This is a genomic window from Halocynthiibacter sp. (assembly GCF_049608145.1).
Classification (GTDB): Bacteria; Pseudomonadota; Alphaproteobacteria; order Rhodobacterales; family Rhodobacteraceae; genus Halocynthiibacter.
Window position 1 is genome coordinate 1 of sequence record NZ_JBMYXF010000019.1, and the last position, 54485, is coordinate 54485.

Annotated in this window: 50 protein-coding genes and 1 tRNA gene; 24 read left to right on the forward strand and 27 right to left on the reverse strand. The window is 53.8% G+C overall.

What is annotated here, in order from left to right; all coding sequences use genetic code 11:
• On the forward strand, positions 1–899 hold an 899-nt coding region (locus ACPGUT_RS07780; protein WP_423990068.1), incomplete at its 5' end, for an ATP-dependent helicase C-terminal domain-containing protein.
• A 26-nt stretch (positions 900–925) separates the two neighbouring features.
• Here the strand turns inward: ACPGUT_RS07780 and gndA are convergent.
• The 3 genes from gndA to ACPGUT_RS07795 form a co-directional block, all read right to left on the reverse strand.
• Positions 926–2326 carry an NADP-dependent phosphogluconate dehydrogenase gene (gndA, locus tag ACPGUT_RS07785; RefSeq protein ID WP_423990070.1) on the reverse strand — a complete coding sequence of 467 codons (1401 nt, stop codon included), beginning with the start codon at positions 2324–2326 and terminating at the stop codon, positions 926–928.
• Between the two features lie 124 nt (positions 2327–2450).
• Positions 2451–2936, reverse strand: coding sequence for a hypothetical protein (locus tag ACPGUT_RS07790; RefSeq protein ID WP_423990072.1), 486 nt, complete (start codon positions 2934–2936; stop codon positions 2451–2453).
• 6 nt (positions 2937–2942) lie between these two features.
• Positions 2943–3659: a response regulator transcription factor gene (locus ACPGUT_RS07795; RefSeq protein WP_423990074.1), complete on the reverse strand. Its 717-nt coding sequence runs from the start codon at positions 3657–3659 to the stop codon at positions 2943–2945.
• Positions 3660–4174: 515 nt separating this feature from the next.
• Between ACPGUT_RS07795 and ACPGUT_RS07800 the strand changes: the two genes are divergently transcribed.
• The 4 genes from ACPGUT_RS07800 (at position 4175) to ACPGUT_RS07815 (ending at position 10246) form a co-directional block, all read left to right on the forward strand.
• Positions 4175–5005, forward strand: a complete 831-nt coding sequence (locus tag ACPGUT_RS07800) for a hypothetical protein (RefSeq protein WP_423990075.1) — start codon at positions 4175–4177, stop codon at positions 5003–5005.
• Positions 5006–5089: 84 nt separating this feature from the next.
• Positions 5090–7003, forward strand: coding sequence for a hypothetical protein (locus ACPGUT_RS07805; protein WP_423990077.1), 1914 nt, complete (start codon positions 5090–5092; stop codon positions 7001–7003).
• 19 nt (positions 7004–7022) lie between these two features.
• Positions 7023–8909: a type I secretion system permease/ATPase gene (locus tag ACPGUT_RS07810; protein ID WP_423990079.1), complete on the forward strand. Its 1887-nt coding sequence runs from the start codon at positions 7023–7025 to the stop codon at positions 8907–8909.
• A complete protein-coding gene (locus ACPGUT_RS07815) occupies positions 8906–10246 on the forward strand; it encodes an HlyD family type I secretion periplasmic adaptor subunit (protein ID WP_423990081.1) in 1341 nt (446 codons plus the stop codon). The genes ACPGUT_RS07810 and ACPGUT_RS07815 overlap by 4 nt, the downstream gene beginning before the upstream one ends.
• A 33-nt stretch (positions 10247–10279) precedes the next feature.
• On the opposite strand, the gene clpB is transcribed toward ACPGUT_RS07815, so the two are convergent.
• Entirely contained in the window at positions 10280–12895 is a 2616-nt protein-coding gene (clpB, locus tag ACPGUT_RS07820; RefSeq protein WP_423990083.1) for an ATP-dependent chaperone ClpB, read from the reverse strand.
• A gap of 219 nt (positions 12896–13114) precedes the next feature.
• Between clpB and ACPGUT_RS07825 the strand changes: the two genes are divergently transcribed.
• The 3 genes from ACPGUT_RS07825 (at position 13115) to pyrF (ending at position 14355) form a co-directional block, all read left to right on the forward strand.
• Positions 13115–13330 (forward strand): hypothetical protein, encoded by a 216-nt coding sequence (locus tag ACPGUT_RS07825; protein ID WP_423990085.1) that lies wholly within the window; start codon positions 13115–13117, stop codon positions 13328–13330.
• The gene (locus tag ACPGUT_RS07830; protein WP_423990086.1) at positions 13327–13578 is read left to right on the forward strand and encodes a hypothetical protein; all 252 of its coding nucleotides are present in this window, start codon (positions 13327–13329) and stop codon (positions 13576–13578) included. Before ACPGUT_RS07825 ends, ACPGUT_RS07830 begins: the two co-directional genes overlap by 4 nt.
• A gap of 72 nt (positions 13579–13650) precedes the next feature.
• Positions 13651–14355: an orotidine-5'-phosphate decarboxylase gene (pyrF, locus tag ACPGUT_RS07835; protein ID WP_423990088.1), complete on the forward strand. Its 705-nt coding sequence runs from the start codon at positions 13651–13653 to the stop codon at positions 14353–14355.
• A 73-nt stretch (positions 14356–14428) separates the two neighbouring features.
• On the opposite strand, the gene ACPGUT_RS07840 is transcribed toward pyrF, so the two are convergent.
• Entirely contained in the window at positions 14429–14713 is a 285-nt protein-coding gene (locus tag ACPGUT_RS07840) for an NfeD family protein (RefSeq protein ID WP_423990090.1), read from the reverse strand.
• Positions 14710–15609, reverse strand: coding sequence for an SPFH domain-containing protein (locus ACPGUT_RS07845; RefSeq protein WP_423990092.1), 900 nt, complete (start codon positions 15607–15609; stop codon positions 14710–14712). Before ACPGUT_RS07845 ends, ACPGUT_RS07840 begins: the two co-directional genes overlap by 4 nt.
• 109 nt (positions 15610–15718) lie before the next feature.
• Here ACPGUT_RS07845 and ACPGUT_RS07850 point away from each other — a divergent pair, with 109 nt between their 5' ends.
• The gene (locus tag ACPGUT_RS07850) at positions 15719–16981 is read left to right on the forward strand and encodes a DNA polymerase IV (protein WP_423990094.1); all 1263 of its coding nucleotides are present in this window, start codon (positions 15719–15721) and stop codon (positions 16979–16981) included.
• A 25-nt stretch (positions 16982–17006) separates the two neighbouring features.
• On the opposite strand, the gene ACPGUT_RS07855 is transcribed toward ACPGUT_RS07850, so the two are convergent.
• Complete coding sequence (locus ACPGUT_RS07855) at positions 17007–17897, reverse strand: N-formylglutamate amidohydrolase (protein WP_423990096.1); 891 nt, start codon at positions 17895–17897, stop codon at positions 17007–17009.
• Between the two features lie 147 nt (positions 17898–18044).
• Here ACPGUT_RS07855 and ACPGUT_RS07860 point away from each other — a divergent pair.
• Positions 18045–18119, forward strand: a tRNA-Val gene (locus ACPGUT_RS07860).
• Positions 18120–18226: 107 nt separating this feature from the next.
• Positions 18227–18352, forward strand: coding sequence for a type B 50S ribosomal protein L36 (gene ykgO / locus ACPGUT_RS07865; protein ID WP_005850168.1), 126 nt, complete (start codon positions 18227–18229; stop codon positions 18350–18352).
• Between the two features lie 138 nt (positions 18353–18490).
• On the opposite strand, the gene ACPGUT_RS07870 is transcribed toward ykgO, so the two are convergent.
• The 7 genes from ACPGUT_RS07870 to ACPGUT_RS07900 form a co-directional block, all read right to left on the reverse strand.
• The gene (locus tag ACPGUT_RS07870; protein WP_423990102.1) at positions 18491–19687 is read right to left on the reverse strand and encodes a phenylacetate--CoA ligase family protein; all 1197 of its coding nucleotides are present in this window, start codon (positions 19685–19687) and stop codon (positions 18491–18493) included.
• 14 nt (positions 19688–19701) lie between these two features.
• Positions 19702–20526 carry an ABC transporter ATP-binding protein gene (locus tag ACPGUT_RS07875; protein ID WP_423990103.1) on the reverse strand — a complete coding sequence of 275 codons (825 nt, stop codon included), beginning with the start codon at positions 20524–20526 and terminating at the stop codon, positions 19702–19704.
• 64 nt (positions 20527–20590) lie between these two features.
• Positions 20591–21880 (reverse strand): ABC transporter substrate-binding protein, encoded by a 1290-nt coding sequence (locus ACPGUT_RS07880; RefSeq protein ID WP_423990105.1) that lies wholly within the window; start codon positions 21878–21880, stop codon positions 20591–20593.
• A 76-nt stretch (positions 21881–21956) separates the two neighbouring features.
• A complete protein-coding gene (locus tag ACPGUT_RS07885; RefSeq protein WP_423990107.1) occupies positions 21957–23033 on the reverse strand; it encodes a branched-chain amino acid ABC transporter permease in 1077 nt (358 codons plus the stop codon).
• Between the two features lie 4 nt (positions 23034–23037).
• Positions 23038–23997 (reverse strand): branched-chain amino acid ABC transporter permease, encoded by a 960-nt coding sequence (locus ACPGUT_RS07890; protein WP_423990109.1) that lies wholly within the window; start codon positions 23995–23997, stop codon positions 23038–23040.
• 12 nt (positions 23998–24009) lie between these two features.
• Positions 24010–24765, reverse strand: coding sequence for an ABC transporter ATP-binding protein (locus tag ACPGUT_RS07895; RefSeq protein ID WP_423990161.1), 756 nt, complete (start codon positions 24763–24765; stop codon positions 24010–24012).
• A gap of 142 nt (positions 24766–24907) precedes the next feature.
• Positions 24908–26917, reverse strand: coding sequence for an AMP-binding protein (locus ACPGUT_RS07900; protein WP_423990163.1), 2010 nt, complete (start codon positions 26915–26917; stop codon positions 24908–24910).
• 236 nt (positions 26918–27153) lie between these two features.
• Between ACPGUT_RS07900 and ACPGUT_RS07905 the strand changes: the two genes are divergently transcribed.
• From ACPGUT_RS07905 to ACPGUT_RS07925, 5 genes are read left to right on the forward strand one after another with little or no spacing between them, the layout of a single operon-like run.
• Positions 27154–27501, forward strand: coding sequence for a Lin0512 family protein (locus ACPGUT_RS07905; protein WP_423990111.1), 348 nt, complete (start codon positions 27154–27156; stop codon positions 27499–27501).
• Positions 27498–27854 (forward strand): Lin0512 family protein, encoded by a 357-nt coding sequence (locus ACPGUT_RS07910; RefSeq protein ID WP_423990113.1) that lies wholly within the window; start codon positions 27498–27500, stop codon positions 27852–27854. The genes ACPGUT_RS07905 and ACPGUT_RS07910 overlap by 4 nt, the downstream gene beginning before the upstream one ends.
• 9 nt (positions 27855–27863) lie before the next feature.
• Positions 27864–29801: a PAS-domain containing protein gene (locus ACPGUT_RS07915; RefSeq protein ID WP_423990115.1), complete on the forward strand. Its 1938-nt coding sequence runs from the start codon at positions 27864–27866 to the stop codon at positions 29799–29801.
• Positions 29798–30505: a response regulator transcription factor gene (locus tag ACPGUT_RS07920; RefSeq protein ID WP_423990117.1), complete on the forward strand. Its 708-nt coding sequence runs from the start codon at positions 29798–29800 to the stop codon at positions 30503–30505. The genes ACPGUT_RS07915 and ACPGUT_RS07920 overlap by 4 nt, the downstream gene beginning before the upstream one ends.
• Positions 30506–30565: 60 nt before the next feature.
• Positions 30566–30796 (forward strand): WGR domain-containing protein, encoded by a 231-nt coding sequence (locus ACPGUT_RS07925; RefSeq protein ID WP_423990119.1) that lies wholly within the window; start codon positions 30566–30568, stop codon positions 30794–30796.
• Between the two features lie 34 nt (positions 30797–30830).
• Here ACPGUT_RS07925 and ACPGUT_RS07930 read toward each other — a convergent pair whose 3' ends face one another.
• From ACPGUT_RS07930 to ACPGUT_RS07940, 3 genes are read right to left on the reverse strand one after another with little or no spacing between them, the layout of a single operon-like run.
• Positions 30831–31970 carry a saccharopine dehydrogenase family protein gene (locus ACPGUT_RS07930; RefSeq protein WP_423990121.1) on the reverse strand — a complete coding sequence of 380 codons (1140 nt, stop codon included), beginning with the start codon at positions 31968–31970 and terminating at the stop codon, positions 30831–30833.
• 12 nt (positions 31971–31982) lie between these two features.
• Positions 31983–33041: a saccharopine dehydrogenase gene (locus tag ACPGUT_RS07935; protein WP_423990123.1), complete on the reverse strand. Its 1059-nt coding sequence runs from the start codon at positions 33039–33041 to the stop codon at positions 31983–31985.
• The gene (locus ACPGUT_RS07940; RefSeq protein ID WP_423990165.1) at positions 33038–33664 is read right to left on the reverse strand and encodes a glutathione S-transferase family protein; all 627 of its coding nucleotides are present in this window, start codon (positions 33662–33664) and stop codon (positions 33038–33040) included. Before ACPGUT_RS07940 ends, ACPGUT_RS07935 begins: the two co-directional genes overlap by 4 nt.
• Positions 33665–33858: 194 nt before the next feature.
• On the opposite strand from ACPGUT_RS07940, the gene fdhF reads away from it, so the two are divergent.
• The 3 genes from fdhF to ACPGUT_RS07955 all read left to right on the forward strand — a co-directional run bounded on the left by fdhF (position 33859) and on the right by ACPGUT_RS07955 (position 38918).
• The gene (fdhF, locus tag ACPGUT_RS07945) at positions 33859–36633 is read left to right on the forward strand and encodes a formate dehydrogenase subunit alpha (RefSeq protein WP_423990125.1); all 2775 of its coding nucleotides are present in this window, start codon (positions 33859–33861) and stop codon (positions 36631–36633) included.
• 174 nt (positions 36634–36807) lie between these two features.
• Positions 36808–37842, forward strand: coding sequence for a Hint domain-containing protein (locus ACPGUT_RS07950; RefSeq protein ID WP_423990127.1), 1035 nt, complete (start codon positions 36808–36810; stop codon positions 37840–37842).
• Between the two features lie 236 nt (positions 37843–38078).
• The gene (locus ACPGUT_RS07955) at positions 38079–38918 is read left to right on the forward strand and encodes a DUF481 domain-containing protein (protein WP_423990129.1); all 840 of its coding nucleotides are present in this window, start codon (positions 38079–38081) and stop codon (positions 38916–38918) included.
• Positions 38919–38966: 48 nt separating this feature from the next.
• Here ACPGUT_RS07955 and ACPGUT_RS07960 read toward each other — a convergent pair whose 3' ends face one another.
• The 9 genes from ACPGUT_RS07960 to ACPGUT_RS08000 all read right to left on the reverse strand — a co-directional run bounded on the left by ACPGUT_RS07960 (position 38967) and on the right by ACPGUT_RS08000 (position 50720).
• Entirely contained in the window at positions 38967–40187 is a 1221-nt protein-coding gene (locus tag ACPGUT_RS07960) for a DNA recombination protein RmuC (protein ID WP_423990131.1), read from the reverse strand.
• Entirely contained in the window at positions 40184–42055 is a 1872-nt protein-coding gene (gene mutL / locus ACPGUT_RS07965; protein ID WP_423990133.1) for a DNA mismatch repair endonuclease MutL, read from the reverse strand. Before mutL ends, ACPGUT_RS07960 begins: the two co-directional genes overlap by 4 nt.
• A gap of 66 nt (positions 42056–42121) precedes the next feature.
• Positions 42122–43423: a M16 family metallopeptidase gene (locus tag ACPGUT_RS07970; protein ID WP_423990135.1), complete on the reverse strand. Its 1302-nt coding sequence runs from the start codon at positions 43421–43423 to the stop codon at positions 42122–42124.
• Complete coding sequence (locus ACPGUT_RS07975) at positions 43420–44754, reverse strand: M16 family metallopeptidase (RefSeq protein WP_423990137.1); 1335 nt, start codon at positions 44752–44754, stop codon at positions 43420–43422. Before ACPGUT_RS07975 ends, ACPGUT_RS07970 begins: the two co-directional genes overlap by 4 nt.
• Before the next feature lie 77 nt (positions 44755–44831).
• Positions 44832–45374, reverse strand: coding sequence for a DUF3035 domain-containing protein (locus tag ACPGUT_RS07980; RefSeq protein WP_423990139.1), 543 nt, complete (start codon positions 45372–45374; stop codon positions 44832–44834).
• Between the two features lie 88 nt (positions 45375–45462).
• Positions 45463–45921, reverse strand: a complete 459-nt coding sequence (gene lspA / locus ACPGUT_RS07985) for a signal peptidase II (RefSeq protein WP_423990141.1) — start codon at positions 45919–45921, stop codon at positions 45463–45465.
• A gap of 24 nt (positions 45922–45945) precedes the next feature.
• On the reverse strand, positions 45946–47535 hold the full coding sequence (purH, locus tag ACPGUT_RS07990) for a bifunctional phosphoribosylaminoimidazolecarboxamide formyltransferase/IMP cyclohydrolase (RefSeq protein ID WP_423990143.1): 1590 nt from the start codon (positions 47533–47535) through the stop codon (positions 45946–45948).
• Between the two features lie 30 nt (positions 47536–47565).
• A complete protein-coding gene (locus ACPGUT_RS07995; RefSeq protein ID WP_423990145.1) occupies positions 47566–49314 on the reverse strand; it encodes a heparinase II/III family protein in 1749 nt (582 codons plus the stop codon).
• A gap of 131 nt (positions 49315–49445) precedes the next feature.
• Entirely contained in the window at positions 49446–50720 is a 1275-nt protein-coding gene (locus tag ACPGUT_RS08000; RefSeq protein ID WP_423990147.1) for an RsmB/NOP family class I SAM-dependent RNA methyltransferase, read from the reverse strand.
• An 81-nt stretch (positions 50721–50801) separates the two neighbouring features.
• On the opposite strand from ACPGUT_RS08000, the gene ACPGUT_RS08005 reads away from it, so the two are divergent.
• Both ACPGUT_RS08005 and ACPGUT_RS08010 read left to right on the forward strand, forming a co-directional pair.
• A complete protein-coding gene (locus tag ACPGUT_RS08005; protein WP_423990149.1) occupies positions 50802–50993 on the forward strand; it encodes a DUF1674 domain-containing protein in 192 nt (63 codons plus the stop codon).
• 12 nt (positions 50994–51005) lie between these two features.
• Positions 51006–51338, forward strand: coding sequence for a putative quinol monooxygenase (locus tag ACPGUT_RS08010; protein ID WP_423990151.1), 333 nt, complete (start codon positions 51006–51008; stop codon positions 51336–51338).
• Here the strand turns inward: ACPGUT_RS08010 and dapB are convergent.
• Entirely contained in the window at positions 51335–52147 is an 813-nt protein-coding gene (gene dapB, locus ACPGUT_RS08015) for a 4-hydroxy-tetrahydrodipicolinate reductase (protein ID WP_423990153.1), read from the reverse strand. The genes ACPGUT_RS08010 and dapB overlap by 4 nt on opposite strands.
• 99 nt (positions 52148–52246) lie before the next feature.
• Here dapB and rbfA point away from each other — a divergent pair, with 99 nt between their 5' ends.
• From rbfA to truB, 3 genes are all read left to right on the forward strand, one after another.
• A complete protein-coding gene (gene rbfA / locus ACPGUT_RS08020; protein ID WP_423990155.1) occupies positions 52247–52663 on the forward strand; it encodes a 30S ribosome-binding factor RbfA in 417 nt (138 codons plus the stop codon).
• A complete protein-coding gene (locus ACPGUT_RS08025) occupies positions 52660–53394 on the forward strand; it encodes a phosphodiester glycosidase family protein (protein ID WP_423990157.1) in 735 nt (244 codons plus the stop codon). Before rbfA ends, ACPGUT_RS08025 begins: the two co-directional genes overlap by 4 nt.
• A 65-nt stretch (positions 53395–53459) precedes the next feature.
• Positions 53460–54365: a tRNA pseudouridine(55) synthase TruB gene (gene truB / locus ACPGUT_RS08030; protein WP_423990159.1), complete on the forward strand. Its 906-nt coding sequence runs from the start codon at positions 53460–53462 to the stop codon at positions 54363–54365.
• The last annotated feature ends 120 nt before the right edge of the window (positions 54366–54485 follow it).

Genomic DNA, 54485 nt, shown 5'->3' on the forward strand with positions numbered 1-54485 from the left:
CCCGCTTTCTGATGTCAGGCGGAAAGGGTGCCATTGTCAGTGCAGAAGATCCCTTGGCAAATCAGCGTTTGATAGTCGCGACTGATCTGGACGGCGATCGTCACGAAGCCCGCGTTCGTCTGGGCGTATCGATATCTGAAAGTGAAATTCGGGCGTTGTTTGCCGATCAAATCAAACCCGTTCAAACCTGCGCTTGGTCACGGCGGGATGACAGGATCGTTGCGCGGGATCAGGAACGCCTTGGGGCGATTGCACTGAAAGATCAGATTTGGAAAGACGCACCGGTAGACGCACTTGCTGTGGCGGCACTTGAGGGATGGCAGGAACTGCGCCCGGCGTTTTCGAAAAAATCAGATCTGTTCCTGGCGCGGGCCCGGTTGATGTCGGGACAGGCCGATTGTCCAGATCTCTCGGGTGATGCTTTGTATCAGACGGCTGATGTCTGGCTTTTACCATTTCTGAGCACCGCTGAAAAATTACCAAGAAACAGCCGGGATTTGCGTAGCTTTGAGACATTTGAAGCCTTGCGGCACCATGTGCCCCATCACCTGTTGATGGAATTGGACCGTCTGGTACCGTCGCATTTCACCAGCCCACTGGGGAACCGTATCGCAATTGATTACAGCGGAGAGACCCCGGGGATCGAATTGCGCATTCAGGAAGTCTTTGGCACCACACAACATCCCTGTGTCGGCACGCCGCCGCAGCCCTTGCGCATGACGCTTTTGTCCCCGGCACGTCGCCCGTTACAGGTGACATCGGATCTGCCGGGATTTTGGAAAACGTCATGGGCGGATGTGCGCAAGGATATGCGCGGGAGATATCCAAGGCACCCCTGGCCCGAAGACCCAACCGAAGCCCCGCCAACCCTGCGCGTTAAAAACCCTCGGCGGCGCTAGTCGTCAGAAAACTGTTGCAATTCTGATCAGCTCCCCCAGGGGCCGTGGTGTGCTCCGGGTTGATCGAGGCGCTCAAAGCCATGTGCCCCAAAAAAGTCGCGTTGTGCCTGAACCATATTTGTTGTCCCACGTGCTTGCCGCATGCTGTCAAACCAGGCCAGTGATGCAGAGAATGCAGGTACGGGCAATCCTTGAGACACCGCAGTGGCAATTACACGGCGCATTGCTTCAATGCCTTTTGACAAGGCACCATGGAATGCAGGGGCAAACAGCAGGCGTCCATCGGGCAGGTCAGAACGGAACGCATCTGAAATGTCATCCAGAAGTGCAGAACGGATAATGCACCCGGCGCGCCAGATTTCCGCCACCCGGGCCATATCGACGCCCCAGTCATATTCTTCAGAGGCAGCTGTAAGAACCTGAAAACCCTGTGCATAGGCAATGATCCGGGCCGCCAGCAGTGCGGCTTCAAGATCGTCTCGGTCATATTCTGCCTGGAGTGCAGTAGCTGGGAAAAGTGTTTCACCAGTTGCCCGGGCCTCACGATCAGCAGACCAGCCGCGCGCGCCGACGGCAGCTTCGATAGCACTGGCTGACTGACCAAGGGACAGGGCCTCAATGACAGTCCAGCGACCTGTACCTTTTTGCCCAGCTTTGTCTTTGATGATGTCAACCATCGGCATATTGGTTTCAGGGTCAGTGGTTTGCAGAATTTCCGCGCTGATTTCCATCAGATAGGAACTTAGACCACCGGCATTCCAAGTTGCGAATAATGCGCCAATCTCCTGCGGTTTGATGTCTTCACCATCACGCAGCAGGCCATAAACCTCTGAGATCAGTTGCATGTCAGCGTATTCAATACCGTTGTGAACGGTTTTGACAAAATGGCCGGCGCCATCCGGGCCCAGCCAGTCGGCGCAATGGTCACCTTCGAATTTCGCAGCGATGGCTTCGATCACAGGGCGAATTGGTGCATAGCTTTCTTTTGCACCACCAACCATGATGGATGGTCCGTGACGTGCGCCTTCTTCCCCACCGGATACGCCCATGCCGACAAAATGAAGACCCATCTCGGCCAGTTCATCTGCGCGTTTGCGGGTGTTGTGAAAGTTTGCGTTGCCCGCATCGATAATCGTGTCTCCAGGACTAAGCAGAGGGGCGTATATCTCAACAATCGCGTCAACAGCTTTGCCTGCGGGAACAAGCAGGATCAGGGATCTGGGTGTTGCCAGTGCATCCACCATTTCCTGAGGCGATTTTGCACCAATCAGATTGTCTGCCAGCGGACCTGCATCTTTCAGAAAACTGTCGACGCGTTCCGGGTGCAGGGTTGTCACGGCAAGGGGGAACCCTTTTTCAGCAATGTTCTGCGCCAGTGCGCTGCCCATCGTTCCGAGACCGATCAGACCAATATTTGCTTGTGTCATTGAAACTTCACCCTGTTAATTCCCCCACATCTTTAGTCAGATCAGGCAGAAGGGCAAACCGAAAACACCCTAATGCTGATGTCTGGGCCGGTTGTAGCCATTGGGCGATGTGTTGTTTTAGCCATCAGGCAGGGTAATTATATGTCCGAACAATCGACCAGATATCCTGATTGGTTCCCTGCAGATCTGCTATTGTCTGGTGGATCCCGCTGATCGCTGCTTCATCTACCGCATCCGCCTGACCAAGGCGTATGCTGTCCTTGCGATCCGCAATACGCATCAGGATTGTGTGCGAGATTTCGGATTTGTCATCAAAGGCATAAATACAGTGATTGTATTTGTTACGCAGGCGGCTGGCCTTTTGCAGTTGTGCCGTCACAGCCAGAATACCATCCCGTTCAGCGCCGGAAACGCGCGGGCGTTTTGCAAGGCGCTGAACGAGATCTATGCGTGCACGTGATGTATTCAACGTCAGGAAAATGACTGTCGCCGTGTCGGGGTCTGTCTTTGACAGGCCCGCGATCAGGTGAATCAGTAAGCTTTCAGTGTTGGTCCACGCGTAGTTAAGCCGACCGATCAGTAGCAGAAACTGGTCGAAATCCTGGCCCATTACGCCCTACAGCGCCTGATTGAGATGCTTGCCTTGGGCTTTGTGGAAAATCAGGGCCGCTTCTGTTCGGTTGTGTACGCCAAGTTTGCTGATGACATGATGGATGTGCAGCTTGACCGTGCTTTCAGACAAGGAAAGTTCGTGGGCGATCACCTTATTTGGAGTGCCCTGCGCTAGGTGACTTAAAACTTCTTCTTCCCTTGGTGTCAGTACCGAAAGTTCTGCAATGCTGTTGTCGTCGGCCTCAATCGGTGATGGGTGAGGTGCAATAAGACCCTCTGCAATATCGCAGGGAATATGGTGCTCCCCTGCAGCGATCAGCGCAAGCGTCGACATCACAATTTCAATTTTTCGGTTCATCGGCAGATAGCTGAGACTGTTCAGCAGAGCCTTGTCCTCAAACTCGGTGCTTAAGCGATGAATGTCTGAAGGTGTTTCATAAGCTACGGCAATATGTACACGTTCGTGAATTCTTCGAATTACAGATTCTGAACCTGCAAGACCTGCTGCGCCACTGCAGGAAATTATGACAAGCGCGGCGTCGCTGTGCTGCAGATACTGATCCGCAGCGTCCAGATCTTCTTTATAGGTTATCTTGTTATTCCGAAATTCTGTCTGGACCAGTTGTAGATACATATCTGAAAAATGCGATTTCTGACCTGCGAAAATAAATGCAGGTTTATCAATTGAATCAATGAAATTAATGGATTTTAGATCTGACATAAAATACCCCCTTTAAGTAGGTCGCGAAAAAATGCTCCTGCGTCAGTTATTTATAAATATTCCCCAGTAAGAAAAACACACAGCTTTCCTTGCGAATTCATCATAACAAAATAAGTTATTTTTTTCTACATGCATAAAAAGCCATATATCTCGGGCCCTGATGCTGGCCGTGGTGTGTAGATCGCATGGTTTAGGTATGTGTTTAAATTCAGATTGTTGGCCGTGTTTTTAGGGTGAAATTTTATTTAATCCAATTACCAGCTGTTTCCTGGGGAAATCGGATGTCACGATTTAGAGGTCATCCATTGGGTGGCTATTTATTTCACATATTCTGGTCAATCCGACCGCGGAAATTTTCTGTTTCAGAACGCCTGGGGAGGCCGGAATTAGCAGAAAGGAGCATTCATTTTTAACCGGCTGTATTACGCAGCATATCTCTTAATATTTCATGCAATCTAATGTCACCTTACAGATAAACAGTGACCGGATTTGCATTTCAACGAAAGGTAATTCCAATGTCAAATCGGCATCTTAATTTCGGCCCTTGGGGCTTCGGCAATGATCAAAACCAAGATCAAGACCAGGATCAAGAACAGGGTCAAGAACAGGGTCAAGACCAGGATCAGGATCAAAGTCAAAATCAATCCAGTGAGAACGCAAACCTGAACGCCAATGGCAATCTGAACGGCTCACTGAACCTGAACGGCAATGCGAACGGCAATCTGAATCACAACAGCAATTCTTCGGAAAACACCAACACTTCAACGACCACCGTGACTGTTGATGTCGATGTAGATGCCACCGCAGGTGTCCCATCTGATGATGACTTTGCTGATTTTGATCTGGGCTGCACAACCATTGACAACATCATCATGGCCGATGGGGGTGACGTCAGTTACGATCCCGGCAATGAGATGAACCTCGATGATATTCTTGACGGTGCCCTTACTGGCAAAGGCAACGATGTTGGGACGGTCAACGCGCAGTTCAACAATCTTGAAGACAATGATGTTCTGCATAAAGCCAAAGTTGGCGGTGCAATCGATCAGGACAATGATTCCACTGGTGGAAAGGCTACAACTGGCGACGGGATAGCAGTTGACGGCTTTGGTGACAGCGGTGGCTACGACATGGGCGACGGGCCCGGTGCCTGGGGCAGCGGTAACGGTGATGATGGTTCTGTCGACGGATCTGCTGCGGCTTCTGCGGCCTCTGCGATTGATACCACTGCGTTCAACCAAAGTATCGTGATGGGTGCGAACGTAATGGGGAACACCGTGGACATGACCGTGGTGGGTGGAAGCCTGACTTCCAGCCTTGTTGGCGACGACGCCGTAGAGGGTTAACCCCTTTCTCTTACAGTCCCGGCAATGTCGGGGCTGTTTTCATTGATTTATTTTATTTTTTTTCTGAACGCACGGGTGATTTTCATGGCACTTGATCGCATCTCCGAAACCATTGCCCATTTCGCCGGCTTTTTTGAACTGATGGAAGATGGTGCGCGTTTGCGGCCTGATTCTGATGGTTTTAACTGGCAGGACAATGGGTTCGGTCCTCATAAACCACTGGCTGTTACGCCGCATGGGCCAACCGATGAGTATGATCTTGCAGGATACATCCCGGGCCTTACACCGTTCTGGTTCTTTTATCAGAACCCAGAGTTGTTTTCTTTGTCGATGACGTCGGGACTGACAGATCTGATACACAGAGCTGATGACCGCGAAAATGCGCTGGATACTGGTGAAAACGCGGTTCCAGCGCCTTCTGGGTTTCCTGGTTTTGGCGGGTACGAGTTGCCCACAGCGCCTTCACATTTTCAAGCTACGTTTCAACTGAACCATCTGTCTGACAACGATATGCTGGGTGTGACGGATGTAAATGATTTCATATCCACTGCTGTGTTTGCTGAAACGATGCAGATTTTGGTGACTTATGCCGGGGAAATCAGCGTTGCGCATCCGGAAACCTTTGCCGCGGTGATGGGTGACGCCACAGGTGTACATACCCAGATCATGTCTGGCATTGGTTCCGGTGGAACAGACATTAATGGGAGCGCCACGGTGTCCCACGTTGTGGGGACTGAAACGTCGGGCGTTATAATCGATGGCGTTGCTGCTGACAGCATGCCGGATATGTCGGATATTTTGCCGGTCCATCACCAGGCAGATGACAGTGAGGATCTGGTCAACCTGTTTGACGCTGAAGACGGGCACAGCACTGTGACCGGAGGGAATTTTGTCATCAATGAAACGGTTATTTCACAGCAGGCGCCTGATGCCGGGCTGATTATTGTTGCCGGGGATGTGATTTCGCTGACGTCGATCAGCCAGACAAATGTGCTGCAAAATATTGACCAAGGAATAGAGGCTGAGGATGCATCGGATCTGTTGATAAATGTCAGCGAAATTACTTTGAACAGTTCGCAGGAAGACGGCAATACCTCTGGCCAGGTCACGATGCCTTCGAATTGGAACGTCACCCGGATAGAAGGCGATTTGATTTCGGCGAATTGGGCGGAACAGCAGAATTTCATCACGGACCATGACACTGCAACCATCACCTGGAGCGCAGAAGACAGTTATATCTCTTTGGGGGAAAACACAGGTCTCAATCAGGTTCTGTCCCTTGATTTTACGATGCATTACGACTTGATCATCATTGGCGGACAGATGGTCGATTTCAACCTGATCCGGCAGACAAATATTCTGTTGGATGATGACACCCTGTCTTGGGATGCAGATCATAGCTTTGGTGCAGGGGGCGCAGATAATCTTCTGGCCAATTTTGCCCAGGTCAATAGCACCGGAACGGACAGTTATCAGATTCTGAATGGTGAATATTCGGATCTTATTGACGGTCTTGCCGATGGATATGATGGCTTCCCCGTTGGTGTGGACCTTTCTGCGGCTGGTGGGGGAACATTGAATGTTCTGTACATCAGTGGTGACTATTTTAACGTTAACATGATTGATCAGACCAATACGCTGGGAGATGCAGATCAGGTCGATGTTGCCTTTGATGCGATGTCTGAAAGGGCTGCCGAAACAGATGGCGATATCACATTTACTCAAGGATCAAACGCACTTGTAAATATAGCAACGATCCTTGATTCCGGGTTGGATTCTACCGTTATGGCCGGTGGGCAGATTTACGATGATGCAACTTTATATCAGGCAGGGATGGTCACCGAGGCTGGTGAAGATGGCATGCCACCGGCCCTTGCCACTGAAGCGGTCGCCTTTCTGATGGAAGACGCAACGGCCTTGCCCGAGGACGTGTCGCATTTTCATCCAGAGGCTTACAGCGAAGCGCCGGCCGATATTATGCAATGTATGACAGCCTGAGTGCTGCAGGATTATTCTCATGAGCCAGAAACAGACATCCCGTCCGTATCAATTGAAATCTTCTATGCGCATCGATGGCCTGTCGCCGGATGGCGGAGACGTGATTGAACAGGAAGTAAACGCCGCAGCCCCTGGGGGCCAGAAAACGCCGACCGCCAGCAATGGCACGTCAACAGACCTGGCGGCATTTCACAAACGCATCAACCCAGAAGGTTTCGCGACGGCGTTGCAAAAAGGGGTGCGGGCCGTTCGGCGCAATATGGCATTTGTCATGATACTGACGCTTGGTACAAATATTCTGATCCTAGCAATCCCGATTTACCTGTTTCAGATCTCGGATCGGGTTCTGACAAGCCGATCACAGGACACGTTGATTATGCTGACAATCGTTATCGTCGGTGCCATCGTTGTTCAATCGATTTTGGATGCGTTGCGCCGCTTTATTCTGATGCGCAGCGCGGTCGAAGTCGCGGCGCGTTTGGGCGCACCTATTCTGAATGCTGCAGCCCATGCATCCCTGCACAGCAATGGCCGTGAATATCAGACTTTGTCGGACCTACAGCAAGTGCGCGGTTTCCTTGTTTCCGGAACATTGACGTCCTTTCTGGATGTGCCATTTGCGCCGCTTTTTATTGTGGTGGTATTTCTGGTGCATCCGCATCTTGGGATGATTGTGATTGCGACGTCACTGGTCTTGCTGGTGATTGCGTTGGTCAATCAAAAACTTACGGCGAAACCATTTGCCGAAGCCAACCAGGCACAAGCCCGGGCCAATATGCACCTAGATAGCATGTCTCGTAACAGCCAGATCATCAACGCGTTGGCTATGGTTCCCGAAGCGGTGCGGATCTGGGGTAAAGACACGGCGCAATCATTAACGGCCCAGGTGCGTGCACAGGATCGCAACATTATCTTTGCATCTATGTCACGTTGCGTTCGCCTTCTGACGCAGATTTCCATGCTGGGGTGGGGGGCCTATCTGTCAATTCAGGGGCATATCACCGGCGGCATGGTGATTGCGGCGTCAATTATTGCGGGGCGCGCGCTGGCGCCGATTGAAGGGGCGATCGAAGGATGGAACGGTTTTCTGCTGTCGCGTGCTGCATATGGGCGCATTTATACGCTGATGCAGAAATCGCGGGATCGTTTTGAACGTCTGGTTCTGCCACACCCCGAAGGCCGCTTGAATGTGGATCGTCTGCTATATGTGCCCGCAGGGACCAAGCAGGTGATCCTGAACGGGCTTAGCTTTCATCTGGACCCGGGTGAAACCCTTGCAGTGATTGGCAATTCCGGGGCCGGTAAAACCACACTAGGGAAAATGTTGGTGGGGTCACTTTTACCAACCTCAGGTAGCGTGCGCCTGGACCTGATGGATCTTCGCAATTGGGACCCGCGCCAGCTGGGGGAATGCATTGGATATGTGCCCCAGGATGTGCAGCTTTTCCCGGGATCCATCAAAGAAAATATCGGCAGAATGCGCGATGATGTGACAGATGCAGACATTCACCGCGCGGCTGTTTTGGCCGATGTGCACGAAATGATTGCGACTTTACCGCATGGCTATGAAACGGTGGTTGCCGCAGATGGTGCGCCGCTGTCGGGGGGGCAAAAACAACGTATCGCCCTGGCCCGCGCATTTTACGGTCAGACAAAATTGCTGGTTCTGGATGAGCCGAATTCTAATCTGGATGCCGCCGGAGACAAAGCCCTGGCCCGCGCCATCCAACACGCCAAAGACAGCGGTATTACGGTTGTTGTGATTACCCAAAAACCGTCCCTTTTGCAGGTGGTGGATAAAATCATGCTCATCGCAGATGGGAATGTCGAACTGATCGGGTATCGGAACGCTGTCTTGAAAAAACTGTCTGAACGCAGCGCAGCAAATCAGGAGATAAGCAAATGAAACGTCGAATGAAGCCGCCCGCAGTCGTGACCTGGCATGATGATGTGCCGCGTTCTGTTTTTAAGCATGTTGTCGCGGGGATCGTGGTTATGGCGGTGGCGTTTGGCGGATTTGGCGTCTGGGCGACGACGGCACCACTGGCGGCCGCAGTGATTGCACAGGGAAGCTTTATCGCCACGGGGCGCAACAAAATGGTGCAACATTTGGAAGGCGGCATTATTCGCAGCATTCACGTCAGCGAAGGCGACAGGGTTCAGGCTGGGAATGTTCTTGTTCAGCTGGACGAAACCGAAGCTCTTGGTCAGGAGCGGGAATTGTTTCTGCGTAAAACACGGCTTGAACTGCGCCGTGCCCGTTTTCAGGCTGAATATGAAGGGGATGATAGTCTTTCTTTAACGCCGACCCTGGCTGAATTGCGTTCGGACCCTGAAATTGCCACCATGATTGACGGTCAGATGCTTGCCTTTACGGTGTCACGACAGGGGGTGCAGAACGATATTGCGTTGCTGGAACGGAATATTGACGCCCTGCACATCCGCACGCGCGGATACCAAAGCCAATTGGATGCCACGGTTCTGCAGATCAGCATCATGCAGGAAGAACTGGCGGATAAAACGACGTTGCTTGAACGGGGGTTGGTGCGGCGCTCTGACGTGAATGTCGTGCGGCGTGCAATTGCCGAAGCCCAGGGCCAGTCAGGGCGTTTGACGGCGGAAATTTCCGAAATCGGAGAAGTGCGTGCGCGCTACATGGCTGAGATTGAACAGACACTTGGCGAATACAGGGACACGGCCCTTGATGAGTTGCAAAAGGCCGAAGCAGAACTGGACGGCATACGTGAACAGGTGAATACGGCGCGTGCCGTATTGCAGCGGGCGGAAATTGTGGCCCCTGTTTCGGGCACGATTGTGCGCCTGCATTACCATACTGCGGGCGGTGTGATTGAAAGCGGTCGTGTGATTGCCGAAATTTTGCCCGCCAATGAACCACTGATTATCGAAGTTCAGGTGCCACGTACGGAAATTGACAGCGTGCAGCCGGGGTCGGCGGCGACAATCCGGCTTTCTGCGCTAAACCAAAGAACAACCCCCGTGCTGTACGGGGAGGTTTTTTATGTGTCTGCCGATACGATTTCTGAACAGGCAGAAGAACAGACGCAGGAAGTTTACGTTGCCCGTGTTGCGATTGAACCGGAAGAACTGAACCGGGTGCCTGGTTTTTCTCCGACCCCTGGCATGCCCGCTGAAATTATGATCCGCACTGCGGAACGGACGTTTGCGGAATATCTGGCGAAACCGGTTCTCGACAGCATGTCACGGGCTTTCCGGGAACAGTAAAAAAGGCCCACCAATCTGGCGGGCCTTAAGGGGTTAGTGAACGACAGCTTCATCCGGCGGTGTCTGGCTGCTTTCAGACAAGCGATCCCCGACGATCAGGCCTTCGGGGCCGGCCGTGATCGGGATTCGGGTGCCATCCAGAACATCCCCCGCCAGGATCATCTCTGCCAGCCGATCCTGTAAGGCCCGTTGAATAACCCGTTTCAGGGGGCGTGCGCCAAACACCGGATCGTAACCTTCATCCGCAAGGCATGTCTTGGCTGTGTCATCCAGTTCCAGCGTGATCTTTCGCCCGGACAGACGTTTGCCCAAACGTGCCAGCTGGATGTCCACGATCCCATCCATATCGACGCGTGCAAGACGGTCAAAGATGATGGTTTCATCAAGACGGTTCAGGAATTCCGGGCGGAAATGGGCGCGCACAGCATCCATGACATCCCGTTTTGCATCCACCGCGTCGGCACCGTCCGGCAGTTGTGACAGCGCCTGTGCACCAAGGTTCGATGTCAGGATGATCAGCGTCTGTTTGAAATCAACAGTCCGCCCCTGGCCATCGGTCAGCTGCCCGTCATCAAGCACCTGCAAAAGCACGTTGAACACATCCGGGTGGGCTTTTTCGACCTCGTCAAACAGCACCACCTGATACGGTTTTCGTCGCACGGCTTCGGTCAGAACACCGCCTTCATCATAACCGACATACCCGGGAGGCGCGCCAATCAAACGTGAAACCGCATGTTTTTCCATGAATTCGGACATGTCGATGCGCACCATTGCGCTGTCGTCATCAAACAAAAACTCCGCGACGGCTTTGGTCAGCTCGGTTTTACCGACACCCGTTGGCCCGAGAAATAGAAAGCTACCCAGGGGGCGACCTTCGTCATTCAGCCCGGCTCGTGCACGGCGTACGGCGTTAGAAACTGCAGTGACAGCGGATCGCTGACCGATCACACGTTTTCCCAGTTCATCTTCCATACGCAGCAGCTTCTCGCGTTCACCTTCCAGCATGCGCGAGGTCGGGATCCCCGTCCAGCGTTCCACCACCTGGGCGATTTGCTCTGGACGCACAGCTTCTGACACCATTTTGGCGTCTTCCAAGTTTTCAGCGTCGGCCAGTGTTTTCTCAAGCTCTGGGATAACACCATAAGACAGCTCACCTGCGCGGGCGAGATTGCCTTCGCGTTTCGCGATCTCCAGATCAGCACGGGCACGATCAAGGCTTTCTTTCATGTCACGCGCCGAATTCATCTTGTCGCGTTCCCCCTGCCATTGCGCCGTCATTTCGGCGGAACGTTGCTCCAGATCAGACAGTTCTTTTTCAAGCGTCTTCAGGCGATCCTTGCTTGCGGCGTCATCTTCCAAACGCAGGGCTTCGGCTTCGATCTGCTTTTGCAGAATTTCCCGATCCAATGCGTCCAGTTCTTCTGGCTTGCTGTCCACTTCCATGCGCAAACGACTTGCGGCTTCATCCATCAAATCAATGGCTTTATCCGGCAGAAAACGATCCGTGATATAGCGGTGCGAAAGCGTCGCTGCAGATACAAGCGCGCTGTCAGAAATCCGCACACCATGGTGCATCTCGTATTTTTCTTTGATCCCGCGCAGAATAGAAATCGTATCGGGAACAGTGGGTTCTTCGACCACGACCGGCTGAAAACGCCGCGCAAGGGCTGCGTCTTTTTCCACGTGTTTGCGATATTCATCCAGTGTTGTTGCGCCAACGCAGTGCAATTCCCCCCGGGCAAGCGCCGGTTTGATCAGGTTCGCCGCATCCATCGCGCCGTCCCCTTTACCCGCACCGACAAGCGTGTGCATTTCATCAATGAACAAGATGATTTCACCAGCGGCTTCGGTCACCTCGGTCAGGACAGATTTCAGGCGTTCTTCGAATTCACCGCGATATTTTGCACCAGCAATCAGTGCCCCCATATCCAGCGAAAGTAGTTTTTTGTTCGCGATGCTTTCAGGCACATCCCCATTGACGATTCGCAGGGCAAGACCTTCGGCAATCGCGGTTTTACCGACGCCTGGTTCCCCGATCAGAACCGGGTTGTTTTTGGTGCGGCGCGACAAAACCTGCATGGTGCGGCGAATTTCTTCGTCACGGCCAATAATAGGGTCGATTTTTCCTTCGCGCGCGGCCTCTGTCAGATCACTCGCGTATTTCTTCAACGCGTCATACCCATCTTCCGCACTGGCGCTGTCAGCCGTGCGTCCTTTGCGGATGTCGTTGATTGCTTCGTTCAGTTTTTGAGCCGACACATTGCCAGCGTCTAGGGCTTCTTTCGCCTTGGATTTCACCAGGGCAAGCGCCATCAGAATGCGTTCCACCGGCACAAAACTGTCGCCTGCTTTCGTGGCGATTTTTTCAGCCTCTGCCAGAACCTTGCCGGTCTGACTGTCCATATAGACTTGGCCTGCGTCACCGGTCACTTTGGTGATTTTGCCCATTGTGACGTCCATCGTTTCACGTACACGTGTCGCGTCGCCACCGGCGGCAGTAATCAGATTGACCGCAAGGCCCTGATCATCGTCTAACAGTGCTTTCAGGATATGTTCGGGACCAAGCCGCTGATGGCTTTCCCGCATAGCAATTGTTTGGGCCGCCTGCAGAAAGCCGCGTGACCGCTCTGTGAACTTTTCGAGGTTCATCATTCTCTCCTTTTAAAGCGCTCCGTTTTCAGATGCCCGCTGTGCAGCGCATCCGTTGTGAAGCCTCATTATATAGATGGGCAGGCCTGCGAAAATCTCAAGAGGTGGGGCTGATTTTCCTATCTGAATAAAAGTGACTTTGAATGTACCTGAGTTCAGGGAAAATTTACTGATTGCTGCTTAGTTAAGGTTAATTCGTCATCTTTACGGAGCAAGAATATGCTTTTTAACAACCGGGTGAAATCTGTTCGATATGATCTGAATGTTCATAAATATGAGGGGGAGTTTGAATTTGCATCCCCGGGTGGCGATACTTGCGGTCTGCGCATTGCAATGGTTACGGAAAAATACTGGCCATTTGAACGCGTTCATCGGAACGACATGAATGTCACTGTCTTCGGTCGTCAACGTCAGAAAAACGGGTGGCCATCATGAAAATGGAAATCAACATTAAACCTGTGCCTGTCGAGGTTGTTCAGAAAACGGCAGGCAAACGGCGTGTCCATATTATGCCGCGTGCGGTGCGCGAATTTTTAAAATCACCCGTTCTCACGCCAAAGAAAACCAGCAAGCCCCGGCGCGCCCGCGATTATGGGGCGGCTCGATATCTTGATGATCTAGGAAGCCCATTTCCGGGTGATCCGCCGCAAATTCGAACACCTGAGAACACTCAGAACGATTGATCTTTCAGCCTTGATCTTGCCAGCGCACGTGCAAATCCGTATGAGAGGAAAATTTCATTTACGGAGTGCCCGATGTCCCAGAAAAATGTAGCAGACGATCGTCTGATCGTCGCCCTGGATACAAGCAATGCAATTGCCGGCATGGAGATTGCTGCGAAAATTGGAGATGCAGTCAGCTTCTATAAAATCGGGCTTGGTCTGTTATCGAGTGGCGGTATGGCGCTTGCGAATGAACTGAAGGCGGAATTCGGTAAAAAGATTTTCATGGATCTGAAGCTGTTTGATATTGGCGCGACAATTGAAAAAGCCGTGCGTGGCCTGACACAGTTTGATTTGGATTTCCTAACAGTGCACGGCGACCCCTATGTTGTGAAAGCAGCGCAGGAAGGCAAAGGCGGCAGCGACATGAAAATTCTGGCTGTTACGATCCTGACATCACTTGATCGCCAGGATCTGGATGGCGCGCTGATCAAGCCGGGCGATATTAAGGATCTTGTTCAGGAACGTGCAGGGAAAGCGTTCCTTGCGGGGGCCGATGGTGTGATTGCCTCTCCACAGGAAGCAACTGTGATCCGTGCCCTGCCGGAAGCTGCTGGCAAACTGATTGTAACACCTGGCGTACGCCCTGCTGGTGCGGATGCGGGGGATCAGAAGCGTATCACAACCCCTGGTCAGGCAATTAACAATGGCGCGGACCACATCGTTGTCGGTCGCCCCATCTGGCAGGCAGAAGATCCGAGACTTGCAGCACAGGCTGTTTTGGCGGAACTTTCCTGATAACAGGTGTAATGCAATAAAATAAAAAAGGCGGGGCCAAAATTGCCCCGCCTTTCGCGTGTCTGGGTTCAGGTTAGTCGTTGATATCGGTTTCGAAGATCTTGGGTTGTTTGTGACGTTTGCCAATGACCTTGCGGATTGCGATCCAGGCCAGCAGTGACGCAACCGCGAATATCACCATGGTCAACGGGAACGAACCGGTAAGCCAGCCTGCGATCGGACCACCTATTCCAAACAAGATACCGACAACCGCAGCGCCGCAGGCGAAGCCCAGCAGGATTGCGCCAGGGGCCAAGACTTCAAGAATACCAAGGATCAGAGCGCCTGCGAGCCAGGCCCACCAGGTTGTCCAGATCATTTTGAGCCACCTTTCAGCATGTTGAACGCATCACCAAATGCATCCAATGCGTTAGAAGGCAGCAGAACAGTTTGTTTGCCTTCGCCTTTTGCGACCTCAGACAAGGCCTCTACCTGCTTTAGGGCGACCTGATACTGGGCTGCTTCAATACCGTTTTCTTTGATCGCCTTGGCGACGACTTCGGTTGCATAAGCTTCTGCATCGGCAGATACGCGGCGGGCCTTTGCCTGTTGTTCAGCAGCGTATAGTTCTGCATCTGCGTTCAGCTCAACTGCGCGCTTTGTGCCTTCCGCTTCGGTCACCTGTGCACGACGGGCGCGTTCAGCGTTCAACTGTTGAAGCATGGCGTCACGTGTTGCCTGATCAAGGTTAACGTCTAGGATTTCGGCGCGGGTTACTTCGATGCCCCAGTCATCCACGGCGCTTTCAACCAGAACCTGGATTTGTGTGATCAGCTGGGCCCGATTTGATTGAACCTCGTCCAGTTCCATTTTGCCGATCTCAGCACGCACGATACCAGCAACGGTTGTTGCAATCGCGGCGTCTACATCGCGAATACGATATACTGTGCGCTCGGGTTCTGTGATGCGGTAGAACACAGATGTTTCGACCCGAACCAGTACGTTATCGGATGTAATGGCGTCTTGGCTGGCATTGGGCAGCTGACGTTCCAGAATGGAGATTCGATGTGCAACGCGATCAAGGAAAGGGATGATAAAGTTAATCCCAGGCCCCAGAACAACACGCAAACGACCAAAGCGTTCAATTACATATTTTTCTGACTGCGGAACGATGCGCACGCCCAGAAAGATACAGATGATGATGAACAGGGCGAAAAGCAATCCAACAATGCCGCCGCCGCCCAGGGTGTTGATAATTTCAGCAATAATATTCATTTTTTCCTCGTATTGTTATATTCAATATATAGGTCAATTTTACTGACCTTCAAGATGTGGGCCGTTTCCACAGGTTGTTCCCGGATTGTTTTCCACATAAATTGCCTCCATGCCAGCCCTTTGCCGTGATTGTCTTTCAGAATTCATAGAACCGCCACAGGGGCGGCGTTGCCCCACCTGTGGGCGACCGGCACTTTTGGTTCATCCAGAACTTTTTACGTTGGAAATCGCCCATATGGATTGTGATGCATTTTATGCATCGGTTGAAAAACGCGACAATCCTGAACTGCGCGATAAGCCGGTGATCATTGGTGGAGGGGATCGTGGTGTCGTGTCCACGGCCTGCTACATCGCACGTATTCGCGGGGTGCGTTCCGCCATGCCGGCCTTTAAAGCACGCAAGCTTTGCCCGGATGGCGTGTTCCTGCCCCCCCGAATGGAAGCCTATTCCAGCGTGTCCAGACAGATCCGCACCATGATGGATGAGCTGACGCCAAAAATTGAACCTTTGTCTTTGGACGAAGCGTTTATGGATCTGTCCGGAACTCAGCGGTTACATGGGGCGCCACCGGCTGTAATGCTGGCTAAGCTTGTGAAACGCATGAAGGACGAATTGGGAATTACAGGGTCGATTGGCCTGTCTCATAACAAATATCTGGCCAAGGTTGCGTCCGATCTGGATAAACCGCGCGGATATTCCATCATTGGCAAGGCGGAAACATCAGATTTTCTGAAAGGAAAACCAGTACGTTTGATCTGGGGGATCGGACCTGCGGGGCAGGCATCGCTTGAAAAGGCAGGGGTGCGCACATTTGATGATCTTCTGCGGTGGGAAAAAGAAGATCTGGTGGCGCGGTTTGGATCCATGGGGGAACGGTTGTTCCATTTGGCGCGGGGACAGGATTTCCGAAGAGTTTCCCCGAATGACCCAGTTAAAAGCATTTCAAAAGAAACGACGTTTTCCAAAGACACCAGCCAGATCGATCTTCTGGACGGGCATCTGTGGCGTTTGTCAGAACAGGTGGCTGACCGGGCCAAGGCACGCGATTATGCTGGCCGGGTTGTGACGCTGAAACTGAAACGTGCAAATTTTTCGGCGCTGACACGACGGGTGACCTTACCCGGATCTACCCAGCTTGCTGATCGTATTTATCGCACGTCGCGGGGGCTGTTTGATCAGGTTTCAGATCAGGGGCCATTTCGTTTGATTGGCGTGGGGATCAGCGATCTTGTTCCTGCAGAAGGGTCGGATCAATTCGCGGACTTGCTGGACCCGAATGCAGAGCAGCGTGAAAAGATAGAGCGCGCATCTGACAAGATCCGTGCCCGGTTCGGCAAAGATGCGATCCGTAAAGGGCGGGCTCTGAACTGAATTCAGAATGGCAGGACGTCAGAAATTATTCGGCGGCACGTAAGGCCTGATTATTGCGCCCAATCTCAGCGATTGTTTTTATCACATTGTCCAGTTTTCGTTTGAACGGCTCAAAATTTGAATTTGGGCGAATAGTCTGTTCATCCATATACAGGGACCGGTTGATTTCGATCTGCAACGCATGTTGCCCCCGTGACGGACCGCCATAGTGCTGCGCAATATAAGCACCTGCAAAGGGCACATTATGCGCAATTGCAAAGCCCGCATTCAGAAACGCACGTGACACTTGATCGGTGATTTCCCCGGCGCAACTGGATCCGAAACGATCACCAATGATGATGTCGGGATGCGTTGCACTGCCTGAAGACAGCGAATCAAGTGCTTCGGCGGGCATGGAATGACAATCGATCAGGATCGTCTGCCCGAATTTTACTTTGGTATCACTGATCAGGCTTGCCAAAGCATTGTGATAAGGGTGCCAGTGTGACGTCAGCCGTTGGTGTGCTTCCGTCAGGTGCATCTTCCCGCGATATATGGACCGACCATTCGCTACGACACGGGGAATGACCCCAAGGCCGGATGCGATTCTGGGGTTGGATTTTGTTTTTGGCACATTGTGGATCAATGCGCCGTCAAGTTCGTCTGACGATCGGTTCAGATCAACATAGGCGCGCGGTGTATCTGCACACAGAAGAGGCGCACCGTATTGGGGCGCATTGCTGAACAGCAGATCCACAAACGCATCTTCTGAACTGCGCAGACGGGTTTCGTCCAGAACACTGTTGCGCAGAAAGCTATCGGCATAGGCGCGGCCAGAATGAGGTGATGCGAAAACCACCGCTGTGTCCTGTTTGGCAGGCTGAAAAATATGAAAGGGTCCGTCGTTCATTGCCAAGGCCATAACACTATTTTGCATTCGGGAAAACTCCTTTGCCAAAAGCTCTTGATCCCTGGTACGACTCCTCTTATAGACACCGGACAGACGCGGCCCTTATCCGCGTCCCTTTTGTTTATGCAGTGCTTGTCATTACTGTTGGAAAGGGATAAATGGGGCAGCAACGGCGGACGATTAGCTCAGCGGTAGAGCACTTCGTTGACATCGAAGGGGTCACTGGTTCGATCCCAGTATCGTCCACCATTCCTTGCCAGGAATAAAACAGGCAACAATCACCGGATGAGCCGGTGATGCTGAGATTTAACCCGAGGCGCACGTTTCTTGCGCGCCGCGACATGAGGATAAGGCTTATGAAAGTCCGCAACTCGCTCCGCTCGCTCAAGAACCGTCATCGCGATTGCCGCGTTGTACGCCGTAAGGGCCGTGTTTATGTGATCAACAAAACACAACGCCGGTTCAAAGCCCGTCAGGGCTGAGCTGAACCAGCTTAGAATTAAAAAGGCCGCTCTTTCAGGGCGGTCTTTTTTTGTGCGACGCGCAATGTCCAAAGATAGGATTCGACAAGAAAAAGCCCCACACAAGGCGGGGCTTTCAGAAAACAGATTTATCTGTGATCAGTCGTACACACGTTGATCATCGATGACCTTACCGTCTTTCGGTAGCGTACCTGTTTCGTGGATTTCGACTTTGCCTTTCAGCTTGAGCAGGCTGGCGACAGAGGCTTCTAAAGCGGTTTGATCACCGCCTTCAGCTTCGACTTGAACGGTCATGGCATCCATCTCCCCCACACGGGTGGCGATGACGCGGGCCTTTGTGACGGCTTGGTTTTTCGAAACAAAATCAGCAACCTGTTCGGGCCGTACAAACATGCCTTTGATCTTGGTGGTCTGATCGGCCCGGCCCATCCAACCTTTGATACGCATGTTCGTCCGACCACATGGGGATTGCCCCGGCAGCCGTGCAGAAAGGTCACCCGTCGCAAAACGAATGAGAGGATAATCAGGGTTCAGCGTTGTCACGACAACTTCGCCAACTTCACCTTCCGCCACGGGGGTACCCGTGCCAGGCGTGACGATTTCAACAATCACGCCTTCATCGACAATCATGCCTTCCATCGCATGACTTTCATAAGCGATGTTGCCCAGATCCGCAGTCGCATAGCTTTGCAGACAGGTGATGCCACGATCCGCATATTCTTGACGCAGGGACGGGAACAAGGCCCCGCCACCAACGGCTGCTTTTGTGATTTTTAGAGTCTCGCCCATCTCATCGGCTTTATCCAGAATGATCTTCAGATAGTCCGGTGTTCCGGCATAGGCAGTCGTGCCAATATCCGCAGCTGCGCGCACCTGAAGTTCAGTCTGGCCAACGCCTGCTGGCAGGACAGTGGCCCCAACCGCGCGGGCACCACTTTCAAAAATCATGCCTGCTGGGGTCAGGTGATAACCGAAACAGTTGTGTACAATATCATCCGCACCGATGCCTGCGGCATGCAGAAAACGCCCCATGCGCCACCAATCATGGCTGATGCCGCCGGGTTCATAAATTGGCCCTGGGGACTGAAAGATATGGGCAGCATTTTTCACCGCGAACCCACCGAATGGCGGCTTTTCTTTCTGCCATTTTGACAGATCAGATTTGCGCAGAACCGGATAAGCGGCCAGATCGGACAGGGATGTCAGATCTGGTCCATCCAGATTGCAGGTGCCTTTTACTGCGCGGGCGCGGGCCAATTGGTCGCGCAAGTCGGCCAGTTGACTTGCGGCGCGTTCGTCAGCTGAACGGGTCTCACGATCATCATAAAAAGTCATACGCAGGCCCCCGATCAGCTCAACCACCGTTTACGACGACGGTAAGACCGCACATCACGGAAGCTTTTACGGCCATCATCGGACACGCCAAGATAGAACTCTTTTACATCGGGGTTTTCGCGCAATTCAGCGGCAGGGCCGTCCATCACGACGCGACCATTTTCCAGAATATAGCCGTAATGTGCATATTTCAGCGCGACGTTTGTGTTCTGTTCAGCCAGAAGGAAGGTGGTGCCTTCGCCCTCATTCACGCTTTTCACGATCTCAAAGATTTGTTCCACCAGCTGCGGTGCAAGACCCATGGACGGTTCATCCAGTAAGATGGTTTCCGGGCGGGACATCAGCGCGCGCCCCATGGCACACATCTGTTGTTCACCGCCGGATGTATAGCCCGCCTGGCTTTTGCGGCGTTCTTTCAGACGTGGGAAATAATTGTAAACCATTTCAAGATCGCGTTCGATCTCGGCACGGCCATCACGGCGGGTATAAGCGCCCGTCAGCAGGTTTTCTTCAACGGTCAGGTGTTCAAAACAGTGACGGCCTTCCATCACCTGGATCACACCACGTTTTACCAAAGCGGCGGGGTTCAGTTCCTGAACCTCTTGCCCCTGATAAGAAACAGAGCCTTTGGTCACTTCGCCACGTTCCGAGTGGAGCAGGTTTGAAATGGCCTTTAGGGTTGTGGTTTTGCCAGCGCCGTTACCGCCCAGAAGCGCGGTGATACCGCCTTTGGGAACCGACAGGCTGACGCCCTTCAGAACGAGGATCACGTGGTTGTAGATCACCTCGATATTGTTGACCTCTAGCAAGGCATTATTTGTTTTTTCGGCGTCCAGCATGGTTCTCTTCCTGAAAAAATCAGTTGGGTCCGGCCGCAACACAGGGCTGCGGCCGGGATATCAATTATTCGCAGTCAGCAATCGGCCAAGGTGCGTTTGCTTCTGCGTATTCAGCTGCTGCAGCAACTTCCAAAGGACGAATTGCTTCGGCATCCGCCATCAGGTGGTCAGACCCAACAACCCATTTCGCGCCGTCCCATTCCAGCATCCAGCCACCAGCGTGACCGGTGTGGTTGGAACAAGATGTTGAGAAAGGCGCAACCATGCCGGTCATGCCCATTTCTGCCAGACGTTCGTCTGTCAGGTTCAGGTTTTCCAGGCCCCAGCGCAGTTGCGTTGCGGAAATTTCACCTTCACCGAAGTGATCCTGTGCGGTTTTAATGCCTTCAGCCAGCATCGCAGAAATCACGAGACCACGTTGGTAGAACACCCAGTCAAGTTCGCTTTCGGTTGCAAGGGAATCGCCTTTGTCGAACACATATTCGCGAATGTCCGCCATCACAGCCGCATCTGGTTGTGGTGCGGAGTAGCTGATAGAACGATAGCCTTTGCCATCTTCGCCCAGGGCTTCCATGTCGCCATCGTGGCCAGACCACCAAACGCCAACGAATTGATCCATTGGGTAACGTGTTTTCACAGCTTCAGTCAGAGCGCCTGCATTCATCGCACCCCAGCCCCACATGATCACATTGTCAGGACGTTCACGGCGAATTTGCAGCCATTGTGCGGATTGGTTCTGCATTTCTTTCAGACCAACTGGGATTGGCAGCAGTTCAAAACCGTGCTCTTCCGCCATTGCTTCGAGGAACGGAAGTGGCTCCTTACCAAACGGGTGGTCAAGGTGCAGGAAAGCGATCTTTTTGCCAGCAAGTGTGGACAGATCGTTGCCGCTGAGTTCGTTCAGGATCATAGATGCCGCATCCCAGTATGAACCCGGCATGTTGAACGCCCAGTTGAACACGGAACCGTCAGCCATTGGCGAAAAGCCATAACCAGGGGCCAGAATTGGGATCTCATCCACGTTGGTTTTTGGCAGAACCTGAAGGGTGATACCTGTGGACCACGGCTGGGTCACGATGGCTTCGCCTTTGGTCGCCTCATAGCATTCCACACCTTTTTCGGTGGAATAACCGGTTTCGCATTCAGAGAAATCAATCGGAACGCCACCGATACCGCCATCACGGGCGTTCAGCATAAGCATATAGTCGCGCTGACCGTTCATCAGCGGAATACCAGTCGCTGCAAACGGGCCAGTACGATAGCTGAGGTTGGGTGTAGACAGGCCCTCGGCGGATGCCGCACCTGCGGTGATCGCCATCACGGCGGCTGCCGTAAAAGTCGTAAGTTTCTTCATCTTCATTCTCCTCCCAAAGATTTGGATTACTTCTGTTGTAGTGGTCTTCTTATTGGTCTTGTTGGGTCACCCCCGCTTAGTGCGGGAATGGCCAGATAATCAGTTTTTCACGGATCAGCTGCCAGAGACGTGCCAGTCCGTGTGGTTCGATGATCAGGAAAAAGATGATCAACGCACCAACAGTCATGATGTTCAGATGCTCAACGGTTGCGGGGTTGATTTCAAGGCCCATTGCATCTGGCAGGAACTTGATCACAACCGGCAAAGCGACAATCAAGATCGCGCCCATGAAGTTGCCCATTACAGACCCAAGACCACCGATGATCGCGATAAACAGAATCTTAAATGACAATGGGATGTCAAAGAAGTTCGGTTCAGCAGCCCCAAGGTTCAGGAAGACAAACAACGCACCTGCAACACCGACGATGTAGCTGGAAACAGCAAAGGCGGTCAGCTTGGATTTCAGCAGGTTGATCCCGATCAATTCGGCTGCAATGTCCATGTCGCGCGTGGCTTTCCAGATCCGGCCTTGGTTGCCCCGTGTCAGGTTGATGGTCACGATGGTGATCAAGGTGACGATCGCAAGGATCAGGTAATATTGCGTCACAGGGGCTGCGTTTGGACCGGCAACTGTGATGCCGAACATATCGATATTCGGAACCTCAATCGCGCCGGATGGGTTGTGGTTTGACAGCCATTCCCATTTTTCAAACAACCAGACCAAGAAGAACTGCGCAGCGAGGGTAGCAATCGCCAGATAGAACCCTTTGATGCGCAGGCTCGGCAGGCCGAACGCCACACCTACCATGGATGAAAACACACCGGACAGCAGGATTGCGACAACGATATTCATGCCCGGGAAGATGGTGATCAGCTTGTAACACGCAAATGCACCAACCCCCATGAAAGCAGCCGTTCCCAGTGAAAGTTGACCGGCAAAACCTGTCAGAACATTCAGCCCAAGTGCTGCAAGTGAGTAACACAAAACCGGCATAAGCATGGTTTTGAAGGTGAATTCTGACGCGGTCATCGGGAACAGAACCCATGCACACAGCAGGATCACACCCAGCAGGATTGCATCCTGTTTAACCGGAAAGAGGGATTGGTCTTTTTTGTAAGACGTCTTGAACTGGCCAGCGGTATTGTAAAACATGTTCTCAGACCCTTTCGATGATTTTTTCGCCAAACAGGCCTTGTGGACGGAACAGAAGCACAATCAGAGCTAGGACAAATGCGAACCAAGTTTCGGTACCGCCGCCCAGCAATGGCTGACCCCAATAGATTTCAAACAGCTTCTCAAGCAAGCCAATCGCAAGGCCGCCGACAATCGCACCAGTGATGGATTCAAGGCCGCCCAGCATCAGAACGGGAAGGGCTTTGTATGCGATAACTTCCAGTGCGAAACTTACACCCGCACGTGCGCCCCAAACGATACCCGTCATCAAGGCGATCACACCGGCGATGAACCAAACCATCACCCAAACAGTGCGCAGGGAAATCCCGACAGACAGCGCCGCCTGGTGATCATCCCCCAGTGCACGAATGGCGCGGCCCATGCGGGTTTTGTTGAGGAACAACAGCAAGGCAATCACCAGGGCAACCGCGCCAAGAACCGCTGTGATGTCTTTTTGTTCAAGGATCAGCAGGCCACCGAAGGGTTCAAAATCAACAGAACCTGTTGGAATACCAAGGTCTTCTGTGATCATGCGTTTGGTTTCACCACCAAAGATCAACTCACCCCCACCAATCAGGAACAGGGTGATCCCGATGGTTGCCATGAACAGAATAATGTCAGGCTGGCCCACCAGTGGGCGCAGAACAACACGTTCAATGGTGATCGCCAAAAGCGCCATAACGCCAAGGGTGAAGATCACCGAAATCCAGGCCGGAATGCCCATCGCGTGGAAGCCCACCAACGTCAGAGCGGCGAACACCACCATGATGCCTTGGGCAAAGTTGAAGATCCGGGATGACCGGAAAATAAGAACAAAACCCAGTGCGATCAGTGAGTAGAGAACACCAGAAACGAGGCCCTCCCACAGCACCTGCATCAGAAAATCAGGGGCCGCAACCATGTCGACAAAGGGGGTGATCAGTATGCTTTTCAGAAATTCCATGTCGTTTCCCCCTTAATGCGCCACGCCGAGATAGGCGTCGATCACATCCTGGTTGTTGCGCACCTCATCCGGTGTGCCGTCCCCGATTTTCTTGCCGTAATCCATCACAACCACGCGGTCAGACAGATCCATCACAACGCCCATATCGTGTTCAATTAGGGCGATGGTGGTGCCAAATTCATCATTCACATCCAAGATAAAGCGGCTCATGTCCTCTTTTTCTTCAACGTTCATGCCGGCCATCGGTTCGTCCAACAGCAGGATTTTGGGTTCCGCCGCCAAAGCACGTGCAAGTTCGACACGCTTTTTTAAACCATAGGGCAAACGGCCCACCGGTGTTTTGCGGATGTTCTGGATCTCCAGAAAATCGATCACTTTCTCAACAACTTCACGATGCTCGGCTTCTTCACGTTGGGCTTTCCCCCACCAAAGCCCCTGGCTTAACAACGAGGATTTCATGTGGGTCAGTCGACCAGTCATGATGTTGTCCAACGTGCTCATGCCTTCAAAAAGCGCGATGTTCTGGAAAGTCCGTGCAACGCCCTGACGGGCAATTTCAAACGGTTTCATCAAAGGACGCGGCGCGCCCTGATACCAGACCTGACCTTCGGAAGGCGTATAGAAACCCGAAATCACGTTTAACATGGAGGATTTACCTGCACCGTTTGGCCCGATGATCGCGCGAATTTCGCCCTGACGGATATCAAACGAAATGTTTTTGATCGCCACCACACCGCCAAACCGCAGGGTGATGTTTTTCATTTCCATAACCACACCGCCGATCTCGCGACCGTCTTCTGTGGTGTAAGGTTCTACGCTTGTGTTCACAGCGCCCACTCCTTCATCTTTCCGGAAATACTCCCGCCGGAGGCTTCCACTGCGGCAACGCAGCACATGTTTTGAATTTCCATCATTCCGCAGCCATTTTCTGATTGGCTTGAACTTCGACATCGCGCAGTTCCAGCGTGGCGGAAATCGAACCCTTGCGACCATCTTCATAGGTCACTTCGGTCACGGTCGAGACTTCGGTTGAGCCATCATAAAGCGCTGTGATCAGATCATGGAACTTCTCGGCCACGATCTTACGGCGCACCTTACGTGTCCGTGTCATTTCACCGTCATCCGCATCCAGTTCCTTGTGTAAGATCAGAAAGCGGTGGATCTGACAGCCAGACAACATTGGATCCTGGGCAACAGATTTGTTCACCTCGGCGATATGGCTCTGGATTGAACCGTAAACCTCAGGATGTCCTGCAAGTTCCTGGTAAGATGCATAGGCAATGTTGTTGCGCTCTGCCCAGTTGCCCACGGCGGTCAGGTCGATGTTGATGAAAGCAGTACACGTGTCACGCCCATCACCAAAGACCACGGCCTCAAGGATGTCAGGGAAGAATTTCAGCTTGTTTTCAACGTATTTAGGCGCAAACAAACGACCATCCGACATTTTCCCAACATCTTTCGCCCGGTCAATGATACGCAGATGCCCCGTGTCCTCTTCAAAGAAGCCCGCATCACCGGTTGCAACCCAGCCTTCAGGGTCTTTGGTATCTGCGGTGCTTTCAGGGTTTTTGTAATATTCTACAAAAGTGCCCGGCGAACGATAGAAGACCTCGCCATTGTCACCGATTTTAACCTCAACGCCAGGGGAAGGCACACCAACAGTATCGTTGCGCACCTGACCATCCGGTTGCTGGGTGATGAACACGCCTGCTTCGGTCTGACCGTAAAGTTGTTTCAGGTTGATGCCCAGTGAACGGTAGAATTCGAAAATCTCAGGACCAATCGCTTCGCCCGCGGTGTAGCCCACGCGTACTTTGGAAAAGCCAAGCGCAGATTTCAGCGGGCCATATGTTGTGACCTCGCCGACCGCATATTTCAGCTTGTCCATCAGACCAACGCTTTCGCCATCCAGCATCGCGGGGCCGACTTTTTTCGCGTGGTTCATGAAGTAATGGAACAGCTTCCGTTTGAAGTTGCTGGCATCTTCCATGCGGATCATGACTTGGGTCAGTTGGGTTTCAAAGATGCGCGGGGGCGCAAAGTAATAAGATGGGCCGATTTCACGCAGATCGGTCATCATGGTTTCCGGGCTTTCCGGACAGTTCACACAGAAACCCGTCCACATCGCCTGCCCCATGGAAAAGATGAAATCACCCACCCAGGCCATCGGCAGATACGCTAGGATTTCTTCATCACGCTTAAGGTGATCAAAGTCAGATGAATTCTGCGCGGTGACCACGATGTTGCGGTTTGATAGCACAACACCCTTAGGCTTGCCCGTGGTGCCGGATGTGTACAGCATCACACAGGTGGTATCCCATGTGGCAGCTTCCACGCGACGCTTCAGTTCTTTTTCGAATTCATCAAACGCAGCGCGCCCCTGAATCTGAACATGTTCGTATTCATGCAGGCGCGAGTGATCGTATTTACGCATGCCACGGGGATCGAGATAGATCATATGTTCGAACTGGTGCAGGTCTTCCTGCACTTCGATCACTTTATCCACCTGTTCCTGATCGCCGGCGATGACAAAACGCGCACCGCAATGGCCCAGAACATAAGCCATCTCTTCGGCGTTAGCGTCCTGATACAGCGGCACTGGAATCGCGCCGACCATCTGAGCGGCAACCATGGACCAATACAGATACGGGCGGTTGCGCCCGATCACGGCGATATAATCACCTTCGTTTACACCCAAGTTCAGCAGACCAAGGGCAAGCGCTTCGATTTCCTCCGCAGCGTCTTCCCAGGTCCAGCTTTGCCAGATGCCATATTCTTTTTCACGATACGCCGGAGCATTTTTGAATTCACGTGCGTTGCGGGCCAGAAGCGCGGGCACAGAGTTCAGCTCAGCGAATTTTGCCTGCTCGAGAACGGATTTCTCGGGCTTTGCAACTTTCCCCAGATGGGCGGTCGACATAGACAAGTTCTTTTCCTCCCTGACGCGCAAATGGCGTCTGCAACACAGCTCATAACAACGGCTGGATGATTCCCTGCCGAAAGCTTCGCGTGTTTTCCCTGACAAAGAAACTCTGCGCTAAAGTTTTCCCCAGTTTTTCCCAATCCTAACAAATTGTAACAAGTCATACCGGGAAACCACGGGGTTTGTGATCCTGGGGAAATATGTCTAACAGTTGGACAACACAGGAGGATGCCATGGCGAAGCAAAGGGTAGCGGTGGAGTTTGGGATGGGCACGTCCCTGCGCCGGGAAGACTATACAAAGGCTGCGGTAAGTGCCTTAAAAGATGCGCTTTGGCATAATTCCCTGACGATGGCACAGGCCTTTGGCTTTCCCAAAGAAGCCATGCTTGTTGATGTGGAAGTTGCCGTGCAGGAACCCGAAAAAGTGGACTTGAACGCGCTGAAAGATGTGCTTCCCTATGGGACGCATACGTTCACTGCGGTGCATGGGGGGCTGGATATTGCAAAACCTGATGGTGGAAAAACCGTCATCGCCAACGCCGCTGTGGTGGTGTCATTCGATATGGAGCCGGTTCAATGAAACGACTGATTCTTGAGATGGGTATGGGCAATGACCTGTACGGTATGGATTACACAAAAGCTGCGAAACGTGCCGTAGAAGATGCGTTTCGCCATTCAACCCTCAGCATTTTTCAGTCACTTGATCTTGATAGTGCGCAGATGGAAGTACGGGTCACGGTTGGGGTTTCTGAACCGGAAAAAGTGGACTGTGCTGCTGTTGCGGCTATTTTGCCGCGTGGCAAAGCAACGGTCACCGCTGTTAAGGGCGGACAGAATGTCGATGACCCGGGCAATGGCACTGCGCATGTCATTGCCACCGCGGCTGTTGAGGCGCTGTATCCGGTGATGCCGGAAAACTGGAAGTTAAGTTAGAGGGATCTTATGGCCGGGAAAGTGATCAAAACTGCTGATCTGACACAGGCCGGCCTGAACCTGATCGCGCAGGCAATTTCGATCTATGATGGCGACCTGCGGCTGGCAGTTTCCAATCGCCGGTTTCAGGAAATGTTTGATTTGCCTGAAAAATATGTCACCCCAGGCGCGACTTTTGAAGACACGATCCGTCTATTGCTGGAACGTGGCGAATATGGTGAAATCGACGATATCGATTCCGCACTAAAAATACGGGTGGATCAGGCGCGGGCGTTTGAAGCGCATTATCTTGAACGCACACGTCCAGATGGTCGAACCATTGCGGTGGAAGGCAACCCATTGCCACAAGGCGGATGGGTAACAGTTTACACCGATATTACCAGCACGCGAAAACAGGAAGAACTGCTGCGCGCCCGGTCTGAGGTTCTGTCAGATCAGCTGCTGGATCATGCGGAAAAATTGTCCAAAACCAATCGCGAACTGGAAGCAACAATCACCCGGTTGGAAGAAACGAAACACCAACTGACCGAGATGGAAGCCCGCACACGGACCACCACCGAAATGATGCCCGCCCATATTGCCCATGTGGATACGGACTATCTATATACGTTTTCCAACCGTCAGTTGGGAACTGTCATGCCGGGTCGCGCCAGTGATATCTTGGGTGCACGCATCGATGATACTTTGGGTGACAGTGCGTGGAAACATATCGGCCCGCAGCTTGAAAAAGCTTTTCGTGGCAAGGCCAGCGCGTTTGAATTTACGGATGAAGATAGCTCTCGCCGTATCCGAACGGCATTCACTCCGGATGACCGGGGCGGCGAAATCGACGGCGTATATATTCTGACCACCGATGTCACAGAAGAAAGCCAGGCCCGCGCAGCGCTTGCCCAAACGCACAAACGGGAACTTGCGGCGCAACTGACATCTGGCTTGGCCCATGATTTCGCCAATCTTCTGACTATTATTCTGGGTCTGCAATCGCGGCTCGCGCGGATGGAATTACGAGAAGATGGACAGGAACTGATTGCGGCTACACAGGCAACTGTGCGGCGTGGTGGACGTATTCTGGACCGGATTGCACAGATGTCTGGGCATCGCGAAGTTAAGCTGGTGGCGACAGATCTTTCGGCGTTTTTGAATGATATCCGTCTGCTGGCCCGCCCGACTTTGCCGGATCACATAAAGCTTGAAATTTATCGCTGTGATGTCGGTGGTGCACTTATGCTGGACGCGGGTTTTTTGCAGGACAGTCTTCTGAACCTGCTGTTGAACGCCGGCCACGCGATTGGCGATACACCCGGGAAAATCACGGTCACCACCGCCACGGTCCGCGACACCTGGTTGGATGTGTCGGTTGAAGACACAGGCCCGGGTTTTTCCGATGAAGCTTTGGAACGTGCACTAGATCCGTTCTTCACCACCAAAGGCGAAGAAGGTTCCGGTCTGGGCCTGTCCATGGTTTACGACATGACCCGATCCGCAGGTGGCCAGATCTATCTGAAAAATACCGAAAACGGGGCACGGATTACCCTGCGTTTGCCCCTGCGACCCGCTGCCGGGGACATGAAGCCAGGCCTTGTTCTTCTGGTGGAAGACAGCGATGATATCCGGTGTTCTGTACGCGAAATGCTGATGGATCTGGGGCACACAGTTATTGAAGCCAGCAGCGCGGAAGAAGGCGAAACGCTTGCGCAGGTTTCTGGCGTTGATCTGATCCTGTCTGATATCTCTCTGGCCGGAAGTGCCAGAACTGGTGTTGAAATGCTGGATCACCTGGCGGCTTCTGGCGTTGGCGCACCTGGTCATCTGATGACATCTCTGCCTGCCGGTGACGCCACCCGACAAGATGGCGAAAGCCGTTATCCACTTATCCGTAAACCCTTCAACGTGCAGGAACTTTCCGGGTTTCTGCGCATGAACCACAAAGGGAAAGACGCCACATGAACCAGCCTGCCCCAATGATCGCTATTCTCGATGATGAACCAGAAATCCGCACCATGTTGTCCGATGCGTTGCAGGATGCCGGGTTTCGCACTGCTAGCTTTGGTCGTGCGACTGAATTCGAAGCCGCGCTTGCACGCACGGCGCCCGATGTCTGCCTTGTCGATCTTGGTTTGCCAGATAAGGACGGCCTGGCGCTTGTTCATCGGTTGGCACTGGAAAGTGGTGCTGCGATAATCATTATTTCCGGTCGCGCCCAGGTGCAGGATCGGGTGACCGGGCTGGAATTGGGGGCTGATGATTATATTATTAAGCCCTTTGATCCGGCCGAAGTTGTCGCGCGTGTCCGCGCCCGTCTGCGCAGTGGGAAAGAGGCCGGCAAAAGCGTATCCATCGCCCGGTTTGAAGGCTGGGAAGCACAATTTGAACGTTATGTTCTGGTGGATACAGAGGGCAAAGAAACGCCGTTTTCCCATGCCGAGGGCGAGGTTTTGCGCCTGTTTCTGGAAAGCCCTAAACGCCTGATTTCACGCGCGCAAATGCAGGAAAATCTGGGCGGGGCAGCGGGTGAAAGTTTTGATCGGGCGATGGATGTGCGTATTTCACGGCTGCGCACAAAATTGGGCGAAGATCCAAAAAATCCCCGCCTGATTAAGACGATCTATGGCGCGGGTTATATCTTTCTCGGGGATGTTAGCTGGGGGTGAACCTGCCTAGGTTTTATCACTGGCTTGCGCTTGCGAATCACCCTGGATAGAATCGCCGACATGGCAGTGTGTTTCTTACAGCGGGCGCCCTCGTTAAAAGGCGGGCCCAGATTTTACCGGATCGCGATTGAAAGCAATCTCTTCGGGGAATGGTCTGTTGTGTTTGATTGGGGCATTTGCGGTTGCCGTGGGACACGACGGATCAAACTGTTCAATGACCTGCGCGCGGCATCATTGGCCGCGGACGTATCCCGAAATCGAATGCTATCAAAAGGTTACGACCGGGCGTAAAGCGCTGCCCCAATTATAGGACAGCGCGAATTTCTTAGACGTGATCAACAACAGTGACGTGTTGGGCAAGTTTGCCAACCTCGGTCATCATGCGATCAATCAGCTCTGGCTGATGTGGTGCAGGGCTGACGCCTGGTTCAATTTCACCGTCAAGAACCGCATCAATTGCCATGGAAAGCGGCACAGACACCAGGCGCGCCATGGCGGTGCCGCGCGCATCACCCCAGCCATCCATGACATAGGTTTTGTGATAAACGCTTTCGCCCGCTTTTTCCGCCTGCAGCGCCACACACATGACAACGCGGTCCGCTTCGCCTTCGTCATAGGCGTTGTCGTTCCAGAAACCGTCTGACATTTCTTTCAGGCGTGCATCACCTGCGGCACCTTCCAATGTCTCAACTTCGCGGAACACATCAGACCAGGCGTCAGCCCAACCGTTCAGGCGCAGGGTGCCGCGCACAAAGGTTTTGACCTTCCAATCCGCGTCAAACTGGTAATCCTGAATAAACGGCAGGGAATCGCGGTTTGGGTAAACCTCAAAGCTTTCCGCAGTTTGCAGCGGGGCCTCGTATGATGTGATCGCATCCCAGGGGCGCTCTACGTCAAATTCTTTGAAATCCTTCATGGATTTGGAGGGAGAGCGCAAAGCTTTCAGCACGCCCAGCGGGGACCAGCTGAACTTATAGCGGAAATCATTGGCAACCTTTGGGATGCCGCCGCAATAGGAAATGAAGGTCAGTTCATTGTCGGCGTCATAGGCTTCAGAGGCGCGGTAATCCGCAACCAGCCAATGGGCCATCAAGTGGTCAATGCCGGGATCAAGGCCGACTTCATTTATGCTACAAAGACCGGCATCTTTGAACGCGCCATCAAGGGCTTTCATCTCAGGTGCGATATAGCTTGAAGAGGCGAAATGCGCTTTGTTTTCCAGGCAGATCTTAGCAACTGGAACATGCAGGTCGCCCGGCAACATAGACACCACAAGATCGCCCGGTTGCACAGCGTCGTTCAGCGCATCCATATCAAAGGCGCGAATGTTGTCGGTCAGATCGCCCACGGCTTCGCGGGCTTTCTCAGTGGTTCGGTTCCAGACGCAAACCTCGCGCCCGTTTTCGATCAAACGGCGCAGGCCGGGAATTGCGGACAGGCCAGTGCCACACCAGTGAATAGTCATTGCAGGATCCTCTCAGATGTCTTGCGTGTGTTCATTAAAATCGGCAGCCGCCCGGCCCCAAACACCTGACGTCAGATCAGTCAGGGTCAGCAGAGACGGCAAAAGTTGTTCCGCGAAATCCTCGCTGGATTCACGCGGCAGCATGGACGGCAGGTTGTCGATCGCGGTGACATCCAGCACTGGGTTTTCATGCACGCGCAGGGCGGGTGCGTCCCAGGTGGTGGCTTGGTCATAGACCGGCACAGGGTTGTAATCACTGTCCGGATCACAGGCGACGTCACCGATAACGGTCAATTTTCGGTCTGCATCTTTGGCGCTGACGGGCACAAATACGGGTGTGCCGGGGCGGGCCAAAATGCAGTTGATGAACAGGTCATGGTCCAAGATTTCCGGGAAAGGTCCGCCGCTTGCGGTTTCCGCCATATCCCAACGGGTGACCTTTGATCCCATCGTTTCCAGCAGATCGCCCGCGCCTGTGCCAACCCGGCCAAGCGCACCGATGATGATCGCGGAAGGGGCTGTGGTGTTTAGCGCCGTGATTTCAGATTTCAGCTCAGCCACCAGCGCGTCTTTGTTTTTGTAAACGCCAACTGATCCGCAGATTTTGCCCTGTTTCTGGGCAATCCAAGATTTCAGGGACACGGCGGCACCAGCGAAGCCCGCCCAATAGCCAAATGCAGCCACACGACGGCCGGTTTCATCAACCAAATATTCAAGATCGTAGAGGGTTCCACCGCCAGCCTTAAAGCGTTCCAGCAGGGCGCGACCAGAGAACTGACCTTTATAAGCATGGCCAAACATGATGTGGCGATGGGGCAAAGCGGTGCCATCTTCGGGCAGCTCTTTCAGGCCGAAAATGATTGCGTCTGTCGGGGCCTGCGGCCATGAATTTTCCGCCGCAATTTCAGCGCCTGCATCGCGGTAACCATCCAGTCCAATCGCGCGGACAGAACTTTCTTCAACCGTCACCCGGATGCCTGATTTGATCAGGGCGGCAACACCTTCTGGGGTGATGCCTACACGTTCTTCATTTTCGCGCTGCTCCGCGCGGACCCACAGATGTGTTGTCATATTCTAATCTCCGGCAGGAGGCCCTGCTTCAGTGCTGTCTGCACGCTTTCACGCCCAGCGATACGGGTGAAATGTGCATTTAATTTCGGATAGTTGGTGATATCCACGCCATCGCCTTTCAGCCAGGTGCAGATGGTAAACAGATAAAGATCGGCAAGGCTCAGGGCATCGCCACAGACGAATTCGCCTGACAATTGTTCCTCAACCCAGGCACAGGATGCAGCCATGGTTTCAGGCACTTTTGCCGTCATGTCCTTGTGCGATATTTCCTGGTCCGCCCAGCGGTGTCCGCGCAGTTTATGGGCGTGGTTCACATGCATGGTAGAGGCCAAGTAATACATCATTTCATGCATGCGTGCGGCAGCGTCTGGAGCATTTGGAATAAGCCCCGCATCAGGCGCAAGACGGGCGATATATTCAAGGATCGCGCCGGTTTCTGTCAGCACACCAAAATCTGTGATCAGCGCGGGAACGCGGCCCTTTGGGTTGACCTTCAAGTATGATTCGCTTTGCTGTTCTGCCGTACCAAAGTTGACAGGCAGAAACGCCACCTCCAGCCCGCTTTCCAGCAGCGCAAGAACAGATGCACCGGCAATTGTGCCGGGGGCGAAATATAGTTGCAAAGCCATAAGCCCCTCCTTTGCGATTCTGTCGATGTCTAGTGAAGAATCCCTGCCTTGCCAATGGTGCGCAGGGGACCTTCTGTCGCGCGATGTATAACCACTGACGCATTTGTGCTTATAAGTGGCGCTATGGGGGTTTGGATGATTGCGCTTTTTCGGGTAAAATCGCGGGAACTACAGGAAAGAGAGCCAGCATGTCCGATAAGATCAAATTTACCCTGGACGGCCAGCAGGTCGAAGCGAACCCCGGCGAAACCATCTGGGAAGTGGCCAATGGCCGCGGTCTTGTGATCCCGCATCTGTGCCACAAACCGGCCCCCGGCTATCGTCCGGATGGCAATTGTCGTGCTTGCATGGTGGATATCGAAGGCGAACGCACACTGGCGGCCTCCTGTATTCGCGAACCTTCTGAGGGCATGGTTGTTACCACCGACAATGCGCGCGCAACAGCGGCACGTAAGATGGTTCTGGAAATGCTGGTCACCGATCAACCGGATCGTGAAGAAGCCCGCGACAAATCCAGCCACCTCTGGGATATGGCGGATCTGAACGAGATTTCCGAAAGCCGCTTTCCCAAGCTGGAAGAAGGTCGCATTCCGCTGCTTGATGACAGTCATGTTGCGATGAACGTGAATCTCGACGCCTGTATTTCCTGTAACCTTTGCGTGCGTGCCTGTCGCGAAGTTCAAGTTAACGACGTGATTGGCATGGCTGGCCGTGGTCACGATGCTTACCCTGTGTTTGACGTTGCTGATGACATGGGCGCGTCTTCCTGTGTGGCCTGTGGCGAATGTGTGCAGGCCTGCCCAACCGGTGCATTGATGCCAGCCGCACTGCTGGATGAAGCCCAGGTGGGTGACAGCAAAGATTACGATTCAGAAACCGAAAGCGTCTGCCCATTCTGTGGTGTTGGCTGCCTCGTGTCGCTGAAAGTAAAAGATGGCAAAGTGAAATCCGTCGAAGGCATCAATGGCCCGGCAAATGAAGGTCGTCTTTGTGTCAAAGGCCGCTTTGGTTTCGACTATATCCACCATGATCACCGTCTGACCAAACCACTGATCCGTCGCGATGATGCGCCTGCAAAGGGCCTGAACGTCGATCCCGGCAATCTGATGACCCACTTCCGCGAGGCGACGTGGGAAGAAGCCATGGAAAAGGCCGCTGGCGGCATGGCGAACCTGGCCCAGGCCCATGGGGGCCGTGCGATTGCGGGCTTTGGTTCTGCGAAATGCACCAACGAGGAAGCTTACCTGTTCCAAAAGCTGATCCGTCAGGGTTTCAAGCACAATAACGTCGATCATTGTACACGTCTGTGTCACGCGTCTTCTGTGGCGGCGTTGATCGAAAACGTCGGTTCCGGTGCGGTGACCGCGACCTTTAACGAGATCGAAAATGCCGACGTGGCAATCACCATCGGCTGTAACCCAATCGAAAACCACCCGGTTGCGGCGACCTATTTCAAACAGTTCACCAAACGCGGTGGCAAGCTGATCGTGATGGATCCACGTGGTGTTGGGATGCGCAAATTTGCCTCTCACATGCTGCAATTCCGTCCGGGTGCAGATGTCGCGCTTTTGAACTCAATCATGCATGTGATTGTCGAAGAAAAACTGTACGATCAACAGTATATCGAAACCTACACCGAAAACTGGGAAGCGGAAAAAGCCCATCTGGCCGATTTCAGCCCCGAGAAGATGGAAGCGATTTCCGGCATTGACCCAGAAACCATCCGTGAAGTTGCCCGTATTTATGCCGGTGCAAAATCTGCGCTGATCTTCTGGGGTATGGGCGTGTCCCAGCACATTCACGGCACCGATAACTCGCGCTGTCTCATCAGCCTTGCATTGATGTGTGGTCAAGTTGGTCGCCCTGGTTCCGGCCTGCATCCGTTGCGTGGTCAGAACAACGTACAGGGTGCGTCTGACGCGGGCCTGATCCCGATGTTCCTGCCGGATTACCAGACTGTGACCGACGATCAGATCCGTGATGATTTCACCAGTGTCTGGGGATCAGATGATTTCAGCAATGAAAAAGGCCTGACCGTCACCGAGATCGTCGATCAGGTTTATGCGGGCAATATCAAAGGCATGTATATCCAGGGTGAAAACCCGGCCATGTCTGACCCGGATGCAGAACACGCCCGTGATGCATTTGCAAAGCTTGATCTGATGGTTGTGCAGGATATCTTCCTGACCGAAACCGCGAACTATGCGGATGTGATTTTGCCGGCTTCTGCGTTGTATGAAAAGACAGGGACAGTTTCCAATACCAACCGTCAGGTGCAAATGGTACGCCCCGCTGTTGCCCCCCCGGGTGAAGCGCGCGAAGATTGGGCGATCACCACGGAATTGGCACAGCGTTTGGGCCTTGGCTGGACCTACACACATCCAAGCGAGATTTTCGCTGAGATGAAGCTGAACATGAAATCCCTGAACAACATCACTTGGGAACGTCTGGAACATGGCACGGTTGGTTATCCATCCCTGTCTCCGACCGATCCTGGTCAGGCAGTGGTGTTTGGCGATGGCTTCCCACGCCCAGATGGCCGTGCGAAGTTCACCCCTGCCGCCGTGATTGCACCGGATGAAGCACCTGATGCAGATTTCCCGATGATCATGACAACAGGTCGCCAGCTGGAACATTGGCATACGGGGTCTATGACCCGTCGTTCACTGGTTTTGGATGCGGTTGAACCAGAAGCAAACTGTTCCCTGCACCCCAAAACCCTGCGTCGTTTGGGTGTTGAGGCCGGTGAAATGGTGCGCCTGTCCACGCGTCGGGGTTCCATTGAAATCATGGCCCGCGCTGACCGCGCCGTTGCAGAAGACATGGTGTTCGTGCCTTTCGCCTACGTAGAAGCAGCGGCAAATGTGCTGACCAACCCAGCGATTGACCCATATGGTAAAATCCCGGAGTTTAAATTCTCAGCGGTGAAAGTTGAAAAAGCTCAGGCAATTGCTGCTGAATAAGCTTTCAGATTAGCGCGAAATAGAAAACCCGCTGGAAACAGCGGGTTTTTTCATGTCTTTTGGAATGAATTTCGTGATTTAATCACCCTAAGGTTTAATTGTGCCCGCAAATGTGATTTACTATTCGTTAATAAAAAAACGAAGCAGTAAAATACAGTACAGGACACCAGAGGAATGGCAGATCCATTCATCTCTGAAATCAAGTACACCGGGAGTGGAAACGAAGATTTTGTAGAAGTCTTTGTTGACGCAGGCACGTCTGTTTCTGGCCTGGAACTTGAAATCTACAACCCTTCCGGCACGCTGCGAAGCGTGAGCGGTTTTGGCGCGCCCGTTAATACGGTGAACGGCAAAGATATCTACATCATTGATAACGTATCAGCTGTTCCATCAGGCTCTTTTGTTCCATTTAACGGGTTACATCGTTTCGGGGCCGTCGCGCTGGTTCAAAATGGAACGGTGCTGCAGTTCAATTCCTTCACCGAAGGTGGCGTTGTGACTGCCGTCACCCCACCCGGCACCGCAACGGGCACAAGTACCGTGATCGGCACTGCCGGTGCAGGGAGTTCCCTGAGTGGCAACCCGACGGATGGTTATGTCACTACAACACCGCCCACGCCCGGCGGCATGCCTTGTTTCACCAAAGGGACGTTGGTTGATACCATCAGTGGCCCCCGCCCTATAGAAACATTGAAGACAGGGGATCTTGTTCTGACGGTGGACAACGGACCGCAGCCAATCCGCTGGATTGCAGGGCGCAAGGCGGATTTATCAGACCCGGGCCTGTCACATCTGGCCCCGATCTGCATCCCAGCCCATCAGTTTGGTCTGAACAATCCGACATGCGATATCTGGGTGTCCCCCTCACACAGGATCCTGATGCAAAATCCTGATTGCAATATGTTGTTCGGTCAGTCCCAGGTTCTGTCTGCGGCAAAGTTTCTGAAAGGCCGGTCAATACATCAATGCCGGAACATGTCTGATGTCACTTATTACCACATGATGTTTGACGCCCATCAAATCGTCGAAACATCTGGCATGCGCAGTGAAAGTTTTTACCCTGGCGGTGCTGGGCTTGATGTGATCTCGGCTGATTGCCGAGAAGAGCTGTTCACTCTGTTTCCCGCATTGCGGACTGATTTCGCATCCTATGGTCCAACCGCGCGCCAAGATCTGCGCCGCCACGAAGGCCTTCTTCTGGCTGCATAGGCATTCCATTTTCGAATTCCAGAATAACTGTGCGAAAAGTGATCTCTACAGACGTGATCGGCGGATAATAACCCATTTTCCCAATGCGATGGCGGAAGTCTGCGCGAAAGTCCGGTGTAGGGGAAAACGCCCATCTGCTTCCCCTGCAGTACAGGATGGAAGATCTTCATCTGTATCAGCACGAGGCGTCGCCACCCGTTTAGGCGTCCCTGAAGAAACAGTGAAAGTTAGTAATGATGACACATCAGATCACAAAAATCGCAGGCGCTCTGGCGCTGGTAATCGCAGGTGGTTCCGCCGCAGTTGCACAGGAAACCGGCGTGCAGATCACGTCTGATGCGGCAAATGATGCCGTAAAACAAATCGAGACAGATATCCGTGACGACTATGATCGTTCGCGCGATGCAAACCGTTTCAGCAACAACCGCCGCCCTCTTGGCTGGCGCGGGTCTGTGTCTGCTTCTGCAAACGCAACAAGCGGGAACAGCGACACGCTTGACGTAGGCATTGGTGCACGTTTTGGCTACGGCACCGCAAACTGGGATCATGATTTCACTCTGAGCCAGAACTACAGCGAAAGCGAAGGTGCAAAGACTGCAAACACTTTCCTGGGCGCATATGACGCCAGCCGCTATTTCAATGACCGGTTCTATGGCTTTGGCAAATTGCGTTATGCCAAGGATGAATTTGGCGCATTTGAAGAAGATGCATTTGTCGGCGTTGGTCTTGGTTACCGCGTTATCGACAGCGACACCTTCAACTGGCGTGTGCAGGCGGGCCCTGGCTATCGCCTGACCCGTACGCAAGCTGGCGTAAAAGAAGAAGAGGCCGCAGGCCTGATCGGTTCCCGCATGTACTGGAGCCTGAATGACAACGTAACCGTGACCAACGACACGGATGTTCTGTCTTCTTCTGCAGATACACTGGTGTCCAACGATCTGGGCGTGAATGTGTCCCTGTCCGGCCCGCTGTCCCTGCGCACAAGCGTTCGTACAGATTACCACACAGATCCGGCTGCGGGTCAGAAAAGCACCAGCAACACCTTTGGTGTGTCTCTGGTCTACAAATTCAACTGATCTGATTTCAGTTTATCGAAAGGGCGGCCTGCGGGTCGCCCTTTTGCGTTAATCCTGCGGCAGGGGAACAGGCGTTTCCTGGGCATCGGGTGCCAGTTCTTCAAAATCGAAGTTATCCAGCTTTGCGGCGCGTTTGCCAGCCCGTTCTGCGGCGGTATTGATCTTTTCCAGATCGTCGCGTGCCTGGCCGAAATGCGTGTTCAGTTTGCCCACACGTTCCACCACCAGTTCCACATCGCGATGCAACATGCCCAACGTCTTACGAATAGCACCGGCCTGTTCGCGCATGCGGGCGTCTTTCAGAACCGCACGCATGGTGTTCAGGGTGGCCATGCAGGTGGTCGGGGACACGATCCAGACCCGCGCGGCAAAGCCTTCGCGCACAACTTCAGGCAGGCGGGCGTGCAATTCGGCATAGACGGCTTCGGACGGCAGGAACATCAGGGCACCATCTGCCGTTTCCCCGTCGATCAGGTATTTTTCGCTGATGGCTTTGATATGCGCTTTGACCGCCGTGCGCAGACCAGCAAGTGCACGCGCGGCGTCTTCTTTGGTTTCGGCTGCGACCAGGGCTTCGTAGCTTTCCAGCGGAAATTTCGCATCGATCACAATCGGGCCGGGTGGATTCGGCAGGTGGATCAGACAATCGGCGCGTTTGCCATTGGACAGGGTGGCCTGAAATTCATATGCGTCTGACGGCAGGGCCTTGGCAACGATGTCATTCAGCTGAATTTCCCCAAACGCCCCGCGCGTTTGCTTGTTTGACAGAATATCCTGCAGGCCCAGCACGTCACCAGACAGTTTCTCGATATTGCTTTGCGCTTTATCGATCGTCGCAAGACGTTCCTGCAATTGCGTCAGAGAAGCGGTGGTTTGTTTGGATGATCCATGTAGGGTTTCCTTCACCCGTTCCTGCATTTCAGACATGGAATTTGCCGATTTCAGGGCGTTTTCCGCCAGGCGATCCGCCATCTGTTGTTGCACGGTCGCAAGACGGGTTTCCATGCGCTGGATCACCTGGGTCTGCGCGTTGGCCTGGGCGTCAGACACCGATTGCAATTGCCCACCAAGGTGCTGTTGATTGCTGCCCAGCATGCGCATGTCTTCATTCATTTGCATCATTTGGCGTGCCAGTTGTTCGCTGACATCCCCGGCACGTCCGGCGCGTTTCAGCATGACAAAGAGCAGAACAACGACCAGCAACAAAAGAAGTGTGCCAAAGACCGCGGGATCAGTGATGGAATAGGTGGTGTCGCCGATGGTAATCATGTGCGTCCGAACAATCTTTCAATATCTGACAACTTCAGTTCCACATAGGTGGGACGGCCGTGGTTGCATTGCCCGGAATGGGGGGTCGCTTCCATTTCGCGCAGCAATGCATTCATTTCTTCTGCGCGCATGCGTCGGCCGGATCGGATAGATCCATGACAGGCCACGCGCGACAGGATCGCTTCCAGTTTTTCCTGCACCAGCTGACTTTCGCCCAGATCGGAAAGTTCATCCAGCACATCACGCAGCATGTTTTCGGCGTTGATTTCGCCAAGGATCGCAGGGGTTTCACGCACTGCGATGGTGCCGGGACCGAAGGCTTCGATTACCAAACCAAGGCGTGCAAGGTTCTCTGCATGCGCAAGCAAAGCGGCGGCATCCCCATCAGATAGTTCCACAATTTCAGGGATCAGCAAGGCCTGCGACGCCACGCCTTTTTCCGCCATTTGATGTTTCAGTTTCTCATAGACCAAGCGTTCATGTGCCGCGTGCTGATCCACGATCACCATGCCTGTTTCTGTCTGGGCGATGATGTAATTCTCATGCACCTGCGCCCGGGCTGCCCCAAGCGGAAGAGCATCCAGTTGCGGCTGTTCAGCGACGGGTTCAAACCGGGCGGAAGGCATGGACGCCTCTGCAAAACCTGGGGCATCCATCAGCGGGGCCTGCGCGGCATAGGCTGCATCGCGGGCTTGCACCGACGGTGTGTAAGGCGCGGCATAACCGCTGCGACGATCCATCTGATAGACGCGGGGTTGGTCCGTCATTTCCGGACGCATAGCGGACAGGGTTTCGGCAGCAACAGTGGTCGAGGCCCGATGTCCGGCCCCGGTCAACGCAGCGCGCACGGCGGTCACAATCAGGCTGCGCGCAACACCGGGTTCACGAAAGCGTACCTCAGATTTTGCGGGATGCACGTTAACGTCCACGCGGTCTGGTTCGCATTCCAGAAACAACGCAGCGGCAGGATGCCGGTCACGTGACAGGAAATCGGCATAGGCACCGCGCAGGGCCCCGGTCAGCAGTTTATCCCGCACTGGACGGCCATTCACGAACAGGAATTGCGCGACAGCTGCACCCCGTGAATAGGTTGGCAGGGCGGCATATCCTGTCAGGGTGATGCCTTCGCGTTCTGCGTCGATCTTCAAGGCATTTGACGTAAATTCCGGGCCCATCACTTTGGTCAGACGGGTGTGCAGGGCCTCAAATAAATCACCGCTGGCAGCATCTGCACGAAAGGTCACACGACCTTCGCCACCACCCGACACATCGCGCAGGGTAAAACCGATCCAGGGTTCCGCCATGGCAAGACGTTTGATCACATCACCAATTGCCTGGCTTTCTGCGCGGTCGGTGCGCATGAATTTCAACCGTGCAGGTGTCGCATAAAACAGATCACGCAATTCAACCACTGTGCCCTGGTTCAGGGCCGCGGGTTTCACCGGATCCGTGGCACTGCCCGTGACGCGGATTGTTGCGGCGTCATGGCCCTGTGCGCGGGATGTGATTGTTAGTTTCCCAACGGCACCAAGGGACGGCAGGGCTTCGCCTCGGAACCCAAAGGAATGGATGTTCAGCAGGTCAGATCCATCAATTTTGCTGGTGGCATGGCGCGACAGGGCAAGTGGCAGCTGATCCGGAGCAATGCCGCAGCCATTATCCGTGACGCGGATCAGGGTTTTGCCGCCATCTGCAATCGCCACATCAATACGCGTGGCACCCGCGTCAATGGCGTTTTCGACCAGTTCTTTCACGGCACTGGCCGGACGTTCCACGACTTCGCCCGCTGCAATACGGTTGATTGCGGCGTCATCAAGCTGGCGGATCACCGGCGTTTCACGGCTTATATTGGGGTCGGATACAGACATGCCACAAAACATAGCATGAACATCTGCGATTCGACCAGGTGAAACCGTGGTTAATCCACAGGAGTTTTATAACCCTTCCGGCTGTCCTGCGATCACAAACAAAAGCGCTTCGGGATCAAGAAGTTCAGCAGCGACCCGGGCGATATCATCTTGCGTTACGGCACGAATTCTATCGTTACGGGTTGCAATATAATCAAGGCCAAGCCCCTGCATCTGCATCCCCACAAGGATATTGGCGATGGGCCCATTGCCATCGAAACGCAGGGGATATGCACCCGTCAGATACGTCACCGCATCCTCCAGTTCTTTTGCCGTAACACCGTTCTCTGCCATACGCGCCCATTCTGCTTGCACAACCTCAATAGCTTCTGCAATGCGTTCATTGGACGACGCAAACTGCCCCAGAACCATCTCTCCGTGATCTTTGGCAACCAGATATGTGCCGATTCCATATGTCAGGCCACGTTTTTCACGCACCTCTTCCGTTAGGCGCGACGCAAAGCCCCCGGCCCCCAGAATACGGTTCATGACAAAGGCTGCGAAAAAATCATCATCGTCGCGCTGAATGCCAGCATGCCCAAAGATCGCTACGGATTGCGGCGTATCAAAAGGCACAACTTCGGTGCCGCCCGCCGCTGCAAATTCCACATGATCCGGCATAGGGGCGCCGGTTGCGGGCAGGTCACCCAAAAGCCTGTCCAGCAGCAGGCCAAGTTCTTCGGCGGTAATGTCACCCACAGCGCCAACATATACACGATCCAGCGCCATGGCGGCATCTTTCGCGGTAAACAGATCATCGCGGGTCAAGGCGTTGACGGTTTCGGCCGTGCCATCCCGTGACGTGGCATAAGGATGGCCTGGGAAGGCCAGTTCATCAAACCGACGTGATGCCAGTTCCCCTGGATCCTGATCATCGGAACGCAGGTTGGACAGAACCTGACCGCGCACACGATCCACAGCCTGCTGATCAAAGTTGGGCGCAATCACAGCACCGCGCAGCAATGCAATGGCATCATCGCGATTTTCCGTCAGAAAGCGCGCTGAAACTGAAACGCTATCGTCACTGGCGTCAAACCCAGTTTCAAGTGCCAGCGCTTCGCGGGCCGCTGAAAACGCGCGGGAATCAAGATCGCCCGTGCCTTCTTCCAGCAAGGCCATCATCAGGTTCGTCGCCCCACGTTTGTCTGTGGCTTCAAGACTTGCCCCCCCTTTAAAGGACACTTCCAAAGCGGTGAAAGGGATCGAATGTTCTTCAACAAGCCAGGCTTTGATCCCTCCGGGGGATGTCACTTCCTGAATTTCAACTTCCGCCCGTATGGGCAGTGCAAGCAGGATGAATGCGGCGGCGGCGGTCAACAGACGGATCATTGTGCGATCTCCGGTTTAATCAGGCGGCCGGTGACTGCGCGGTTGCGGTCAAGAACGTCGCGGGCAGCTTGTAAAACGTCCTCAGCGGTGACGGATTGCAAAAGATCGGGCCAGGCTTCAACATCATCAAGGGTCAGCCCGCTTGTCAGGGCCTGACCATATCGCCGTGCGAGAGACGCCACATTGTCATCCGCATAAATCTGCGCGGCGCGGCTTTGCATCTTGATGCGTGCAAAGTGATCGGCATCAATTCCGGCTTCAATGAATTCGTCAAGAACACGGTCCATCGCGGCTTCGGCATCGTCCAAGGATACGCCGGGGACAGGCACAACCACCATGCCAAACGTGGTGTCGTCATAGGACATGCCATTGTACCAGGCCGATGTGTAAACCGCGACGGGGTCATCAAATTGCAGGCGTTTTGCCATATAGGATGTGGTGGGGCTGCCACCCAAAAGCTCTGCCAACATGGTTAGGGCAGCGGCTGTTTTCTGGTCCCCCGGGTCACGTTCCGGTGCAAGATAGCTACGCATCACATAGCTTTGGCCGATGCGTGGATCTTCCAATGTCAGTCGGCGTTCCGACAATTGCGGCGGTTCCTGCGGGCGCAGACGTTCGGTCAGCCCTTCGGTTGGGGCAAGCGGGCCATAGTGTTCTTTTGCCATGGCCAAAACATCATCCGGGTCGACATCGCCGGCGACAATCAGGATTGCGTTATTCGGGGCGTAATATGTCTGATAAAAATCAAGTGCATCCTGCGCACCCAAAGCCCCAACTTCATGACGCCAACCAATAACGGGTACACCGTAGGGATGGTTCAGATATTGGGCTGCGCGACGCTGTTCGCCAAACAAAGCGGCAGGATCGCTATCTGTGCGTTGATTGCGTTCCTCAAGAACCACATCACGTTCCACCAGCATGTCTGCTTCGGTGATCTTCAGATTGCGCATGCGATCTGCTTCCATCTGCATCATCAGATCCAGACGGTCCGCAGCCACACGTTGGTGATAGGCGGTGTAATCCCAGCTGGTAAAGGCATTGTCAGAACCGCCATTGGCAGCCACAGTTTCGGAAAACTCGCCCGGGGCCAGATTGTCGGTGCCGCGAAACAGCAGATGTTCCAGAAAATGTGCAATGCCGGATTTGCCCGCAGGTTCATCAGCCGCGCCAACCTTATACCAGACCATTTGCACAACAACGGGGGCGCGGTGATCTTCAATCACGACAATTTCCATGCCGTTCTCAAGGGTGAAATTGGTGGTGGTTTCCGCAACTGCGGGCAGGGGAAGAATTGTGGCAAAAGCCAGGGTCTTCAAAATCCGGTTCAGCATAAAGGCCTCATGTGACGTTCATAAACGAAAGTAGTCACGCGGCCCTGAGAGGCAAGGCCTGCGCCTTCAATTGCGCGTTACTCCGCCGAAGATGTGACAGGGGCCGCAGATGTGCGGATGCCAGCATTACGCAAACGTTGCAATTCATCGTATTGGTTCAGGGCCTGACGGCGGTATTTGCGGAAGTAGACATTCACGTTAAACGCACGTTCCAGAACACGGCCACGGTTGTTGCCGCGAAATTCCAGATCTTCCGCAGCGGTGACCGCACGAATATCAGGTGAGAACCCAAAACGTGATGCATGTGCAAGCAGGGCACCATCGGCGCCGACCGTACCGTTTTCAGTCAGGGCGGATGTGCTGCCGCCTAATGCAACAACCGCATCCGCAACAGGATTGGGATCCGTGACATTGGTACCGCCCGGGGTTGGGGTTGGCAGGGTCGCGTAATCCTGAGGTGTTTCCAGAGGCAGCGTCGGCAGAACCGCAAATTCATCCGGACCAGATCCAGTTTTCGTCAGGGTCATCAGGTTCGGGCCTTCGCCGCGTCCGCCACCACAGGCAGCAGGCAGCATCAGCAAAGCCAGAATTGTGGCGGTCTTGACGAATGTGGTCTGCATTGAAATCTCCTGCGTCTTTATCGTTCTATACCCTGCGATCCGCTGCGCGTCACCTGGTCTTATGCAATGTCGGCAAATACTGGCGAATTCAGGCGGTTTTCTTTTCGCCAGAAAACAGAATCAGCCCGAATGCACCAATGAAAATAGCAATGTCTGCGACGTTAAAGGAATAGGGGTTTTCCCAGCCGCAGCAGGACATGTTTAGAAAATCCAGCACCGCGCCATAGATCACCCGGTCAATCACATTGCCCAAAGCCCCGCCAATCAGGATGCCGCCGGAAATCTGCATCCATCTTTTGTCACCTTCACTGCGCACCCACCAGGCAACCCAAGCGGAAATCACCAGGGCAAGCGCAATCAGCAGCCAGCGGGATGTGCTGAGCAGGCCAAAATTAATGCCGGTGTTATAAGCCATGTGAAAATTCAGATAGGGTGGAAAAACTTCCATCACGCCAAGGGTCTTCAGGTTCAGCCATTCCACGACATATTGCTTGGACAGCTGGTCAAGAAGAAGGGTCAGGAACCCGGCAGTAAACATACGTTTCATAGTGTCGGGCTCCTGGCCTGTAATTTAGTGACGGAAGTGGCGCATGCCGGTGAAGACCATGGCAAGGCCCGCATCATTTGCGGCTTTGATCACATCGTCATCACGCATGGACCCACCTGGCTGGATCACACATGTGGCACCCGCAGCGGCCGCTTCCAGCAGACCGTCTGCAAAGGGGAAGAACGCATCAGACGCAACCGCAGATCCTTTGGCAAGGCTGGCATTCAGACCCAATTCATCCGCCATGCGCTGGGCTTTGGACGCGGCCACATTGGCACTGTCAAGGCGGCTCATCTGGCCGGCGCCAACGCCAACGGTGGCGTGATCTTTCACATAAACAATCGCGTTGGATTTCACGTGTTTCGCAACTTTCCAAGCGAACAGCAGATCCTGCATCTGTTCATCTGTCGGGGCTTTCTCTGTCACGACTTTCAGGTCGTCCATACCGACGTAACCCACGTCTTTGTCCTGAACCAGCATGCCACCAGACACTTGCTTATAAGCGGTGATAGAGGCACGCGGCGCAGGCAGGGCATCGGTCAACAGAAGGCGCAGGTTCTTTTTCGCGGCAAAGATTTCTTTTGCTTCATCAGAGGCACCTGGCGCAATCACAACCTCAGTAAAGATCTCAACGATTTTTGTTGCGGTTTCTGCGTCCAACGGTTGGTTCAGCGCCACGATCCCGCCAAAGGCAGAGGTGCGATCACAGTCAAAAGCTTTCTGATAGGCTTCCACCAAGGTTGCGCCTTTCGCCACACCACACGGGTTTGCGTGTTTGATGATCGCAACTGCGGCGGTTTCGGCCGGGTCAAATTCCGCAACCAATTCATAGGCGGCGTCGGTGTCATTGATGTTGTTGTAAGACAGTTCTTTGCCTTGCAATTGCACCGCGGTCGCAACACCTGGGCGTGCGGAACCATCTGTGTAAAAAGCTGCCTGCTGATGGCTGTTTTCGCCGTAGCGCAGGCTTTGCTTCAGCTCACCCGCGAACACACGACGACGTGGGGTTTCAACACCAATCGCAGACGCCATCCAAGTGGACACAGCCGCATCATAAGCACCAGTGCGGGCATAAGCGATTTGCGCCAGCTTTTTACGGAACTTCGGGCAGGTCGCGCCATTGTGCTGATCCATGTCGCCCAACAATTTGTCGTAATCTTCCACATCCACCACGGTTGTTACGAAACCATGGTTTTTCGCAGCCGCACGGATCATCGCCGGGCCACCGATGTCGATGTTTTCGATCATTTCGTCATATTCAGCCCCACGCGCAAGGGCCGCTTCGAACGGATAAAGGTTCACAACCAGCAGATCGATCGCATCAATGCCATGTTCGCTCATTGCGGCAACGTGATCCTTGTTGTCACGCAGCGCCAGCAGGCCACCGTGCACTTTCGGGTGCAGCGTTTTCACACGACCATCCATCATTTCCGGAAAGTTGGTGATGTCAGATACGTCTTTTACAGCAATGCCCGCATCGCGGATGGCTGCGGCAGAACCGCCGGTAGACAAAAGTTCAACTCCACGGTCCGCCAAAGCGCGGGCAAGGTCGATCAGCCCGGTTTTATCAGAAACAGAAATAAGGGCGCGGCGGATTGGGGAATGATCGGTCATCAGGGCTTCCTGGATTGCTTCAGAACAAGGTCACGTTTCTAAGCCGGGCGCGTCAGTTTGCAGGTCACGTACAGCAGTCGGAGTGTCCTGCGCTTTGGCCAGCGTCCAGCTTATGCGCGCGGCATACCCCATAATGCGGCCAGAGAGAACGATTTGTTTCGTCGCACGTGGCTTAATACGATCTTTTTCCAGATAAACAGACGGTTCTAGACTGATCCCGGTGCTGCCATTCTGGCGGAAAACCCAGATTTCGCCACTGCGCTGCGCCAGAGAGACAGCCGTTCCACCCATATCCAGCGTGGCGTCCACTTCGGGATGTAGATGAAAACGCACCTGAAATTCAATGCCCTGCAGTTGGACCTGGTCCATCGCGAGATCGAATTTCTGTTTGTCCTGGTCCGTGATCGCGGCCAACGTATCTTCGCCAATCAGGGTGCGCCCGTCTTCTCCAAGGTTCAGTTCGCGCACATGGGTCAGCCCATGGCTGTTGCGATACCCATCATGGCCGCCGTGAAAATGCAGGGTTTCAAGACCCGTGTTCGGTTCAAGCAGAACGTCTTTTGGGCCTTGGGTCAGCAGTTCACGTTTCTGACCGCCAACAAATCCCGAAGTGCCCAGGCGCGCCGAAGAATAACCCACAAGCCCAAGTGTCGAATGGGACGGTGTCGCGCGTCCGGCCCGCTGCCAGTCTTCACCAAAGCCCGCACCACAGCCACAGTTCACGATCAGGGGGCGACGGCCTGATGTCAGTTCCAGTGCAAAGGTCGATGCATGTGCGTTGGCGGAAAATTCTCCTTCGGGGGGGGATGTGGCATCCACCACAACGCTGGTGCGCCCAGCCTGCAGGCGGGCGTATCCCATAGACAGGCCTTTGCGGGTTTTGGCGCGGATGCCTGATGCGGCCAGCGCGTGGTCAAGCCGTCCCTCAATCCCACGCCCGCCGCCGTGAAATCTGGCCAGGCCGCCATCGGAATGACGCAGGCTGCGCAGGGTTGGGGCGATGCGTTCAATCGCTGCAATATGTTCCGCAGATGCCAGTTTGCCTGCTTCGGTCAAAGCCGCTGCAGCCCATGTCAACAAAGTGAAAACTTCCAATAGCTCTTCTGGATTGCGGGTGGGGATGCCCCCTTGTTCGTCAATCTGTGACGTGCATTCCTGCGATAGGGCTTCAACAGCCGGTTTCACCAGGTGATCCATGCCACTTAATGCCAGTCCGGCATAGATCAGACCTGTCAGGGCCTCAAAACGGGGCAGGCCATGGGCGGCGGCTTTCCAGCGTTTCGACAGAAACATCACCTGTTGACCCATGCTGGAAAAATATTGTTCCGGATCTCCGTCAGGCATGTTGTTCAGCAGAAACAATGCATGATTGATCCAACGGATCAGACGGCGGCCGGTCAGATCAGGTGTCCAGCCGGCACCGTTGCCTTCGCCAAACCGTTGGATCCACTCTGCCAGCCAGATTTGGGCCTTTTTGCGCGCATGCAGATCCCCGACGGCGGCCAGATCATCCAGCCAGGTGAAACCATGCAGGGCTTCGTCATAGGCCAGAGACGGCGCTTTAATATCCCAGAGAATTGTATCGCGTGCTTCGATCAGGTGACCCGCAAACATGAAATTACCGGCACAAAGTTGCCGTCCTCGGGCGAACGACCCCAAAGTACGCGGTTCAGGCTGTGACACAAAACCTGTCGCCGGGGTGGCCCGCGATGATCTGCGCGCCTGGAAACGATTCGCCAGACGTATCAGTTTTGCATTCAGTGTTTCGCTTCTTGCCACGCGCCTGCCTGTTTTATCTGGGCTCGCCGGGCATGTGCCCTTTGCGATGGAAAATGTGAATCGCCGGATCAGGGTCCGGAGGTCAAATCAACATAAACCGCCCCCGATGGGCTGTCACCGGGGAATTCGTTTCAGGTTTTGCGCAGTATTGCCATATAAAAGCCGTCCATGCCGCCCTGTTCCGCCAGATAATCAGGCCGCAGACGCAGGCCTCCTTCTTTGCTGCGCCATTCCCCGGGCAGATCGGGCAGGTCAATATCAGCGACTTCTAGATCATTATGACGTTTCAGCGCGTCTTCGATCTGGATTTCCCCTTCATCCGGCAACAATGAACAAGTGCAGAAAACCAGCCGCCCACCAGGGGCAAGCAAGGTCAGAGCGTGATCAATCATGCGTTCCTGTAATTCAAATAACCCAGGGAAATCAGATCCGTCTTTGGCGCGTGCAAGATCCGGGTGACGTCGCATTGTGCCAGTCGCAGAACAAGGCGCATCCAGCAGGATTGCATCATATTGCCCCTGATGTTCCAGCGCGTCCCCTGTAACCAGATTGGCCTTTAGCCCGGTGCGTGTCAGATTTTCCTGCACCCGTTGCATGCGTTTTTCGGACAGATCCAGTGCCGTGACATCTGCGCCAAGGGCGGCCATCTGCATGGTTTTCCCGCCCGGGGCCGCGCAAAGATCCAGTGCTTTTTCACCGTCGTTCAACTGCAACAGCTGCACAGGCAGGGCCGCAGACATATCCTGAACCCACCAGTCGCCTTCCGCAAAACCGTCCATCCGGCTGACCTGACCATATTCGCGCAGGCGTACGGATCCACCCGGCATGACCTCTCCGCCCAGGCGTGCGGCCAGCGCCGCGCTGTCACCGTTTTTGGGGGTGATATCCAGTGGCGGCAGGCCTGCTTGCACGCCCTCCATCGCTGCAATCACGGGTTTGGTGTAATCCGCGATCAACGGTTTGCGCAGCCATTTCGGCAATTGCGGCGTGGGCAAACTGGCCCATTTTGCGGGGCCTTCCGTTGACACTTTGCGCAGGGTCGCATTGATCAAGCCTTTGAAATGGCGCGTATCCGGGTGTTTCTGCGCAAGGCTGACCATTGCATTCACAACACCATGTCCTGCGGCGGATTCTTCGCAAATCTCAACCGTGCCCAAGCGCAACAGAACCATAGCTTCGGGGGGGGGCATCTTACGCAGGTAACGCCCAAGCAGACGGTCCGCCCGATCCATCCAGCGCAGGGTTGTTACCGCAAGCCGTTGCGCGCGCGCCAGATCACCGGCGTCCTGCAATTTCGGTGTGGGCAGTTCGGACAACAATTTGCCATCAATAAGAACGCCACGCAAAAGCGCCGCTGCTGCCTGTCGTGCTGCCAGACCCTGCCCAGATGATCCTTGCTCTGCCATATCCGCGCCCTCTGCTTGCCGGTAAGGCCTGTTTCCCTATATGAGAGAAGCGAACACCACAAGCTGTGCAAGGGGCCCGTCATGTCAGAGACAGAGACAAATCCAGAGAAATTTGATCTTTCCACGCCCGCAGGTCGTGCCCTGGCGGAAGCGGCCGCACGCAAAAAGGCGGCGAGTGATGATGCATTGCCCACTGAATTGGGCGGGCGTGATGGTCCGGAACCCGTGCGCTACGGCGACTGGGAGAAAAAAGGAATCGCGGTCGATTTCTGATCGGGAAACGCAATGATTATTGAAATTCGCAGATATACTTTGAAACCTGGCAAGCGCGAAGAATTCATACAGTTTTTCGAAACGGTGAACCGCAAGGCGCTGCGCGATGCCGGAATGTTGGTTTTTGGCCCGATGCGGGATGAAGAAAACCCGAATATGGTGCATTGGATGCGTGCTTTTGCAAGTCAAGAGATGCGAGAAACCATCAAAGAGACATTCTATGATGGGCCGGTATGGTTAAAAGAAGTTGAACCCATCGTGATGCCGATGATCGAACATTTTGAAGCGTCCGTTGTCAGCACCACAGATGGGTTCGAAAATTTTACCGGTCAGCCTGAACTTTAATTCAAACCCAACACATCCAGCATGTCATAGGCACCGGGTTTCTGATCCAGCCCCCAAAGCACCGCTTTGATTGCGCCGCGTGCATAGATGCCGCGATCACTGGCCGCGTGGCGCAGGGTGATGCGTTCGCCGGGGCCGGCAAATAACACATCATGTTCACCAATAATGTCGCCACCGCGAATGTTGGAAAACCCGATATGACCGCGGGTACGTTTGCCGGTGATACCGTGACGGGCATTGTCAGACACGTCGTTCAGATCCACACCACGCCCTTCGGCGGCGGCTTCGCCCAACATCAGGGCCGTGCCGGATGGGGCGTCGACTTTCTGATTGTGGTGGGCTTCAATGACTTCGATGTCGAAATCCTCATCCAAGGCGGCTGCAACCTTTTTCGTCAATTGCATCAACAGGTTTACACCCAAGCTCATGTTGCCAGCGCGCACGATGCGCGCGTGCAGGGCAGCAAAGCCAAGGCGTTCAATATGGTGGTCTTCAAAGCCGGTCGTGCCAATCACATGCACCGCGCGTGCCTGAGCGGCCAAATCAGCAAAGGCGACAGACGCATCCGGCGATGTGAAATCAATCACCGCCTGGGCTTTGGAAAACGCTTCCAACGCATCATCGGTGACGGTCACGCCAATGGCAGGTCCGCCCATGGCTTCGCCCACGTCGCGCCCAATCCAGTCATGCCCGGGGCGTTCAAGTGCTGCAACCAGACGCAGTTTATCACCGCCGGTAATCGTTTTAATCAGCATCTGCCCCATACGGCCGGACGCCCCTGTAATCACCACACCGGGAAGATCTGTCATCTTGCGCACTCCTGTTATCCTGTTCTTTGCAATAGCGGGTCTCTGCCATGGTGAAAACCCCTGCTTGCACAGGACGTGTTGCGCATTTACATGTGAGATATGGCAAAGAATTCTCATAGCTCCGGGCGTGGCCCGTCTCAGCGGCAGCTTCGCGTTGGCGAACTGATCCGCCGCAATCTGTCCGAAATCCTGATGCGTGGTGATATCCATGATCCGGATCTGAACCGTATTTCCATCACCGTGGGCGAGGTGCGCTGCACCCCTGACCTGCACATCGCAACTGCGTTTATCCTGCCTTTGGGGGGTGAAGGGGCCGAAGACGCCCTTGCGTTGCTGCGTAAGAACCGGCACGAAATCCGTCGTATGATTGGCAAGAAAATGGCGCTGAAACATACGCCTGAACTGCGCTATGAAATCGACATGACGTTTGATCAGATGGATGCAACCCGCCGTCTGCTGGAAAATGAAACCGTGCAACGTGATGTTGCTGCACCGGATGAGGGCGGCGATCTGTGAGAAACCTTGTCACATTCTTCACCTGCCTGCTGTGCGCATCTGCTTTTGCGCAGGACGCGGTAGCCGCGTGTGAGGATGTGATCTGGCTGGATCAGTCTTATACAATTTGTGAAGTGAGCGCAGATGAAGACCTGCGCTTGTTTCATTCCGACGAAACCGGCGAGGTGATGGGGCATTTCTCAACCATCAACAACACTCTGCCGGATGACCAGATGCTTGGTTTTGCGATGAACGCGGGCATGTATCACGATGATTACAGCCCGGTTGGCCTCTATGTCGAACAGGGCAACATCAAAAGCCCGCTGGCGTCGGGCGGTGGTTATGGCAATTTTGGCCTGACACCCAATGGCGTGTTTTGCATCAATGATATGCTGAATGTCATCGAAACCGATACGTTCCGTGAAAACAACCTGACCTGCGAATACGCCACACAATCCGGCCCGATGCTGGTGATTGATGGGGCATTGCACCCGCGTCTTTTGCCGGGCGGCACGTCAAAATATATCCGCAACGGTGTGGGTACTTCTGCTGATGGGCAACGTGCGGTGTTTGCGATTTCAAATGAACGCGTGAATTTCCATGATTTCGCAACCCTGTTTCGCGATCATCTGAACCTGCCCAATGCGCTCTATTTCGACGGGAAAGTGTCACGTCTTTACGACAGTATCAGCGGTCGGTCTGATTTTGGGTTCTCTCTTGGGGTGATCGTCGGAACAGTCAAACCCCGTTAGGGATCTTGACGCAGCGCCCGCTGCCGGGTAGCAGGCGGTTTCCTTAAACGAAGACAGGTCTGAACATGGCGCGTAAACGCAAAGGTCGCGATATTTCCGGTTGGCTGGTGATTGATAAGCCTGCGGGCATTACTTCAAGTGCTGTGGTCAACAAGGTACGTTGGGCGATGGACGCCAAAAAGGCGGGCCATGCGGGCACGCTTGATCCGGATGCCACCGGTGTTCTGGCGATCGCGCTGGGCGAGGCGACAAAAACCGTGCCGTTTATCACCGATGCGTTGAAGGCTTACCGCTTTACCGTGCGTCTGGGGCAGGCCACCAATACCGATGATCAGGAAGGCGAAGTGATCGCAGAAAACGCGGCGCGCCCGACTGACGATGAAATCAAGGCGGCTTTGGCAGATTTCACCGGCGATATCATGCAGGTTCCGCCAAAATTTTCAGCCGTTAAAATTGATGGCCAGCGTGCCTATAAACTGGCGCGTGATGGCGAAGACGTTGAAATTGCCGCGCGTCCTTTGTGGGTGGATGAACTGACATTGGTGTCACGCCCGGACGAAGATCATGTTGAACTGGAAATGGCCTGCGGCAAAGGTGGCTATGTGCGTTCCATTGCGCGCGATCTTGGCGAAAAACTTGGCTGTCTTGGTCACGTGCGCGAATTGCGCCGCATCTGGTCGGGCCCGTTCGAAGTGGAAGACGGGATCACCATGGACACCGTCGAAGAACTGGCCAAAACCGGAGAGCTGGATCAATATATGCATCCGCTTGAGGTGGGTCTGGATGGTATTCCCGAAGTTAAGACCACTGCAGATGGCGCGGTGAGACTGAAAAACGGCAATCCCGGCCTGGTTCTGACATCTGATGCGGAATATGGCGACGAAGCCTGGGCATCGCTTGATGGAAAAGCAATCGCCGTGGGGGTTTATAAAGCCGGTGAATTGCATCCGAACCGGGTGTTCCTGCACTGACTTGAATATCAAATTGAAAAGGCCCGGAGAATTCTCCGGGCCTTTTGTATTTCTCGGCAGTGATACGCGTCAGATCTTATCTGTCGGAACCAGATACGCTTGCTGCTTCGCTTGCGAACC

Coding starts and splice junctions, on each gene's coding strand:
- ACPGUT_RS07900 (WP_423990163.1), bottom strand. CDS start 26,917: ATGTCGACCGCCCATCTGGGGAAAGTTGCAAAGCCCGAGAAATCCGTT.
- ACPGUT_RS07825 (WP_423990085.1), top strand. CDS start 13,115: ATGCTTTTTAACAACCGGGTGAAATCTGTTCGATATGATCTGAATGTT.
- ACPGUT_RS08010 (WP_423990151.1), top strand. CDS start 51,006: ATGATTATTGAAATTCGCAGATATACTTTGAAACCTGGCAAGCGCGAA.
- ACPGUT_RS07925 (WP_423990119.1), top strand. CDS start 30,566: ATGGCAGTGTGTTTCTTACAGCGGGCGCCCTCGTTAAAAGGCGGGCCC.
- ACPGUT_RS07815 (WP_423990081.1), top strand. CDS start 8,906: ATGAAACGTCGAATGAAGCCGCCCGCAGTCGTGACCTGGCATGATGAT.
- dapB (WP_423990153.1), bottom strand. CDS start 52,147: ATGACAGATCTTCCCGGTGTGGTGATTACAGGGGCGTCCGGCCGTATG.
- ACPGUT_RS08000 (WP_423990147.1), bottom strand. CDS start 50,720: ATGGCAGAGCAAGGATCATCTGGGCAGGGTCTGGCAGCACGACAGGCA.
- ACPGUT_RS07875 (WP_423990103.1), bottom strand. CDS start 20,526: ATGCTGGACGCCGAAAAAACAAATAATGCCTTGCTAGAGGTCAACAAT.
- ACPGUT_RS08005 (WP_423990149.1), top strand. CDS start 50,802: ATGTCAGAGACAGAGACAAATCCAGAGAAATTTGATCTTTCCACGCCC.
- mutL (WP_423990133.1), bottom strand. CDS start 42,055: ATGTCTGTATCCGACCCCAATATAAGCCGTGAAACGCCGGTGATCCGC.
- ACPGUT_RS07980 (WP_423990139.1), bottom strand. CDS start 45,374: ATGCAGACCACATTCGTCAAGACCGCCACAATTCTGGCTTTGCTGATG.
- ACPGUT_RS07885 (WP_423990107.1), bottom strand. CDS start 23,033: ATGTTTTACAATACCGCTGGCCAGTTCAAGACGTCTTACAAAAAAGAC.
- ACPGUT_RS07795 (WP_423990074.1), bottom strand. CDS start 3,659: ATGTCAGATCTAAAATCCATTAATTTCATTGATTCAATTGATAAACCT.
- ACPGUT_RS07800 (WP_423990075.1), top strand. CDS start 4,175: ATGTCAAATCGGCATCTTAATTTCGGCCCTTGGGGCTTCGGCAATGAT.
- lspA (WP_423990141.1), bottom strand. CDS start 45,921: ATGAAACGTATGTTTACTGCCGGGTTCCTGACCCTTCTTCTTGACCAG.
- ykgO (WP_005850168.1), top strand. CDS start 18,227: ATGAAAGTCCGCAACTCGCTCCGCTCGCTCAAGAACCGTCATCGCGAT.
- ACPGUT_RS07855 (WP_423990096.1), bottom strand. CDS start 17,897: ATGCAAAATAGTGTTATGGCCTTGGCAATGAACGACGGACCCTTTCAT.
- ACPGUT_RS07955 (WP_423990129.1), top strand. CDS start 38,079: ATGACACATCAGATCACAAAAATCGCAGGCGCTCTGGCGCTGGTAATC.
- ACPGUT_RS07905 (WP_423990111.1), top strand. CDS start 27,154: ATGGCGAAGCAAAGGGTAGCGGTGGAGTTTGGGATGGGCACGTCCCTG.
- ACPGUT_RS07970 (WP_423990135.1), bottom strand. CDS start 43,423: ATGATCCGTCTGTTGACCGCCGCCGCCGCATTCATCCTGCTTGCACTG.
- ACPGUT_RS07810 (WP_423990079.1), top strand. CDS start 7,023: ATGAGCCAGAAACAGACATCCCGTCCGTATCAATTGAAATCTTCTATG.
- ACPGUT_RS07850 (WP_423990094.1), top strand. CDS start 15,719: ATGCCAGCCCTTTGCCGTGATTGTCTTTCAGAATTCATAGAACCGCCA.
- ACPGUT_RS07880 (WP_423990105.1), bottom strand. CDS start 21,880: ATGAAGAAACTTACGACTTTTACGGCAGCCGCCGTGATGGCGATCACC.
- ACPGUT_RS07840 (WP_423990090.1), bottom strand. CDS start 14,713: ATGATCTGGACAACCTGGTGGGCCTGGCTCGCAGGCGCTCTGATCCTT.
- truB (WP_423990159.1), top strand. CDS start 53,460: ATGGCGCGTAAACGCAAAGGTCGCGATATTTCCGGTTGGCTGGTGATT.
- ACPGUT_RS07830 (WP_423990086.1), top strand. CDS start 13,327: ATGAAAATGGAAATCAACATTAAACCTGTGCCTGTCGAGGTTGTTCAG.
- pyrF (WP_423990088.1), top strand. CDS start 13,651: ATGTCCCAGAAAAATGTAGCAGACGATCGTCTGATCGTCGCCCTGGAT.
- rbfA (WP_423990155.1), top strand. CDS start 52,247: ATGGCAAAGAATTCTCATAGCTCCGGGCGTGGCCCGTCTCAGCGGCAG.
- ACPGUT_RS07790 (WP_423990072.1), bottom strand. CDS start 2,936: ATGGGCCAGGATTTCGACCAGTTTCTGCTACTGATCGGTCGGCTTAAC.
- purH (WP_423990143.1), bottom strand. CDS start 47,535: ATGACCGATCATTCCCCAATCCGCCGCGCCCTTATTTCTGTTTCTGAT.
- ACPGUT_RS07915 (WP_423990115.1), top strand. CDS start 27,864: ATGGCCGGGAAAGTGATCAAAACTGCTGATCTGACACAGGCCGGCCTG.
- ACPGUT_RS07935 (WP_423990123.1), bottom strand. CDS start 33,041: ATGACAACACATCTGTGGGTCCGCGCGGAGCAGCGCGAAAATGAAGAA.
- ACPGUT_RS07805 (WP_423990077.1), top strand. CDS start 5,090: ATGGCACTTGATCGCATCTCCGAAACCATTGCCCATTTCGCCGGCTTT.
- ACPGUT_RS07910 (WP_423990113.1), top strand. CDS start 27,498: ATGAAACGACTGATTCTTGAGATGGGTATGGGCAATGACCTGTACGGT.
- fdhF (WP_423990125.1), top strand. CDS start 33,859: ATGTCCGATAAGATCAAATTTACCCTGGACGGCCAGCAGGTCGAAGCG.
- ACPGUT_RS07895 (WP_423990161.1), bottom strand. CDS start 24,765: ATGGAAATGAAAAACATCACCCTGCGGTTTGGCGGTGTGGTGGCGATC.
- ACPGUT_RS07845 (WP_423990092.1), bottom strand. CDS start 15,609: ATGAATATTATTGCTGAAATTATCAACACCCTGGGCGGCGGCGGCATT.
- ACPGUT_RS07920 (WP_423990117.1), top strand. CDS start 29,798: ATGAACCAGCCTGCCCCAATGATCGCTATTCTCGATGATGAACCAGAA.
- gndA (WP_423990070.1), bottom strand. CDS start 2,326: ATGACACAAGCAAATATTGGTCTGATCGGTCTCGGAACGATGGGCAGC.
- ACPGUT_RS07950 (WP_423990127.1), top strand. CDS start 36,808: ATGGCAGATCCATTCATCTCTGAAATCAAGTACACCGGGAGTGGAAAC.
- ACPGUT_RS07975 (WP_423990137.1), bottom strand. CDS start 44,754: ATGCTGAACCGGATTTTGAAGACCCTGGCTTTTGCCACAATTCTTCCC.
- clpB (WP_423990083.1), bottom strand. CDS start 12,895: ATGAACCTCGAAAAGTTCACAGAGCGGTCACGCGGCTTTCTGCAGGCG.
- ACPGUT_RS07930 (WP_423990121.1), bottom strand. CDS start 31,970: ATGACTATTCACTGGTGTGGCACTGGCCTGTCCGCAATTCCCGGCCTG.
- ACPGUT_RS07870 (WP_423990102.1), bottom strand. CDS start 19,687: ATGACTTTTTATGATGATCGTGAGACCCGTTCAGCTGACGAACGCGCC.
- ACPGUT_RS07890 (WP_423990109.1), bottom strand. CDS start 23,997: ATGGAATTTCTGAAAAGCATACTGATCACCCCCTTTGTCGACATGGTT.
- ACPGUT_RS07960 (WP_423990131.1), bottom strand. CDS start 40,187: ATGATTACCATCGGCGACACCACCTATTCCATCACTGATCCCGCGGTC.